This window comes from Mesorhizobium sp. M0800 (assembly GCF_040320095.1).
Taxonomy (GTDB): domain Bacteria; phylum Pseudomonadota; class Alphaproteobacteria; order Rhizobiales; family Rhizobiaceae; genus Mesorhizobium.
Map to the genome: position 1 here is coordinate 57,672 of NZ_JAMYOZ010000018.1, position 55,771 is coordinate 113,442.

Sequence of the window (55,771 nt, forward strand, 5' to 3'; positions counted from 1 at the left end):
ACCACGTGGTAGCCGTGGTCGATCCGTCTCAGGCCGAGGACGTCGACGGTATCGCGGACGTAGCCCGCCGGGCCGTCCTCGCCCGCATGGTTGGTGACATTGAGCCCGGCCGCCCGCGCTCGCTCGACGATGCGCGCAAACATCGGCGGTGGGTTCGGGCGTTCGTCGTAATCGAAGCCGATGCCGATTACCTCTGCCGGGCGCTCGGCCAGAACCATGTCCAGGAAGCGCTCCCCACCGGCCGCGCCGAGCGGCTTTGCATGCGCCGGTATCAGCTTTGCTATAAGCCCATAGCGCTCCTTTGCGCGGTGAAAGCCGTCGAGAATGCCTTCGAGCATAGTCGAATAGGCCACGCCGTGGGCAAGATGCGCATGCGGGCTGAAGAACAGCTCGACGTAGCGTGCGCCGGACTTCGCACAGCGCTCCAGTGCCTCGAAGGTGATGCGAGAGAAATCGTCCGCAGTCCTGATCGAGGCGCAAACCAGATCGTAAATCTTCAGGAAATCCAGCAGGTTGCCGTAGCTGTAGAGCTCCGATGTCGGTCTGCCGTCCGGCAGCGACACCGCGTTCAGCGCCGCCAGCTCGGCGAATGTCTCTGTGGAGACGGCACCCTCGAGGTGCAAGTGCAACTCGACCTTGGGTATAAGCTGAATGAAACTTGACAACGACATCGACGCTCACCCGCCCGGACCGGCAATCCCAAGCCGCACCTGGTTTTCTTGGGCGACGGACGGCTGCCGAGTTGTTCGATAATCGCGGCTTTTTCCAACTGTCCGATCACCTGATACGCAACAGATGTCAGGGAAACGGGGCTTGCACAAGCCAAAAAATGATGCCTAACTAGACACATTCTAAAACTGCTTAAAAAATGTGCAGGCCGGGAGAAATATAGGCATGAAGCACCTACTGGAAGCGCAGAACCTTGCGCCTCCGTCTCAAGCAACGCGCCTGCGCTTCGTCGGCCAACTGGTGTTGTCGAGCTTTAGCGAGTTCGCCGACAGGCGTGCCGCTCGGCTCAATCTCGATCTGCTGGTGCACGAAGCCGCGGACGATTTTTTTGTCGTCCAGGTTTCGGGCCAGCCCGATCTCATCGATGCCTTCGAGATGGCATGTAGCCTGGGACCAATCGACTGTCTGGTGATGGACTGCGAACGGGCCGAAATTCGGGGATATTCCAGAGAGGAAGACGCAGGATGACGATACAGGCTGGATGGCACCCAGTGGCGCTGTCGGGATCGATCGAGCCGGGCAGTTCGGCCGGAATCCGCCTTGGCGGAAACGAACTGGTGGTGTGGCGCGACAACAGTGGCGCAGCGCATGTGTGGGAGGATCGCTGCCCGCATCGCGGCATGAAGCTGAGCTTCGGTTTTGTCCGCGGCGACCATATCGCCTGCCTTTATCACGGCTGGCAGTACGACACGGCCGGCCAGTGCCGATACATTCCGGCCCACCCCGATCTCAGGGTGCCGGCGTCCATTACCGTGTCCGTCTACAGCACGGCCGAGGCGGCTGGAATGGTCTGGACGGCACTGGATCCGGCAGCAGCATTGCCCGAACTGCCTGCCTTGCCAGAGGAGGTGGTGCCGGTCCGCAGCCTGTATCTCGACAGTCCCGCCGCAATGGTGATCGATGTCGTGAGGGCCATGCCGCCCAGGCCCTTCTCCCGCGGATCCGGGCTCGCTGATCTGAAGGCGCTGAGCGGGATGGTGTTCAGCCTGACGGTCGGCGAACACACGCTGCTTCTTGGCCTGCAGGAACTGACCGACAAACGATCGGCCCTGCACGTCGTGATTGACGGACCGGCAGCCAAGTATGCCGGCAAGGGGCAGGAGCATTTCTTCGCTTGGACGAGCGAGCTGCGTCATCATCTCGAGACCGGGCGTACCGGCGCGACCTCGACGACGTGGGCCGCATGATGGCGAGGATCACGCTCTACAACTACGAGCTGGACGAAAACTGCTATAAGGTGCGGCTGGCGCTTTCCATGCTCGGCCTGGAATGGCAGACCGTTGCAGTCGATGCATTTCCGGGGGCGGAGCAGAAGACGCCGCCATTCCTGGCCATGAACCCGGCGGGCAGCCTGCCCATTCTCCGCGACGACGAGATGACGATGTTCGGCGCCGAGTCCATCATCGCCCATCTGGCGCGCAGCCACGATTCAACGGGTGCATGGCTGCCGGCGGATGGTGCGGATTTCGCCAAGGTGATGCAGTGGCTTTTCTTTGCTGCCGGCGATCTCGGCGTTGCCGGCGCCGCGCGCCGCCATGCCATGTTCGGTGCCGCCGGCGACGAGGCTGCGTTGCGTACCGGTGCCGCGCAAGCGCTCCGTGCCATGGCCGACCACATGACCGCGCGGGGTTTCGAGAACAAAGAATGGTTCGCTGCGGACCGCCCGACCATCGCCGACATCGCGCTTTTTCCGGCGTTTGCGCTGAGCCGCGATTTCGGCGTCGACCATGACGAGTATCCGGCGCTGCGCCGCTGGGTGCGTCGCTTCCGCGCGCTTCCCGGCTTCACGACCATGCCGGGCATCCCCGATTACCATTGACACCCAACATTCGACGAGAACGAGGCTAGCAACAGAATGACCTCTCTCACGCGCTTTTCCGTCCAGCCGCTCTCGTCCATGACCCGGCGACTGGCCGGTGTTGCTTCCGGGCGAGCCGATCCAGATCTGGTCATTGCCGGCGCACGCGTGTTGTCGACCTATTCGGAGCGCATTCTTCCAGGCCGCGAGATCTGGTTGTCGGGAGGGCGGATCGCCGCCGTGAAGCCGGCCGGCACTTATAAGGGCGGCAGCGCCAGGATATATGACGCCAGGGGCGGCATCGTCGCCCCCGGCCTGGTCGATCCGCACATCCACATCGAATCCTCGATGGTGACGGCCTGCGCCTATGCCGAGGCGGCGCTGCTCAATGGCACCACGACCCTCTTCTGCGACAGCCACGAGATCGGCAACGTCATGGACGTTGCTGGCGTCGAGGCGATGCTGGAGGACGCGCGCCTGGCGCCGTTGTCCATTTTCCTGACGGTACCGAGCACCGTCCCGGCGACATCGTCGTTGCTGGAAACGGCCGGCGGCGACCTGACAGCCGAGAAGATCGGCGCATTGTTCGACAAATGGCCGGAAGCCGTGGCGCTCGGCGAGAAGATGGATTTCGTGCCAGTGGCTATGGGCGATGAACGCAGCCATGCCATCCTCGCTGCGGCGCTGAGACGCGGCCGCCCGGTGTCGGGACACGTCTATGGACGCGAATTCGTGTCGGCCTATGCGGCCTCGGGCGTGACCGATACCCATGAGGCGATCGACCGCGAGATCGCCGACGACATGCTCGAAGCCGGCATCTGGCTGTTCCTGCGTGGCGGCCCGCCGACGACACCGTGGCACAGCCTGCCCGCAGCGATCAAGACGATCACGGAACTCGGAGCCTCGCACAAGCGCATCGCGGTCTGCACCGACGACCGCGATGCTGACGACCTGATGCTCTTCGGCCTTGACTGGGTGACGCGCGAGGCCATGAAGGCCGGCATGACGCCGGAGCAGGCCTGGTCGATGGGCTCGCTGCATGGCGCGACGCGCTTTGCAATGGAAGGCGAAATCGGAGGCCTCGGTGGTGGCCGCCGTGCCGACCTGGTGCTGCTCGACGACGGCTTTGATCCCGTCAGCACGTGGTATGGCGGCGAACTCGTTGTCGATGACGGCAAGATCACGCCGCTGCTCGACCAGGCCCTCTCGACCCGCTATCGCTATCCGGACACGGCCTACCACACAGTGAAGCTGCCGAAGCAGATCAAGCTGACGCCGGACCTGCCAACCGCCAAGGTGGTGGCGCATACCATCCGCACCGAACTGCCGGGGATCACGCTCGGCCACCAGAAGATCACGCTCCATCCGGCCGACGACTGGCAGAACCATTTCGACCGCCACGGCCTGTGCTTCGTCACCGTTGTCGAGCGCCATGGCAAGTCGGACGGCAATGTCGCCTACGGGCTGCTCAGCAATTTCACGCTCAAGCGCGGCGCCGTCGCGTCGTCCGTCGGCCATGACAGCCACAACATCATTATCGCCGGCGTCAGCGAGGCCGACATGCAGGTGGCGCTGCGGGCGATCGAGGAAACGCAAGGCGGCGTCTGTGTCGTCGTCGACGGCAAGGTGACCGCCATGGTCGAACTGCCGATCGCCGGGCTCCTGTCCGACAAGCGCGTCACTGAGGTCGCGGAGGAGGTGAAGGTCCTCAAGCGGGAATGGGAGGCGGCCGGCTGCTCCATCCCGTATATGGGCTTCAACCTCATCCCGCTCTCGGTGATCCCCGAAATCCGCATCACCGACAAGGGTCTCGTGCTGGTGCCGGAAATGGAGATCGTCCCGGCCTTCGAGGCCACCTGAGTGGATCCCTTCCGACTCGGCCTGGTCTCACCGCGCATCCACTATTTCCAACTGGTTGCGCGGCTGGGCTCGGTGCGCCAGACCGCGCAGGCGCTCAACGTTGCGCCGTCCTCCATCAGCCGCGTCATCAAGGGTCTGGAGGACGAACTGGGCACGCCGCTCTTCGAGCGTGTGCGCCAGCGACTGAAACTGACCAGCGCAGGCGAGCTTCTGCTCTACCACGCGCGTCAGAGCATCACCGAGTTGGCGCGCGCCTCGTCCGAGATCAATGATCTCAGTGGCCTCAACCGCGGCTCGTTGTCCGTGGCAATCGTGGAGAGCGCGGCGCGCGGGCTGGTGCCGAACGCGCTGAAGGAATTCTGGAAACGCCACCCGCAGATCTCGGTCGATGTGCATGTCGCCGGGTCGCAGCGGGCCTGCGATGCAGTTGCCGACGGCGAATGCGATCTGGCGCTTGCTTTCGACGTGCGCGTGCCGCGCAACGTGCGCAAGATCGCGAGCACGCCTCTGCCGCTCGGCGTCGTCGCTCATCCGGACAGCCGCCTTGCCGGCCGCAAGGAAGTGAAGCTGTTCGATCTTGCCGGCGAACAGGTCATCGTCTCGGACAACAGCCTTGCTTTGGGCATTTCGATCGACGATGCGATCGGGCGCTCCATGATCGACATCACGCGACGGTCGCGGACCAACTCGATCGGACTGATGACCGAGATGGTGCGCCTCAACCTCGGCGTGGTGCTTCGCACCAAGCTCGGCATCGAACCGGAAGTGGCTGACGGATCGATCGTTTTCGTGCCGTTGCGCGATTCTCGCATGAACCCGCACCGACTGATGCTGCTCGCCCGACTTGAACGCGAAATGTCGGATGCGGCCTCCGCATTCGCGGCGCTGCTGGCCCGCATGGTCGAGGCGTTGCATGATTAGTTGTTGCATTTTGCGCATCGATAAAGAGAGTAATTTGTCCCTATCTCGAACAACTGAGCTTTGCGAGACTTCCCGGCCGAAGGGGATGTCATGAAGCAGAGTGCGGTCGACGCGGTCATTCGGGGGCTTAAGCGGGCGGGAGTGAGCATCGTCTGCTACCTGCCCGATTCGCTGTTCAAGGAGCTCTACCCGGCCCTTGATGCTGATCCGGATATCCGCACGATCCGCGTCACCAACGAGGGTGAGGGCGCGGCGATCTGCGGCGGGGTCTTCCTGTCGGGCAAGCGCGCGGCGCTGGTCATGGAAAATTCCGGCTTGCGCGCCTCGGTCGAGCCGCTGGCCCGCATGGGCCTTGGAGCCGGCATCCCGGTCGTGATGCTGATGAGCTATCGCGGCGAGCTCGGAGAGAACAACTGGTGGGCTATTCCGCATGGCATCACCATGGAGCCGGTGCTGAACGCGCTACGCGTGCCGTACCGGATCGTCACCGAGGAGGCGAAGATCGAGCGCGCCATCGTTGACGCCTATTCCTGGTCTTATGCGTCCTACTACCATTCGGCCGTGGCGCTCGGCGGCGAGGTGGTGCGATGAAACGCTTCGACTGCATGAAGGCGCTTGCCGCGCGGCTGAAGGATGAGCTGGTGATCCTTTCGCTCGGCGGCAGCGTCGACGAGTGGTACAACGCCGCGCCGCATATGCGCGAGGCGAGCCTGTTCCAGCAGCAACTCGGCTGCGTCACGCCGCAGGCCTTCGGGCTCGCCGCCGGCCTGCCGCACCGCCGCGTCATTTCGCTCGATACGGATGGCGGCCTGCTCTTCAACCTGGGCATCCTGGCCACGCTCGGAAACGAGCAGCCGAAGAACCTCTTCGTCGTGGTCTGGGACAATGAGTGCTACCAGTCGATCGGCGGTCCGCCGACCCACACGGCGCTGGGCCGTGTCGACCTTGCCGCGATCGCGCGCGGCGCCGGCATCGAGAATGCCCATACGGCGCGCACGGTGGAGGAGTTCGACGCGCATTGCGCAAGGGGGCTCGCCGTAGATGCGCCCTATATGTTGGTCGCCAAGGTCTCGGGAACGGTCCAGCCGGACATCAAGCGCAAGCACAGTGACGGCCGCGAGGACAAGTATATCTTCGTCCGCCACGTCGAGGCGAGCGAAGGCATCGTCATCATGGGCCCGAGCGAGCACAACTGACGAAACCATGGGCGCCATCCGATCCGTCATCCCCCGACGCGCGCTCAAGTCCGGCTACGACTATATCGTGGTCGGCTCGGGTTCCGGCGGCTGCGCGGTGACGCGACGGCTGGTCGACGCCGGTGCGGACGTCCTCTTGATCGAGGCCGGTCCGGCGGGTCTTGGGGTCGCAAAGATCGACGACCCCGGCCAGTGGGTGCCGCTCGGCCGCGGCACCTATGACTGGGGCTATGACTACGCTCCGACATCGCGCGTGAACGGCCGTACCATCGGCATCCCGCGCGGCCGCGTGCTGGGCGGCTCAAGCGCCGTCAACGCGATGGTGTGGTATCGCGGCCATCCGAATGACTACGATGCCTGGGAAGCCGGCGGCGCGAAGGGCTGGAGCTTCGCCGACGTGCTGCCCTATTTCCGGCGCTGCGAGGACTGGCGCGACGGCGCAAGCGAGTTTCGCGGTGCGGGCGGTCCGCTCCGTATCGAACGGCCGGCGATGCTGCACCCGGTCGCGCAGGCGCTGATCGACGGCGCGGACGAGATCGGCATCCGGGTGATCGATGACCCTAATGGCGCCAGCAACGAGGGGGCTGCTGTCGCGAATTTCAACATCTGCGACGGTAAGCGCTGGAGTTCGGCGACGGGCTATCTCGTGCCGATCCTCGATCACCCGACGCTGACGGTGCTGACCGGTTCCGCGGCCATCGGCCTGACGGTCGAAGGCAGCCGATGCGTCGCGGTCAAGCACCTCGTCGGTGGCGAAATCCGCGAAACACGCGCTCGCGAGAGCGTGGTGCTCGCGGCCGGGGCCATCGACACTCCGCGCATGCTGATGCTGTCGGGCATCGGCGATCCGGTCGAGCTGAAGCGTCTTGGCATCGCAGTCGTTTGCGCTCTGCCGGGCGTCGGCCGGAACCTTCAGGACCATCCGCTGGCGCAGGCCTGCGTCTTCCGCGCGAAACGACCGATCGGACCAATGGTGGGCAATGGCGGCGGCTCGATGGTCAACTGGAAGTCGCGGCTGGATCTGCCGCAGTCCGACCTCCACGCCTTCCCGGTCCAGGGCAACAGCGCCGAACCTGCGATACGCGCGCGCTACGATGTATCCGGCGATGTCTTTTCCTTCGGTGCGGGTCTCATGCGCTCGAAGAGCGTCGGGCACCTGAAGTTGCTCAATGGCAAGCCCGGCGGGCCGCTCGAAATCCAACCGAACTTTCTGGCGGAACCGGAAGACCTCGACGCCATGGTCACTGCGGTCGAGATGGTGATGGAGATGGCGGCTGCAAAGGCGAACGCCGGTGTCTTCCGCAACTTTGCCGCACCTGACCGCCGACTGACCCGCACCGAGACAATCGCCTTCATCCGCGAGGCGTGCTCGACGTTCTTCCACACCTGCGGAACAGCCAAGATGGGCGACGACGCAATGGCCGTCGTCGACAGCCGCCTCGCCGTGCACGGGCTGGATGGGCTGCATATCGCCGACGCCTCGGTGATCCCGACGATCCCGACCTGCAACACCCACGCGCCCGCTACGATGATCGGCGAGCGTGCCGCCGATTTCCTGCTCGCTGCAGCTTGAGGACGTCATGACCGACGGACCGCACACGGAGTACCCGCGATGACCCAAGGCCTCATCCTCGCTGCCGACACGCTGCTCACCATGGATCAAGATAATCACGTGTTGCCCGACGGCGCCGTGCTGGTCGAGGATGGTCGTATCGCCGCGGTCAGCGCACTAGCTGCATTGCGCGCCCTTCATCCGGCCGTAGCCGTGAAGAAGCTCGACAATGCGGTGCTTTTGCCCGGGCTGGTCAACGCGCATGCGCATTCCGGTTTCCTGCGCGGCACGGCGGAGCACCTGCCGGTCTGGGACTGGCTGACGCTCCATATCAATCCGATGCATCGCGTGCTGCAGCCACACGAGGCCGAGGCGGCGTCGTGGCTCTGCTACGCGGAATCCGTGCTCGGCGGCACGACGACCGTCGTCGACATGTGGCGTTTCATGGAGGGCAGCGCCAGGGCGGCCGAGGCGATCGGCAACCGCCTCATCGCCGTGCCTTATGTCGGCGAGCATCCGGACTACGACTACTTTGACACGCTCGACATGAACGAGGCGATGATCGAAGGCTGGCACCGCAAGGCGGGCGGGCGCATCAATGTGTGGGTCGGGCTGGAGCATCTGTTCTATGCGGACGAGGCCGGCCAGCGCCGGGCGATCGACCTCGCAAGGAAATACGAGACCGGCTTCCACACCCATTGCAGCGAGGCTGAGATCGAGATCGCGGAATTTGAGCGGCGTTACGGCAAACGCCCGATGTTCGCGCTGGATGACCTTGGCTTCTTCGAAACGCCGCGCGCCATGATCGCCCACGCCGTCTGGCTCGACCGGGACGAGATCGAGCTTATTTCGAAGCGCCGCGTCTCGGTCGCCCACAACCCTGTTTCCAACATGAAGCTGGCGAGCGGCATCGCGCTGGTGGCCGAGATGCTGAAGGCCGGCGTGTCGGTTGGCATCGGCACGGACGGCGAGAAGGAGAACAACAATTTCGACATGTTCGAAGAGATGAAGGTGGCTTCGTTGCTAGGCAAGCTGAAGGACCGCGACGCCGCCGCAATGGATAGCTGGCAGGTGCTGCGCATGGCCACGATCCTTGGTGCAAAGGCGATCGGCCTCGATCATGAGATCGGCTCGATCGAGGTCGGCAAGCGTGCCGACATCATCGCGGTCCGCACCGATACGCCGCGCATGACGCCGGTCTTCCGCGACGGACCCTATTTCAATCTCCACCACAATCTCGTCCACGCCGTGCGCGGCAGCGACGTGTCCCTGACGATGGTCGATGGCGAGATCCTCGTCGAGCACGGCGTGCTGCGCACCGGCGACCTGCGCGAGATCATTGCCGAAATCCATCGCGTCGCACCTGGCCTGTTCGCCCGGCGCGCCGCCTTCCTCGCCGAGAATTCCGGCGGCAGCCTGCAGTGGACCCAATAAGGCGAGCCCCGGTCATGAAGACGACGGACAAGGCGGCACTGGACGACTGGTACGCGGTGGAGACGGCGGCCGATCTAGGTGGCGCGCCAAGCCGCACGCGGCTGCTCGGACAGGACATCGAACTGGTCCGTGACGCCGCGGGCGCAATTACCGTCCGGGAGGTCCTGGACGACGGCGGCCGCGGCCCCGCGCTGCCCGTCCGGCAGCGCTACGGCTGCGTCTGGACCACGCTGGGCGAGCCCGGGAAGGAAATCTTCGAGATCGCCGAGGCATCGGAGCCCGACCGGCGCTACGTGCCCTGCGGCTGGGTGATGATGCGGGCTTCGGGTTTGCGTGTCGTGGAGAACTTCCTCGACATGGCGCATTTCCCCTTCGTGCATACCGACATTCTCGGCTCGGAGCCGCACACGGAGGTGCCGGCCTATCTGAGCGAGATCCGTCGCGACGTGGACGAGGTCTGGGCGACCAACTGCACGTTCTTCCAGCCGCGCATCGCCGCCACGGAAAGCTCCGGCGCGTTCGTGCATCTGACCTTTCGCGTGCCGAGCCCATTCGTGGTGATGCTCTATCGCGTGTGCCCCGTGGCGCCGGACCGGCTCGACGCGATCGCGCTGTTCATTCAGCCCATCGAGGAAGACCTCTGCCGCGCCCAGCCGGTCATGTATCTGGTCGACTCCGCTTCGACGCAGACGGCGTTGCTCAACTTCGAACAGGTCATCTTCCTGCAAGACCGGATCATCGTGGAGAACCAGCGGCCGCTGCGCCTTCCGCTCGAGCCGCGGATGGAAATCCCGACCCGCGCCGACGGGTCCTCCATCGCCTACCGCCGCTGGCTGAAGGAAAGGGGCATCCGTTTCGGCACGGCCGCCGGAGCCACATGACCGAGCCGGGTCTCCAGGTGCTTCGCCCGATCTCCGTTGCCGAGGCGCTGTCATTGGCAGGCGAGGGCGCGTCGCAACTGGTCGCCGGGGGCACGGCGCTGCAACTCGGCTGGGCGAAGGGCCTGCCAAAGCCGCGGCGCCTTGTCAGTATCGGCCGTATCGCTGGCCTGAAGGGCATCCAGCCGGCCGGCGACGGCTTCCGCATCGGCGCACTGACGTCCCTGGGTGCCTTGGAGCGTGACCGGGCGATAGGCGAGACTTTGCCGCTGCTCGCAGCCGCCGTCCGCGCCACGGCGGGACCCGCCGTCCGCAATCTCGCAACGCTGGGCGGAAACGTCGCGGGGCGCACGGGTTGCCTTCTGCCGGCCCTGCTCGCGATCGACGCGAAGCTGGGGATCGTCTCACCGGCTGGGCGCGCCGTCGTGCCGCTCGCGCAATGGTTGGCCGACGCACCGTCAGCGGGCCCTATTGAGACGGTCATTGTTCCACCGCAGCCAACCGCCGCCCGCTGGACCCATCGCAAAGTCGGCCTGCGCGCCGCCTTCACCCCAAGCGTGGCCGGTGTCGCCGGGTTGATCGAAACGGCGGACGATCGTGTCACGATCGCGCGGCTCGCGGCCAGCGGCGGCGGGGAAGCAGCCCGTCTCGGCCACGCCGAAGCGCTGCTCATCGGCCGGCGCCTCCAAGAGATCGATTGGGCCGAGCTGCACGCCGCAATTCTCGAAGGGGCGCCGGCGATCGACGATTCGTGGGGGTCCGGCCGTTATCGGCGCAGTGTCGCGGCGAATGCGCTGGTCTTCGGGCTCGGCGGCAAGTTGTCCCAAGGAGCACATTCGCCGCGCCGGCGGACCGTGCCGTCCGGAAAGCCGCCTGCCGAGGTTCTTGTGTCCCGGTCGCAAACCGGCTCGCGCTGGTACCAGCGGCCGGACGGCGCGCCGAAAATCGCCGGCCGGCTCGAATACCTGACCGACCATCGCGAGCCCGGTATGCTGGTCGGGCGCATTCGGCGCGCCGGCATTCCCCATGCAAGGATCGTTTCCATCGATACGAGCGCGGCCGAGGCGCTGCCAGGAGTCGCAGCGGTTGTCACGCACCGCGACATTGCCGGCAGCAATGCCTTCGGTATTGTCGTGCAAGATCAGCCGGCACTGTGCTTCGACAAGGTCCGCTATGTCGGCGACGCGGTTGCTGCTGTTGCCGCCGTTGACACGCAGACGGCCGAACTCGCGCTTGCTCTCATCAGGGTCGAATACGAGCCACTGCCAGCCGTGGACGATCCTGAACAGGCGCTCGCCGCTGGAGCGGAGCCGGTCCACGCCTCCGGCAATCTGCAGTGCAGGTTCGAGTTCACGCGTGGCGATGCCGCCGCGGCTTTCGCCAAGGCGGCTCATATCGTCGAGGCTGTCTACGAAACGCCACGCCAGATGCACGGCTTTATGGAGACGGAGGGCGGGTATGCTTTCCTCGGTGCGGATGGCACGCTGAACGTCTTTGCCGGTGGGCAGCATGGCCGGCGCGACCGTATGCAACTCTCGCGCATCCTCGGTCTGCCGGAAGAGCAGATACGGGTGGTCACCAGCCCGACTGGCGGTGCTTTCGGCGGCAAGGATGAGCTGACCGTGCAGCCGGCCTTGGCGCTGCTGGCGCTGAAGACCGGACGCGCCGTGCGGCTGCATCTCGACCGAGCGGAATCCGTCATCGCGGGCACCAAGCGCAATGCCATGCGCATCCACATGCGCACCGCCAGCGACGCCGAGGGTCGGCTGCTCGCCCAGCAGGTGGACGTGATCGCGGATGCCGGCGCCTATGCGTCGCTCGGCCCGGGCGTGCTTGAGACGGCGCTCGAACACGCCTGCGGGCCTTATGTCGTCGGCAACGTCCTCAGCTCAGGCCGGCTCGCCTATACCAACAACGGCGTCGGCGGCGCGTTTCGCGGCTTCGGCGCCAACCAGATGGCTTTCGCGGTCGAGTGCCAGCTCGACCGGCTGGCCGAAGCCGCCAGCATTGACATTGTGGAGATACGGCGCCGCAATCTGCGCGAGCCTGGCACGCCGGGCTATCTCGGCCAGCAGGTCGCGCCGTCTGAACGCCTGGCCGAGATGCTGCAAGCCGCCGCCGCCGATCCGATCTGGGCTAAGCCGCGCGGTCCGTCGTTCGACGGCTATGAGACGATCGGCGTCGGGATGGCGATGAACTATCAAGGCAACGGACTAGGCACGCTGCCGCCGGACCCGGCCGGAGGCGCGTTGCGCCTGGCTCCGGACGGTATGATCGAAGCTCTCTATGGCTTGGACGAGATGGGGCAGGGCCTGCTCACCTCGGTGACGGCCGCGGTCGCCAGTGCGCTCGGCTGCGGCCGCGACGATGTCCGGCCGATCACGGGCGATACGGCCGCGACGCCCGAATCCGGTTCCTCTACCGCCTCGCGGGGCACTCACGTGGTCTGGCGGGTCGCGGCAGTCGCGGCGCCACCTTTTGCGCGCGATCTGCTGGCCGCAGCCGGCCAGTTGCTTGGCCGCGATGCCGGCACGCTGGCACTGGCACCCGGCGGCATCGTCGAGCGACATTCCAACAGCAGCGCATTGTTGATGAGTTTCGCCGAGCTTGCCGAGGCGCTGCCTCCGGAAAACCTGCCCTCTGCCGCAGCCAGCTTCGAGTTTCCGAAATCGGACTATCTGGAGCGCAATGCACGCCTGATCTTTGCCTTCGGCGCGACACTGGCGCGCGTTGCCGTCAGCCGCATCACCGGACAGGTACGCGTGCTCGATCTCCACCAGCACACCGCAGCCGGACCGATGCTCGATCCCGCCGCCTATCTCGGCCAGATCGAAGGCGGCAGCGTCCAGGGGCTGGGCTTCACCCTCACCGAGGACGCGGCCATGCGGGATGGCCGGTATCTTGCCGGCAACCTCGATTTCTACATGCTGCCAAGCATTGCCGACGCGCCGGAAAGCCACACGACCTTCGCGTTGGAGGATCTCGACAAGTGCGACCCGTTTGGGCCTCGCGGGGCAGGCGAGCTTGGCATCGGCGCCGTGACCCCAGCCATCGTCAACGCGATTGCGGACGCCATAGGCGTTTGGCCCGAGCGCATCCCGGTCGATCCTGAATGGGTGCTCGACGCCTTGCAGGGGATTGCGGCGTGAGCGCCGACATCGAGATCGCCTTTGACCTCAACGGCTGCCGCCAGGCGCTGGCCGTGCCCGCCGAGTTGCGCCTGATCGACCTGCTGAGCGATCATCTCGGCATGACCGCCGCCAAGAAGGCTTGCGGCATCGGTCGCTGCGGCGCCTGTTCCGTGCTGATGGACGATCGCGCCGTCAATGCTTGCTTGCTCATGTCGTGGCAACTCGACGGCGCCACCATCATCACCCCGGAAGGTTTCGACGACCTTCCCGAAGCCGCCGTCCTGCGCGAGATTCTTGCGGCCGAAAACGCCTTCCAGTGCGGCTACTGCGCACCCGGCTTCACTGTCGCGCTGACCGCGCTGCTGCGCGAGAACCCGGCTCCCGACGAGTCCCAGATCCGCGCCGCGCTCGAAGGCAACATCTGTCGCTGCACGGGCTATCATTCCATCATCCGCGGTGCTCTCGCGGCGGTCGAGGCACTCGGTCGCGGGATGCGGACATGACGATCACCATTCGAAACGGCGAACCCAGGCACGAAGGCGTCAAGGCGTTCCTGGCCAAACCTAGAATGCAGCACCTGATCGGCGGCGGCTGGTGCGACGCCAGCGATGGCGCAACCTTGCCCGCGACCGATCCTGCGAATGGCGACACGCTCGCGCTGCTGGCGCAAGGCACAGCCGATGACGCCGGCCGCGCCGTTGCTGCGGCGCGTGCTGCTTTCGAGGGCGAGAGCTGGCGCGACATGACACCGTCGGCACGCGGCAAGCTGCTATGGCGCATCGCCGACCTGATTGAACGCCATGCCGATGAGCTTGCAGAACTCGAGACGCTTGACCAAGGAAAGTCGCTGAAGACCTCACGCTTCGCCGAGATTCCCGCCTCGGCCGAGCAGTTCCGCTATTTTGCCGGTTTTGCCACGAAAATCCTCGGCACGACAATTCCCACCTCCATCGGCCATCAGCCGGCAGGCAGGAAGATTTTCGCCTATACGGTGCGCGAGCCGATCGGTGTTGTGGCGGCCATAACGCCATGGAATTCGCCGCTGCTCATGGCCTCGATGAAGCTCGCCCCGGCGCTTGCGGCCGGCTGTGCGATCGTGCTCAAGCCGGCTGAGGAAACGTCGCTCACCGCGCTGCGGCTTGGTGAACTGATGATCGAAGCCGGCTTGCCGGACGGCGTCGTCAACATCGTGACCGGTCTCGGTGAAACTGTGGGCGCGGCGCTAACCGCACACCCCGATGTCGATAAAGTCGCCTTCACCGGTTCGACGGAAGTCGGAAAGATGATCGTCTCCGCAGCGCGCGGCAATCTGAAGAAACTGACGCTCGAACTGGGCGGCAAGTCGCCGGCCATCATCATGCCGGATGCCGACATGGGGCTCGCAATCCCCGGAGTGGCGCGGGGGATCTTCGCCAATGCCGGCCAGGTCTGTGTCGCCGGCTCGCGTGTCTATGCGCATCGCTCGATCTACGACCGTCTGGTGGAGGGCCTGGCAGGGGAGGCGCGAAAGCTGCGTCTCGGACACGGGCTTTACCCGGATGCCGACCTTGGTCCGCTGGTCAACGGGACCCAGGCCGCGCGCGTCGCCTTCTATGTCGGCGATGGTGTTTCCAGCGGCGCCGAGATAATCGCCGGCGGCCGGCGCTTCGACAACTTCTTCGAGCCGACCGTGGTTACCGGCGTACGGCCTGACATGCGCATGATGCGCGAGGAAATCTTCGGCCCCGTCGTTGCCGTGACACCGTTCGACGATGTTGCGGAGGCGATCAGCCATGCGAACGATTCGCCCTACGGCCTCGCCGCAAGCGTCTGGACCCGCGACCTTTCCGCTGCGCATCGCCTTGCCGCACGTATCCGGTCGGGCACCGTCTGGATCAATTGCCATTCCTACTTCTCGCCGGAATTGCCGAAGGGCGGCCACAAGCAATCCGGTTGGGGCTATGAGAACGGCGCACCAGGCCTGGAGAACTATCTCGAGACGAAAACAGTCTGCGCGGTGATTTAGCCGCGCCTTTTCCGCGATGTTCGCGGATCGGCGGCTGACAGCCCTTCCATCGGCGGACAAGGATTGATCGACAATTGCTCGGATCCTCCTGAGGACCAGTTCCTTGACGGCCTTGGTCCACATCGACGTTGCGCTTGACTCGTCCATATTATCCATAAATCATACATATCGCCTTCGAAAAAAGACGGCAGGTCTGGGAGGACCAATGAAAATCACGGCCATCAAGGCGCGCGTCTGCAATGCGGAAATGCGCAACTGGGTCTTCGTTCGCGTCGAAACCGACGAGCCAGGCCTGTTTGGCTGGGGTGAGGCAACGCTGGAATGGAAGACCAGAGCCGTCGTTGGGGCGCTTCAGGACCTTGAGGCCCTGCTCATCGGGCAAGATCCGCGCAACGTGGAGCAGTGCTACCAGATACTTACGCGCCACGGATTTTGGCGTCTCGGCGTCGAGGGAATGTCCGCCGTCAGCGGCATCGAGATCGCGCTCTGGGACATCCTGGGCAAGTCATTGGGCGTCCCCGTCTGGCGCCTTTTGGGCGGTCAGGTCCGCGACTATCTGCGCACCTATACGCATCTCGGCCTCGGGGACATGAAAGCGGTCTATGAGACCGGATCCGCGGATGCCATCGTGGAACGCGGACGCATCGTGACGCAAGCAGGCTACGATGCGGTCAAGGTCGTCTGCATTCCCTACACCCACTACGTATCGCCTGCGAAAGCCGTTGATTCTGTCGCCAACATGGTTGGCTCACTTCGCAAGGCCATAGGTCCGGACATCGACATCATGGTCGATTTCCATGGACGCCCTGCATCCGTTAACGCTGCGATGGATTACCTCAGAGCAATCGAGCCGGCCCGCATCATGTTCGCGGAAGAACCCGTGCCGCCCGAAGATGTTGCCGGACTGGCGCATATCACGGCGCGATCGGCCGTGCCGATCGCTTCCGGCGAGCGGCTGATCGGACGTCGCGAATTCACGCACTCGATCGCAGCCCGTGCCTTCAACATTGCCCAGCCTGATATCTGCCACACTGGCGGTCTGCTGGAGACAAAGAAGATCGCGGCCATGGCGGAAACGGCAGGCATCGGCCTTGCGCCGCACAACCCGCTCGGTCCGATCGCTGGCGTCGCTGCTCTTCACTTCGGCATATCGACGCCAAACGTCGTCATTCAGGAGGAGATGTCCGGTGCCGTCGCCTGGTACGACGAGGTCGTTACCTGGCCAATTCGGCGTAAACCAGGCCGCTGGGACCTGCCCGAACTGCCGGGCCTTGGCGTCACCGTCAATGAGGACGTCATCGCGCGTCACCCCTTTAAGCAGGAAGTGCTGCATGCCCGCAATGCCGTCATGCCGGACGGCACCGTGGTTGACTGGTGAATGCAATGGCAAGCCGGCTGCAAGGAAAGATCGCAATCATCACGGGCGCCGGCCAAGGCATCGGTGCCGCCACCGCCCGGGCTTTTGCGATGCATGGGGCAAAGACCGTCATTGCCGAACTGAATGCGGCAAGCGGCAAAGCGATCGCCGACGAATTGCGTGCCCAGGGCGCGGACGCCCTGTTCATCGAGACGGACGTCACCGACGCATCCGCAGTCGCGGACATGATCGCGCGGACGATCACGGCCTATGGCGGCGTCGACATTCTGGTCAACAATGCCGGTGCCAACGTCTTCTACGAACCACTGATGATGCCGGATGAGGAATGGGAGCGCTGCCTCAAGCTCGACCTCCAGGCCGCGTGGTTCTGCGCCAAGGCGGTTTTGCCGACGATGCTGGCGAAGGGCTCGGGGTCCATCGTCAACATAGCGAGCTGTCACGCCTTCCAGATCATTCCCCATACGTTTCCGTATCCGGTCGCCAAGCATGCACTTTTGGGCCTGACCCGTTCGTTGGCCATCGAATATGCCGCACGCGGTATCCGGGTGAACGCGATCGCCCCCGGCTATATCGAGGCGCCAATCGCGGAAGCCTACTGGAACACATTCCCGAACCCCGCCGAGGAGAAGCGGCGAGCCTACGACCTCCATCCGCCCAAGCGAATTGGCCGGCCGGACGAGGTTGCAATGACGGCGGTTTTCCTCGCTTCGGACGAAGCGCCGTTCATAAATGCCGAGACGATCACCATCGATGGTGGGCGCTCGGTTCTCTACCACGACTAGCAACCACCATTGAGCTCAGGGAGGATCTTCATGAAAACCACAACAAAGGCTTTGGCGACATTTGCGGTACTGGCTGCCGGACTGATGAGTGGCGCAGCAAGCGCAGACGACATCAAGATCGGCTACATCAACAAGATGGGAGACCATCCATGGTTTGTCGCCGAAGTCGGCGGCGCCAAGAAAGCGGCTGAGGCGGCAGGGGCCGCGTTCGTGTCGCAGGACGTTCAGTTCGACGCCAATTTGACGATCACGACCTTCGATACGATGGTCGGCGATGGCGTGAAAGGCATCGCCATCGTTGTCCCCGACAAGGCGCTGGGACCGGTCATCGCGGAGAAAGCAAAGGCCGCAAAAATTCCCTTGGTGGCGGTGGACGACGATATCTACTACCAGGATGGCACCCAGGTCCCCTATGTCGGCATGAATGCTTACAATATCGGTGCGCGGGTGGGCGAAGAGCTTGCCAAGCTCTACAAGGCTGAAGGCTGGGCGGGCAAAGAGGTGCGCATCGCCTCGATCGAGGACCGCAAGGCCGATACCTGCATGCAGCGCAACAAGGGCGCGGAAGAAGCGTTCCTGAAGGCGGTGCCCGATTTCAAGCCGGGCAGCATCGTTCGCGTCCCCTACGACAATACGATGGTCAACGCCATCGATGTGATGACCACCACATTGACGGCCAATCCCAGCGTCACGAACTGGATATTCTATTCATGCAACGATGACGGCGTGCTGGGTGGTGCGCGAGCACTGGAGAATGCCGGCTATTCCGCAGACCAGGGCATGGGGATCGGCATCGACGGGAGCCGCGCCTGCGATGCCTTCGGATCCGGAAAGCCCTCGGCGTTCCGTGGTACGATGTGGCTCAATTCGGAAAATCATGGCGCGCTGGCGGTGAAGATTCTCTTGGCCTCCATCAAGGACGGAACGAAGCTTCCCGTTCAATCCTTCACTGACCCGGAATACATCACCGCCGACAATTTTGCGTCGGACTACAAAGCCAAGCTCTGCCACTGAACCAGATATGCGTCATGCGCCGCAGTGCGCATGACGCTCTTTGGGCCGGCAGTTCGTCGGCGGGCACACGGGACCGATCCTCGGGAGGAGCTTTTGATGCAATCGGATTTCTTCTCGCTCGACAGGATATCGAAGTGCTTCGGCGTCGTGCAGGCGCTCGACAATGTCTCGATTGCCTTTCGGCCAGGAGAGGTGCTTGCCCTGGTTGGCGAGAATGGCGCCGGCAAGTCGACAATGATGCGAATTCTCGAGGGCGTGTTCGCACCGGACACCGGCACCGTGCTGCATGGCTCCACGCCGATCGTTTTCAGCGAACCGCGCGACAGCCACAGAGCCGGAATACGCGTCATCCATCAGGAGCCGGAGATCGTTCCGAACCTGACCGTGGCCGAGAACATTTTCGTCGGCGAACTGCCGCGGCTGGCAGGCGTCCTGCTCGACTGGCACAGGCTCGAGGACCAGACTGATAAGGTGCTTGCGACCTTCGGCATGCAGCAGGATATGCTGCCGCGTCAACTCTGCAGCACACTCGGTCCGGCACAGCGCCAGATGATCGAAATCATGCGCGCCATACGTGCCGGCGGCCGGCTGATCGCATTCGATGAGCCGACCTCGTCACTGACCGACGACGAAGCGCGCCGTCTGTTTTCAGTAATTCGCCGGCTGCGCGGCGAGGGCACTTCGATCGTCTACATCTCTCACAGGCTGAACGAGGTCATCGACCTTGCGGATCGCATTGTCGTTTTGCGGGACGGCCGGCTGGTCGATGATTCCCCCGCTGCCGGTGCCAGCGAGCAGACCATAGCCAAGCTCATGGTGGGCCGCGACATAGCCGATCTGTTTACGCGCGAGACGTGGCAATCGGGGCAACCGTTGCTGGAGGTGACGGGCCTGACCACCGACCACGTCACCGATGTGAGCCTCAAGGTCCGCCGTGGCGAGGTGCTCGGCATTGCCGGCCTTATGGGTGCGGGTCGATCCGAACTGGCAAAGGCGATTGTCGGCTATGATAGGCGCGTCGACGGAACCATAACGATGAATGGTGTGCCCGTTGGCCCTAACAGCCCGCATGCAGCGATCGTGTCGGGCATCGGCTTTGCCCCGGAAGACCGCAAGCACGAGGCGCTGCTGTTGTTCCGAAGCATTCTTGATAACGCCTCGCTTTGCGTGCCCGACAGAACGTCGACCTTCGGCTTCTTCAACCGGCGCAAGGCACTGGAGATCGTCTCACCGCTTGCAGCAAAGATGTCGATCAAGGCGCCCAACCTCGACGAACAGGTTTCGAAATTATCGGGTGGCAACCAACAGAAGGTCGTTCTCGCGCGCTGGCTTGCGCGGCAGCCGATGCTTCTCATCCTCGACGAGCCGACCCGCGGCATCGACATCGGCGCCAAGGCGGAAATCTATCGCCTGATCGACGAACTCGCCGCCAGCGGCATCAGCATAATCCTGATTTCCTCGGAAATGCCGGAACTGATCGGGCTGGCCGACAGGGTGCTTGTTATGGCTGGAGGCCGGATCACGGCCGAACTTTCCCGCCCTGACATCGACGAGGCCACGATCCTCAGACATGCCATGCCTCAATCTGCAGCATCGCTTGGAGGACAAATTCAGTGAACAGCCTTGAGCTCAGGACAGCAACAACGCAAACCGGCAAAAGGCGCGCTTCCTTGCGCATCGCAGAGCGCATCGGCATTCACAACATAAGCCTTCTTGTTGCTCTCGCCATTCTCGTGCTCATTTTCGGCACCCTGAGAGGCGACGTGTTCTTCTCCAGCCGAAACCTGCTGAACATCGGTCTAGGCATTACCATCCTGGGCGTTCTGGCGATGAGCCAGACCGTGGTTATTGTCGCCGGAGGGCTCGATATTGCCGTCGGCGCAATTGTCGGTCTGACCACAGTATCGACGGCAATGGCCATCCAGGCCACCGGATCACCCGCCGCGGGCATTCTTGCCGGCCTGGTCCTGGGCGGTCTTGCCGGCCTCGTGAACGGCATCATCATCACCTATGGGCGGGTCAACGCTGTCATCGCGACTCTCGGTACGATGGCGATCTTCCGCGGCATCGCGTTCATCATGTCCGATGGGCAATCGATCGCGATTTTCAGCGACACTTTCCGCTTCATCGGGATCGGACGAATCCTCGGCCTGCCTCTGCTGATCTGGATTCTCTTGCTGACCGCGATCGTGTTCCATCTCTTCCTTGCCCGCTCGATCGTTGGCCGCAACATCTATGCCCTGGGCGGCAATCCCGTTGTCGCACGCTTCTCCGGCATCAACATCAACCGCTACCGCGTCGGCATCTACATCATGAGTGGAGTGGCGGCCGGATTGGCCGGGATTCTGTTGGCTGCCCGTACCGGCTCCGGGCAGCCCGTATCCGGATCCCAAGGCCTGGAACTCGAGGCCATCACAGCGGCCGTTCTTGGTGGCTGCGCCTTGCAGGGCGGCAAGGGCACGATCGTCGGCGCACTGCTGGGCGTCGCCATCATTGGCGTCCTCAACAACGGAATGATACTGACGTCCGTGCCAACCTTCTATCAGTTGCTTGCCAAGGGCTCGCTGCTGATACTTGCTGTGGTAATTGCCGAGTACCACTTGAACAGGACATGATGATGGACGCGGCGATCGCTTCGACTGGCCAAGGCAAGCAGGACATTCCTGCCGCAGATGGCACCACGTCATCGCTCAAGGATCGCATCGCACGCGATCTCGGACAGCGCATCCTCGCCGGCTCCTACGCCCAGCACTCCGTCCTGCCGACGGAAGCCGAGCTTTGCGTTATCTACGGGGCGAGCCGCACCGCGCTTCGCGATGCTCTTCTGACGCTTTCGGCGAAAGGATTGATCGAGGCGCGCAAGCGGGCCGGGACGCGTGTGCGCGTGTCGAGCGAATGGAACAGGCTGGATGCACAGGTTCTGGAATGGATGCGCGATATCGAGCCCGATCTCGATTTCGTCCGCGGATTGATCGAGGCGCGGCTGGTCATTGAACCCGCTGCCGCCCAACTTGCGGCCAAGATGGCGACGTCAGGCGATCTCGCAGTCATCGAAGCGGCCTATGAAGCCATGCGCATTGCTCCGCAGGACGATCTCGCTGCGTGTCTCGATGCCGACGTCAGGTTTCATACCGCGATCCTGCGTGCCAGCCGCAACCCGGTGTTCGCCAATCTCGGCAATATGCTTGCGGCCGCCCTCAGCTTCTCCTTCCGCTTGACCACATCGGCCACCGCCAATTACCAGCAGACGCTGAGCGCGCATGGCGACGTGCTGGAGGCAATCAGGATGCGCAGGGCCGACGATGCACACGATCAGATGAAGGCGCTCATCGGGATCGCGTCGAACGACCTTCTTGCAGTGGCTCGCAAAGGCCGCCATCAACAGCCGATCGCCGCTGCCAAGGCCGATACCGTCTGAAGCGGATGGTCGGGACGATCAAGATCAGAAGCGGAGACCTGTCTGCTGAAATCGTCCCGTCGCTTGGGGCAGGCCTTGCGAGGTTCGATTATGGGCGCGTGCCGCTCTTCAGGCCTTGGCCAAACGGCGGGAGCAGCAAACCGTTCGACCTTGCCTGCAACCTGCTTTTGCCATGGTCAAATCGCATCTCGGGCGGCGGGTTCACATTCGACTCCAAATTCCACGAACTGCCTGCCAATGTTGCAGGCGAGCCCTTTCCCATTCACGGCAATGGATTTTCGAGCGAGTGGGACGTCGACAGCGTGACGCAGGACAAAGCGAAGCTGTCGCTCATCAGCAACGGACCCGGCCCATATCGATATCGCGCCGAGGTGAGCTACGCGCTGGCCGGGCAGGGGCTCGAGCTGAAGCTTCGCATCGTCAATCAGGCGCCGGTCAGGCTCCCGTTCGGGCTTGGCATCCATCCATGGTTCCCGAGAACGGCACGAACCACGCTTCATGCGCCGGCCTCGCAGGTTTGTCTCGAACTGCCCAGCCATCTCCCTGAACGGTTTGTCGATATCAAAACTCGTCCCGATTGGGATTTCGGCGCCCCGGCCGTATTGCCGAACGGATGGATAAACAATCTGTTTGCCGGTTGGGACGCCGTCGCTACCATATCGTGGCCGGAGCACAGTTGCAGCCTGCGGATTGAAGCTTCATCGTCCTTGAACTTCTACCTGGTCTATTCGCCATCGGACGAGAGCGACTTCTTCTGTTTTGAACCGGTCAGTCATCCTGTCGATGCTCACAATCGTGGTTCGATCGACAAATGGAATGGACTGTCGGTGCTTGGGCCCGGCGAGAGCCTGGCAGCCCGTTGCAGCTTTGCCGTCAGTTAGGCGGACCTCTGCGGCGCCCTCGAATTGGCGAATGTCGGCCAGCATGTCCGGTGAGAACGAAGCCGGCTTTTCGTCCAAACGGAGCTTGGGAAGAGGGAACTCCGGCGACCGGGAACCCGTGAGCCAGTTCGACGTTTGCCGGATGTCGCTGCGCAGCTCGTCTGCTTGACGGCCCACCAAATGTGCCTGGCAGGATTGGATCAATGACGGATGTTGAACCAAAAGAATTCGTGCTCGCAGGCATCGTCATGAAGCGACTGGTCTCCGGCGAACAGACGGGAGGCTTGTTGAGTCTCTTCGAAAACAGAAGCGACGGGCACACGAAAACGCCAATCCATGTTCATGCGAATGACGACGAGACGGTCTACGTCATCGAAGGGCATTTGACCGCAATTGTGGACGGTGTGGTCCGAACGCTCTCGCCCGGCGAGAGCACGTTTTTGAAGCGGGGCATCCCGCACCAGCTTATGAATCCCGGCAATCAGCTCGTTCGCTATATCCTGATAGACACGCCAAGTGTGTTCGAGCAGTTTCTCGCCGAAGGTGGCCATGAACGCAGCAAGGGAGAGGTGGTCGGGCCGCCGACGCCTGCCGATATCGAGCGGCTCAAAGCAGCCGCGCCGAAGTTTGGGATTACGCTTCTGCAGGACTGGCCGGCAAGAGAGTAGATGGCTTCGTGATGGCGGCTTGGATCGCCGCTAAAGCCGGCCCTTGCCCGAGGAACCGGTATTGGCTAGCCGCCGGCAATCCAATCCGAGAGGCTGCGGGCAAAACTTCGCGGCACGATGAGTTCGCACGCGGTCTCGCCGGTGCGCAGGAAGAGCACGGGCACGTGATGGAAGGATGTTTGCACGGCGCGGCCCGGAGCGGCGGTCGGCGCGTGCCAGTCGACGGCAATGCAGCCGGACAGAAGCCTTGCGATACCAGGGCCGGCCATTTTCAAACGAACACGACCTTCCCAGAGGGGCACGGAACAGCCGAGATCGGGGTCGACGACCAGGGCTGTCGCTTCTGTGCCTTCGTCGAGAGCCAGCCAAAGGCGGCGAGGTGCAACGCGGATGGTTAAAAAGCCCTTGTGGCGAACCGTCTCTCCGACCGAAGCGGGAAGTTTCGTGTTGAGCGACGCCGAGACGCTCTTTTCGAATTGTCTCAGTGTCGCGTCCCAGCCCTCGATCTGGATAAGCGGACAATCCGCCACGGACAGGCTGAAATCCCGAGAAGAGGTCAAGCTAGCCATGCAGCCGTTCTCCCTGCGGATCGATGAATACCGGCGAGACAACGCGGGCGCGAACCGTTTCGGCCTTCATCGGATAGACCGCCACGACCTCGCTTCCTTCTGCCGCGACATCACCGGCAAGCAGGGCCAACCCGACATAATGGCCGCGTTCGGGGCTGAAAGTGACGGAGGTGACACGACCGCGCCCATGGCCATGGGGTTTCTCATCCGGCAGGAACAGGATGGCGCCGCCGCGAAGGCGTTTTCCCTCTTCGATGCATTCCAGCCCGACCAGACGCTGCCGGTTGGGCGCCCGGAGGGCAGGGCGCCGTCGCAGGACGTCGCCGACGAAGCCGCTGCGCTTGCCGGCCATGCGGCCGAGGCCGAGATCGTCGAGCGTCGTGCGCCCATCGATCTCCGGTCCGGCGACATGGCCCTTTTCGACCCGCAGCGCGCCAAGCGCCTCGACACCGTAAGGCTTCAGGTCGAAGGGTCTGCCGGCTTCGAGCAAGCGGCTCCAGAGCTGTTCACCGGCAGTGGCGCCGACATAGACTTCGTAAGCGCGCTCGCCGGAATAACTGAGACGCAGGATGCGGAGCGCACGGCCCTCCCATTCGCTTTCGAGTAGTCCCATATGCGAAAGCGCCTCCTCGGAAACGTCGAGAGCGGGAAACGCTGCATTCAGGATCGCGCGGCTGTTAGGCCCAGCAACCGACATCGCCGCCCATTCATCGCTGACCGAGGTAACGGCCACGCGCAAATCCGGCCAGGCCGTGTCGAGCAGGAATTCGAGACGCGACAGCACATCGGCGGCCTTGGTGGTCGAAGTGGTCATGAAGAACCGGTTTTCCGCTAGCCGCGTCGTGGTGCCGTCGTCGAAGACGATGCCGTCGTCGCGCAGCATGACGCCGTAGCGGGCGCGGCCTATCGCCAGTTTGGCAAAGCCGTTGGCATAGACGCGGTCGAGGAAGATTGCCGCATCCGGGCCCTGGACATCGATCTTGCCGAGCGTGGAGATGTCCATTAGGCCCGCCGCCTGACGTACGGTCCGCATTTCGGCGACGTAGGCCTCGTTCACGTTACGCCCCGACTGCCGGTAGAAATAGGGCCGCATCCAGAGCCCGACCTCGAGCATCTCGGCGCCGTTCGCCATGTGCCAGTCGTGCATCGGCGTGCGGCGGATCGGCTTGAAATGATGGCCGATGGCGCGCCCGGCAAGCGCGCCGATCGCCACGGGCGTATAGGGCGGCCGAAAGGTCGTGGCGCCGGTCTCGGGGATTGTTGCCTTGCGCAGGGCGGCCATCGCGGCAAGTGCGGCAAAATTGCTGGTCTTGCCCTGGTCGGTGCCCATGCCGAGCGTGGTGTAGCGCTTCAGGTGCTCGACCGATTCATAGCCCTCACGATGGGCGAGCTCGATATCCCCGGTCGTCACGTCCATCTGGAAATCGACGAAGGCCTTTCCACGTCCAACGGAAGGGATCTCGCGAAGTGAACTCGTGGCGGTCTCGTCGAGATCGAGTTTCGACGGAGCGGGCACCGGCGCCGACTTGCCGCAGGAGGCTGCGGCCTCGCTACCGGCGCGATGACCGTCGTCGATGGCATCGGCCGTCGCATAGGTTCCCATCATCGCGCCGGCGCCGAACCGGCCGGCCGGAAACGAACCCGGCACGAAGCCGTCGATGTCGTCGCGGTAGGTGGGCTTGCTCCCCAGGTGCGAGGTGAGATGTACAGTTGGCGACCAGCCGCCGGAGATGCAGACCAGGTCACAGGCGGCCGAGGACTGGCCCTCCGGCCCGTTGAGCGTTACTTGCCTGACGGCATGGCCGCCGTGCAGGTCGACGATGCGCGTTGCGGCCCGCACCACCACACCGAGCCGTGCGGCTTCCGCGGCAAGTGCTGCGGGCGGGACGGCGCGCAGATCGGCAACCGTCACCTCCGCGCCGGCTGCGGCATAGTCGAAGGCGGTGCGCCAGGCACCGTCATTGGTGGTGGCGACAATGATTTTCTTGCCCGGCAGGACGGCGAAACGGTTGAGATAGGTCCGGGCGGCCGAGGCAAGCATCACGCCGGGCCGGTCATTATTCGAGAACACGATCGGCCGCTCGATGGCGCCGGTGGCGAAAACAATCGAGCGGGCGCGCAGCATGGTGACCGTTTGCCGGGCCTCGCCGGCCGGCTTCGGATCGATTGGATCGCGCTGTTTGACCAGTCCAAGGACATTGCCGTCATAGCTGCCGAAAGCGGTCGTCCGCTTCATCAGCGCGACGGTTTCGAAGCCCTCCAACTCGGCCTCGGCCTGCCTCAACCATCCAGCCGCTGCGCTGTCGGACGGTTCCGCCAGAAGCTGGCCGCCAAGCAGGAAATCCTGCTCGATCAGCGCAACCCGCGCGCCGGCCGCGGCGGCTGCCCGCGCCGCCGACAATCCCGCCGGGCCGCCGCCGACGATGGCGACATCGGCAAAGGCATGATGAACCTCGTAGCGGTCGGGATCAGGGCCGGTGCCGGCTCTGCCCAGACCGGCGGCCTTGCGGATAAAGTGCTCGTAGAACATCCAGGCGCGGCGCGTCGGGCCCATGAAGGTCTTGTAGTAGAAGCCGGCGGACAGAAACGGCGCCAACAGCCCATTGACGCTTTGTACGTCGAAGGCAAGCGATGGCCAGCGGTTCTGGCTCTCCACGACCATGCCGTCGGCGAGTTCCAGTGTCGTCGCCGGCAGGTTCGGCTCGCGCCTGCCGGCGCTCCCGAGCGTAACCAGCGCATTCGGCTCTTCGGGCCCAGCGGAAAAAATGCCGCGCGGGCGATGATATTTGAAGCTGCGCCCGACCAGGGTAACGCCGTTGGCGAGCAGCGCAGAGGCAAGCGTGTCGCCGCGATACCCAATCAGCTTGCGGCCGTCGAAGGTAAACTCGACCGGCTGCTCGCGGTCGATCCGGCCACCCTCCGACAGCCGTTTGCGGTTCGAACTCATGCCGGGGATTTCCTTAGAGTTGATTTCCTGTCCCGCAATTTTCTGGCGAAGTCGACGGAGGCGACGGCATGGTTGCGTGTGTCGCGGTCGACCACCAGCCATTGGCGGCAGCCGGTCACGTGCTGCCAGAATTCGCGGTGCGGGCCGGCCGGGTTTGTCCTGATATAGACGTAGCGGTACCAGGCCTCCGGATCGGGATCGTCATGGGCCGGACGCGTGACCGAGGCATCGCCGCCATAGCGGAACTCGTCATGGTCGCGCGGGCCGCAGCAGGGGCATTCGATGCGCAGCATTTTGTCCCGCCTCCTATTGCAGCCAGGCCGAAGGGCCGACGCCGGCTTCATCGAGCGTGTGGCCGGTGCGGAAACGATCGAGCCCGTAGGCAGCGACCAAGGGATGCGGCTTGCCGTTGGCGATCGTGTGGGCAAAGCACCAGCCGGAAGCCGGCGTTGCCTTGAAACCGCCATAGCACCAGCCGCCGTTGAGATAGAGGCCGTCGATCGGCGTCGGGCAGATGATCGGGCTGGCATCGGGAGTCATGTCCATGACGCCGCCCCAGTGGCGCAGCAGGCGGACGCGCGAAATGCACGGCATCAGCGCAATCGCCGCCTCGGCCACCTCGCGCACGACCCCGAGATTGCCGCGCTGGGCGTATGAATTGTAGCCGTCGAGATTGCCGCCGAAGACCAACCCGCCCTTGTCGGACTGGCTGACGTAGAAATGGTCGGCGCCATAGGCGACGACGTGATCGACCAGCGGCTTCAGCGGCTCGGTGACGAAAGCTTGCAGCACATGGCTTTCGATCGGCAGTTCAAGCCCGGCCTTGGCGCCGAGCACGGATGTATGACCGGCAACAGCGAGGCCGACCTTGCCGGCGCCGATCCGGCCTTTCGTCGTTTCGACGCCGACGATACTGTCGCCGTCGCGGACAAAGCCTGTCACTTCGCAGTTCTGGATGATGTCGACGCCATGGCCGTCGGCGGCGCGCGCATACCCCCAGGCGACGGCGTCGTGGCGCGCCGTGCCCGCCCGGCCCTGGAAGATGGCGCCATGGATCGGGAAGCGGGCGGTGTCGGAAAAGTCGAGATAAGGCACCAGCCGGCGCACCTCTTCGCGGTCGAGGATATCGGCATCGATGCCGTTCAGCCGCATGACATTGGCGCGGTGGCTGAAGCCGTCGAGCTGATCGGCCGAATGCGCGGTGACGAGCTGGCCGCGCTGCGAGAACATGACGTTGAAATTCAGCGCCCGCGACATGCCCTCCCAAAGCTTCATCGAGAATTCGTAGAACTGGGTGTTGCCGTCGAGCAGGTAGTTGGAGCGGATGACGGTAGTGTTGCGGCCGACATTGCCGCCGCCGACATAGCCCTTTTCGAGCACCGCGACGTTGCGGATGCCGTGGTTCTCGGCAAGGTAGAAGGCGGTGGCGAGGCCGTGTCCACCGCCGCCGATGACGATCACGTCATAGGACGGTTTTGGCTCCGCCGCCCGCCAGGCGCGCTGCCAATTCTTCTGGCCGGACAGCGCGTTGCGGAAAATCGAGAGTGCCGAGTATCGCGCCATGCGTGCGGGCCTATCGAACGATCGGGCCGGCCGGCGTGCGGGTGAGCACTTCAGCGCCCGCATCGGTCAAAAGCACCGTGTTGGAGACGAAGTCATCGCCGCGACCGGTTCCCATCAGCCATGACAGGATGTGGAAGCTCATCCCGGTCTCGATCTCCAGGTCGGAATCGTGCCTCAAGCCGGTCACCGAATTGCCGCCGGTCCATGACGGCGGCTGGCCGGCGCCGACAAGGTAACCGCAGTGATGGCGGCGATAGTGGGAAAGGCCGGCCTCGTCGGCGACGGCCTGCCAGGCGGCGTAGACATCGCGCGCCTTGGCGCCCGGCCGCAGCGCCTCGACGACCGCGTTGAAGGCCTTGGCGGTCACCTCCGCCATTGCGGCGTCTTCGTCGCTGATGCGGCCGATGCGAACGAGCCGGCCGAGCGGGGCGTGGTAGCGCGAGATGCACCCGGACAGTTCGACAAAGACCGGCTCGCCCTTGCGGTAGATCCCGTCGCCCCAGGTCGTGTGCTCTTCACCCAAGCGCGCGGCCGGGCGTATGAACGGTCCAAAGCCCGGCGCATGACCGCCGGCGCGGATCATTGCCGCAACACATTGGGCGGCGACCTCCTGTTCGGAAGCGCCATCGGAGATCACGGCGATCGCGGCACCGGCGGCGGCGTCCGTCACCTTTGCGGCGCGCCGCATCAGCACCTGTTCCTCGGCGCTCTTCACCCGTCGCATCTTGTCGATCAGACCGGACACGTCGCTCCACTTGGCATCGGCTTGCGTCTGGAGCGCCACGGCAAGCCCATGGCTAAGGCCGGCCGTCCAGTATTCGAGGCCGATCCGCTTGCCCGACAGGCCGAGCTCCGCAAGCACCCGCGCGGCAAGATCGGCCGCCGTTTCGCTGTCGGAGTGGCCACGGAATTCCGCTGCCTTCACCTGCTTCCCGATCGTTACCTTTTCCATCGCGCGGGTGACCAGGACGGGTCTTTCCTGGAGCGGAACGATCAGCAGGTGAGGGGCAAAATACCCCCAGTGATCGAGCCCGGTGAGATAGAAGACGTTCTCCGGCGAGGCGAAGACCGCCGCGTCGAGCTCGCGCTCGGCCAGTGCAGTACGGATCTTGGCAAGGCGGCCGGCGATTTCGGCTTCGGAAAACGGATTGCGGTCCATCGGCGTCCTCGTGCTTGTTGCCGGCTTGCTGGCGGGCATGGTCTTTTCGGCAGCCGGTTTCCCGGCCGCCATGTCAGTCGATGACGATGAGTTCGCGCGCCACGTCGCAGAGGCGTTCGCCGCCGCGTTCCGTGACGACGAACGATTCCGAGATGGCGATGCCGAAATCGTCGAGCCAGACGCCGGCCATGAAATGGAAGCACATCCCAGGCTGCATCTCGGTAGTATCGCCGGGACGAAGGCTTGCGGTGCGTTCACCCCAATCGGGCGGGTATGCGAGCCCGACCGGATAGCCGACGCGGCTTTCCTTCTTCAGCCCGTTCTTCCTCAACACTGCCTGCCAGGCGGCTTCCACCTCCTCGGCGGTGTAGCCGGGGCGCGCCTTCTCGAGGCCAGCGTCGACGCCCTCGACGATCGCCTTGGCCACGTCGAGGATGGCTTGCGGCGGCTTTCCGAAATGTACCGTCCGGGTCAGCGCCGCATGATAGCGGCGGCGCACGCCGGCGATCTCCAGAATGGCGAGGCCGCTGTCCGGCAGCGGCGCGTCGGACCACGTCAGATGCGGCGTGCTGGTGCCCTCGCCAACAGGCATCAGCGGACAGATCGCGGCATAGTCGCCGCCCGCTCCGGGCACGCCCATGATCTGTGCGTGATAGATTTCGGCAATGACATGGTTCTGCGGCACGCCAGGCCGCATTTTCTCGATGGCGCGGTTCATGGCATGCGTGCAGATCGCACCCGCCTCGCGGATCAGCACCAGCTCGGCCTCGGATTTGACCAGCCGCGCCCAGTTGACGAGATCGTGGTTGTTGGCGAAGTGCGCGTCGGGCAGCCCTTGGATCAGATGGGCGTGGCAGCGCGCCGTATAATAATGCGCGTCCATCTCGACGCCGATGCGGGCTTTTCCCCAACCACGCGACCGGATCAGTTGGGCGAGTTCGTCATAAGGGTGTTCGACGGGCTGTTGCACCAACCGTTCCGAGAACGGCACGATGTTTTTCTCGGGCAGGCCGGTGGTCAGGCGTGCGCTCTTGGCATCCTGTGCCCTGCCGAACCAGATCGGCCGGTCTTCCTCCAGATGGACGAGCACGCACTGCGGAACGTAGAACGACCATCCATCATAGCCGGTCAGCCAGCACATGTTGGCGGGATCCTGACAAACGATGAGATCGAAGCCGGCTTTTTGCATGCGTGTCTTCACGCCGGCGAGGCGCTGCCCATACTCCGCCTGCGTGAATGTCCCGAAGCCGTTCGCGGTCGCCACCGAAATCCTGCCTTCCAGGTACGCCGTTTGCCTTTTGTAAATGGCAACTAGGCCAAATTGTGCACAACTCGACGTCAATTTGCTGGCTAACTGCGAATTATCGCCGAATTTTCATGGCTTCTATATCTCTGCTTGCGAAATGTCTAGGGCAGTTGTATACGTCTGATCTAGCAGGCGTCGACCTCGAAGAAGGCCGCGCCCTGGGAACCATCCACAGTTGTCCAATGGGAGAAAAGCATGCTCAAATCATCGATATCGCGCCGTATGGTCGTGAAGGCGGCTGCCTGCATCGCACTCGCCGCGACGTCATTGACGTCGTTGTCCGCTCACGCGGAAACCACCCTCGAACGGGCCAAGAAGGACGGCTACATCCGCGTCGGTTTCGCCAACGAGGCGCCGTTCGGTTACGCCACGCCAGATGGCAAGCTGACCGGCGAGGCCCCTGAAGTCGCCAAGGCGGTGCTCGCCAAGATGGGCATACCGCAGGTCGACGGTGTTTTGACCGAATTCGGCTCGCTCATTCCGGGTCTCAAGGCCGGCCGCTTCGACATCATCGCCGCCGGCATGTTCATCACTCCGAAGCGCTGCGCCGAGATCAACTACTCCGAGCCGTCCTACGGCATCGGCGAGGCTATGCTGGTGGCAAAAGGCAATCCGAAAGGCATCAAGGATTTTTCCAGCATCAAGGACAATCCGGATCTCAAGCTTGCCGTGATGGCCGGCGCTGTCGAAGGCGGCTTCGCCAAGGACGCGGGCGTTGCCGGCGGGCAGATCGTCTCCTTGCCCGACCAGTCAAGCCTGGTCGCCGCTGTCCAGTCGGGCCGCGCCGATGCAGCCGCGCTGACCGCTCTTTCGATCGCCGACATGGCCAAGAAAGCCGACGGCGTCGAATCGACCAAGCCCTTCGGCGAGGTCGCCGGCAAATCGGTAAAAGGTCATGGCGGCTTCGGCTTCCGCAAGGAAGACACCGACCTGCAGGAGGCTTTCAACGCCGAGCTGAAGAAGTTCCTCGGTTCGCCGGAGCATATCGCGCTGGTCGAGCCACTCGGCTTCGGCAAGGATTATCTCCCCAACAAGACCACCGCAGAGCTCTGCGCTGGCAAATAGGTTCCCAACTGCTGGCGGCGCGAAAGCGCCGCCCTTTTTCCTTGGGGGAATCGCATGGGTATCCGTACGCTCGTTGCCATGCTGGTCATCGCGCTTGTCGTGATCGGTGCCTTGGCAACACAGGAATCATATCAAGTGTTTATGCCGGGGCTGCTGCAAGGCGCGGTCCTGACGGTCGAGATCGCCGTCCTCGGCAGCCTGCTCGCAATTATCATGGGCGTGCTTGCAGCACTTGCAAGGATGTATGGCCCGACGCCGCTCAGATGGCTGGCCACGGTTTACGTCGAGATCTTCCGCGGAACGTCGGCACTGGTGCAATTGTTCTGGCTGTTTTTCGTGCTCCCGCAATTCGGCGTCACGATCAACGCATTCGTTGTGGCGGTGCTCGCGCTCGGCCTGAATGTCGGCGCCTACGGATCGGAGTGCGTGCGCGGCGCGATCCTGTCCGTCGCCCGCGGGCAGTGGGAAGCGTGTACGGCATTGAACATGAGCCGCCCGCAGACGTTGCGTCGGATCATCCTGCCGCAGGCCTTTGTCGCGATGATCCCACCCTGGGGCAATCTGTTCATCGAGCTTCTGAAATCGACGGCGCTGGTCTCGCTGATCACGCTTTCGGATCTCGCCTTCAAGGCGCAGCAAATGAACCAGAACACGTTCAAGACCATTCCGATCTTCACCCTCGTTCTTTTGATGTACCTGGCAATGTCGCTGGTTGTGACCATCGGCATGCGGCTTCTTGAAAGGCGGGCGTCGCTCGGACTGGCGCGGGGGAAGGCGGCATGATCTGGGATTGGGGATTTGCCCTGGAAATCCTGCCGGTGCTTGCCCGCGCCGCCGTCATTTCCATCGAAGCGACGCTGATCGGCTTTGCGCTTGCCGCCTCGCTCGGCCTGGTGCTGGCCGTTGTCCGCATCGCCGTGCCGTGGACCAGCTGGACGATTTCGGTGCTGGTCGAGCTGATCCGCTCGACCCCGCTGCTCATCCAGATATTCTTTCTCTATTTCGTCTTTCCGAAATTCGGTGTCGTGCTCGACGCTTTCACCGCCGGGGTGCTGGCCATCGGCATCCACTACGCCGCCTATTGCTCCGAGGTCTATCGCGCCGGTTTCGACAACATCCATCGCGGCCAGTGGGAAGCTTCGATCGCGCTCAATCTCTCGTCCTGGACGACGTTCCGCGACATCATCATTCCGCAGGCGATCCCGCCGATCGTTCCGGCGCTCGGCAATTATCTGGTGGCCTTGTTCAAGGAAACGCCGTTGCTTTCCGCAATCGCCGTGATGGAACTGATGCAGACCGCCAAGATCATCGGCTCCGAAACGTTCCGCTACACCGAGCCGATCACGCTGGTCGGCCTGTTTTTCCTTGCCATGAGCCTGGTTTCGGCGGCGCTCATCCGCTCCCTCGAAGGGCTGCTCAACCGGAGGACCACACGATGACGGAACAACCGATGGTCCGCTTCGACAATGTATCGAAACGCTACGGCACGTTAACCGTTCTCGATGGGCTCAATCTCGAAATAGCGCGCGGCGAAAAAGTCTCGGTCATCGGTCCGTCGGGTTCGGGCAAGACGACCGTGCTGCGCATGCTGATGACGCTGGAAACGATCAATGACGGCGTCATCTGGGTCGAAGGCGAGCCGCTGACCCATATGGAGAGGAACGGCAAGCTTGTTCTCGCCGATCTCGCCCACATCCGCAAGATCCGCGCCAAGATCGGCATGGTGTTCCAGTCGTTCAACCTGTTTCCGCATATGACGGCGATGCAGAACTGCATCGAGGCGCCGATAACGGTGCTCGGAATGAAGCGGGCGGACGCCGAGGCAAGGGCGGCCGAGCTGCTGGAGCTGGTCGGTCTGGCCCAGAAGAAGGACCACTATCCGTCACAGCTTTCCGGCGGCCAGCAGCAGCGCGTCGCCATCGCCAGGGCGCTGGCCATGCGGCCCAAGATCATGCTGTTCGACGAGGTGACGTCGGCGCTCGACCCGGAGCTTGTCGGCGAAGTGCTGCAGGTGATAAGGCAGATCGGACGCGAGCATGATCTAACCATGCTTATGGTCACCCACCAGATGGGCTTCGCCAAGGAGTTTTCCGACCGCGTTTGCTTCTTCTATCAAGGCAAGATCTGCGAGCAGGGACCGCCAAGCGAACTGTTTGGTGCCCCCAAGAACGAGCGGACACGGCAATTCCTGCATGCTGTCCTGGAGGCTGGGTGACGATCGAGACAGAGGCCAAGCCGCCCATGACGGTGACCGCCGCGCCGCCGCGCCCGCTCTCCGCGCGGGAGCGGTTCGAGCGCATCTACCGGATATTGCGTGACCGCATCTGTCTGCTCGATTATGCGCCGGGAAGCCACCTGTCCGAGGAAGAACTTGCCCAGGAATTCGAGATCAGCCGCACGCCGGTCCGGCGTGTCCTGGCGCGCCTCGAATCCGAGGGTCTGGTTCAATCCGTCCACGGCGTCGGCACGATCGTTACCGACGTCGACATCGAGGAATTGCAGCAGGTCTATCATCTTCGCCTCGAGCTGGCGCTCCTCGTCGGCAAGCTTTCGCCGATCCCGCGCACGGCGGACGACCTCGACCGGATACGGGCGCTCATCGCGCGCTGCGATTCCGACATACTCAATCCCGACCAGCGCGCTTTCCTGCGCCTCAACATGGATTTTTTCTACGAACTCACAGCCATGACCGGCAACCAGCCGCTGCGCGAGATCAGTGAGCGCCTGTATTTTCAGGTCGCGCGCGTCGTCCTGAAGCTGATGCCGCAATTGGGCCTTGTCGAGGAATTCACCGCGTTCCGCCGCGAAATGGAAGAGGTCCTTGCCGCCGCCGAGATCGGCGACTGGGAGTCCATCGGGCACATAAGGCGGGCGCATATCTCAATGAGCTTCCGCCGCATGATGCGTCACGCAGGCGAGGCGAATCTGGATAGAGCTACATAATCAGCCCCCGTAAGATTGTGCTGGTGGACTGCCGTCGAACTGGCTTCGTTTGCCAGGGAAAGCAGGCCGCCCGCCCCGATCCCGACAAAATTTGCCAGCACCGGGAATGACCAGAACGGCCCGATCCTGCAGGCCCGTACCTGCCCTCAGAGAGCGTCCTCATTCGGTATGTTGGCGGGGTTCCAGACGACCTCCCACAGGTGTCCGGTCGGATCGCGGAAGTATCCGGCATACCCGCCAAAGAATGTGTCCCGAGCAGGCTTGATGATCTCGGCTCCGGCGCGAGCGGCCTCATCCATCACTTGATCGACTTCCTCGCGGCGCACAACGTTGTGGCCGATCGTGAACGAGGTCGAGGTAATCGGCGCCTTGGGCAGGCCGGTGTCGTAGGCGAGGTCATCCTGAGCCCAGATCGCGAGCTTCAACCCGCCGGACAGCGTGAAGAACGCGATGGCGCCATGCTCGAACTCGCGGCCGATGATCCCTTCCGTCGGCAAGCCGAGACCCTCGCGATAGAACGCGAGAGAACTCTCGAGGTCGGCGACAGCGATGGTCAAAACCGAAATGCGCGATTTCATGGCCGTCTCCTCTGGTTGTGGGAAACACCAGGATAAAGTCGGGCGAAAGTGAAGACTTGAACAAAACGGCCAAAAGGGTGCCGCCAAGTCGAAGAACGCGCCAAGGTTTCACTCGCTGTGCAGCAGATGATGAATCTGTCGCGGGGTGCTTCCCGTCAGGCGGCGGCTCTCGCGGACAAGATGCGCCTGGTCGGAATAGCCCGCCTCGGCCGCCAGCATGGCGGTGGAGCTGCTGGAGCGGCTCGAAAGCCGCAGAAAGCGCTGATAGCGGAGGATACGGTCAAGCGTCTTGGGGCCATAGCCGAAGCTCGTGTCGAAGCGCCGGCGCAACGTCCTTTCGCTCATCTCGAGTGCGCGCATCAACCAAGGGACGAGCGGCGCGTCGGGTGGCGGCCCGCGCTCGATCAAGCGATATGCCGCCTGCATGGGAACGTCTGGCGCGCGGGAGGCCGCCTCCTCGGCGACGACCTGTTGGAGCGAACAGGCCAGATCTTCGAGATTGTCGCTGGCGCGCACGCGGCTGGCGAGGCGCCGGGCTCGCGCTCCCCATAAATCGTCGAGCGACAGCCTCTGGCCGACAAGCTCGATTTGCGGCACGCCGAGCCATGCCGCCGCCGTGGCAGGATGAAATCGGAAACCGATCACGACCTCGTCTGCCGCCAGAACCTCGGTCTGCGGCTCCTTGTCGGGGCCGGCAACTCGGAAGCTGCCTCCGATCCATTGCAGATCGATCGTTGCGTCGGGCATGATGACGATTGGCGGTGCGCCCGCCGGGTCCATTCGATGCACCCACACCGAAGCAAAGCTCCCGTGAAGCCGCGCCGACGCTGGACGTTGCTGAAATGAACCCGTTGCCTGTGCTGGGACGGGATCGCTCATCTCGCTCCTCTTCGGACTAGCGGCGGTGACCCTACGGCCCAGCGGCTGCGCCCGGCCGTCGCTCGAGGCAACAATCTGCACGACCGACAACGTCTTCCAATCGAGAACGGTTGCAAGAATCGGTCGTTTTCTTCCGGCCGGAATGAAGAGGGCAGGTGAGGGGTGATGCCACGCGCATCGCCATCGGTAGCGCCGTGTGCGGGGCATACGTCGATGGCCGTTTTGTTCAATCCGGCAAGCGAGATGCGTGCTTATCTTTCGGCGTCGTACATCACACGAGAGGTTTGCGTCATGAGCAACAACAATGACCAACGGATCGACTACGTCGAATTCAACGTGAAAGACATTCAGCGGTCACGCGACTTCTACGGAAAGGCATTCGGCTGGAGCTTCACCGACTACGGCCCGCAATATTGCGAGTTCAACGACGGGCGCTTGTCAGGTGGCTTCGCCGCTGGCCCAGCGAGGTCGGGAGGAGGCCCGCTCGTCATTCTCTATGCCGATGATTTGCCTCTATGCCGATGATTTGCCGGGAACGGTCAAACGTGTCGAGCAGGCGGGAGGCAAGATCGTCAGACCGATCTATGGCTTCCCCGGTGGCCGGCGCTTCCATTTCGCGGATCCGGATGGTTACGAGCTTGCGGTTTACACCGAGGACGGCAGCAAGGAATGATCGCGTTCTTCCACCACCTCGGATTGGTTTTGCTCGGCGGCGTCTTTATCTGGGCGGGCGCCGAGCATTTCCTCAGATTCCGGGCGATTGCAGCGTCCCTGGCCGAGCGGGGCTTTCCTGCTCCCAGGCCTCTTCTCGCGGCCGGATCGGTGCTGGAGATCGCAGGCGGATTTTGCCTCGCAACGGGCCTTGGTGGACCCTTTCCCGGCGCGGCCTTGGCCGTATTCACCATTGCGGCGTCTTTCATGGCGCTCAACTTCTGGCGCTACGGCGGTGATGAACGCGAAGCGCTTCGTACCGGCTTCACCATCAATGTTGCCGTCTTGGGCGGGTTGATTGTCGCCGCGACCACTAGCCTGTGATCATCGTTTCGAGGCGGCGGGCCACTGGACCACGTCAGAGCCATTCCATGACGCTGCGCTGCTTGAGCAGTTCATCGATGGCTTCCGCAAGGCCGGTCTTCCGGCGTGACCTCCCAAACGGCCAGCATTGAACGCGGCGCTCTGTACAAAGCCTACTTCAAGATCGCGGCGACGATGAATCCCATCCCCTGCGGTCCTCCTCTAAGGTAACGGCGCCTTGGCTGTCACGGGTCGCCTTAGGCGCTCACGAATGCCTTGGGCAATGTGGATGAAGGCAGCGCACCTCGTAAACATGCAAGTTCACATTTTTAGCGGCGTGAGCAGGCGGTCCCTGAAAATCCGTGTTCTGATGTCGTTGCCTCCTCGGCACCGTTCGTGCGACCTATTCCTCAAAGCGACCCGTGGCGTCACGATCGCGCTCGTACCGTCTCGTGAGCGGAAACGGCGGCAACCAGGACTCGCGTCGGATGATCCAGCTTTCGTAGGTTGGCATCAGTTGGTCAGGCGCATCCAGCGACCCCAGGTTTACTTCGATTTCGTCTGCGGTGCGTCCGAAAATGGAGGAGCCGCAGCGGGGACAGAAAAACCGCCCGGCGTAGTCGCGTGTTTCGCCGTCGATCGTCACCGCATCCTCAGGAAAAATCGCGGAAGCGTGAAAAAGGGCGCCATGATGCTTGCGGCAGTCAAGACAGTGACAAAGGCCGACCCGGTATGGGCGCCCCGACGCGATAATTCGGACGTTGCCGCACAGGCAACCGCCGGTGAATCGGTCCATGCTGCGTCTCCTCCAAAATCAAGCGGCCGGAATGGTTACAACGACCGGCACTGTTGTTGCAATCGCCGCGCCGCGGGCGGGGACACGTCGTTCTTCCGTGGCGATGACATTGCAGCCGCCTCTCTATGCCTTGCGCGAGCTGCCGCCGAAAATAGGCTTTGGTTTGTCATATGGAACGAAACGGCGCGTTCCATTGAGCCGCCAACTCGGCGGCCGAGGCGATCTTGACACCGCAGTCGGCGAGTATGCGTGCGACGGTCGCTACCAGTTCGGCGTTGGACGAGGCTATGCTGCCGTCCGGAAGGAAAAGATTGTTTTCGAAGCCGACCCGGACATGGCCGCCAAGCAACGCGGCGGCGGTCACGCACGCCGCTTCGTTGCGGCCGAAGGCGCAGACGCTCCAATGGTCGAAGCGCGGCATGTTCGCCGCAAGGAATGGCAAGAGATCGGCAGGAACGGACGTCTGTCCCGGCGTGTAGCGGCCCAGCACGTAGAGAACCGGTATGCTTGCCCAGGGGATCAGTCCGCGCTGCTGCATGTCCGAAAGCCTGACGGCCTCCTCGGGCGAATAGAGGATGATCTGCGGCGCAACCCCCTCGGTGTGCAGCCAGGCCATGAAGCGCACGAAGGCGAGTTCCGATCCGGCATCAGGAACGATTTCGCGAAGCGCCAGCGAGACAGCTTGCGGCTTCACATCTTGTACGACGGCCATCTGTTGGGCCGGCGAATAGATACCGAGCGCTTCGGAGGTGATCTGAATTATCAAGCGGTCGCAGGCAGCACCGCGGATGGCGGCGATTGCCTGGCGGTAGGCGTCGGCATCGAGCAGATGATTGCCGCTTCTGTCGCGGACATGGACGTGGATCATAGCCGCACCGGCATCGGCGCATTCCGCGGCCGTCCTCGCAAGTTCGGCTGGTGTCAGTGGAATCGCCGGATGGTCGGCCTTGCTGCGACGTCCCCCGTTCGGCGCGACGGCTATGGCGATGCGGTCGAGACCATGGGCCGGCTTCATGGGGACGTTCTGTGAGTGACAAGATTCATATGAATCAATCTTTGACCACACTGAAACAGACGTTGCAATCGCTGGTCTGGCGAGCTAGCAATATCCATGGACCAGGGAGAGCTTGCTGGACAGATCGTCAGTGCCTTCGACGGCATGTCGGCGCAGCTTCGGTCCGCTGCGCGCTATGTCCTTGATAAGCCGTATGATGTCGCGCTGTTGTCCATGCGCGAGCAGGCCCGGCACGCAGGAGTGCAGCCGGCGACGATGACGCGGCTGGCCCAGCATCTCGGCCTTGATGGCTACGAGACCGTACGCGATATTTACGCCGCCGCGATCCGGGACGGCGAAATCGGTTTCGCCGGCAAGGCGGGCCTCCAGGTGGCCAGCCAAAAGCTCAAGGGCGACCACGCGCTGGCGGCCGATATTCTGGATTCGATTTCCAGCCAGCTTTCCCATCTCGCCGAAGACAGGTCGATCGACCGTCTGGTCGAGACGGCCAGGGCGCTGAGTGCGGCAAGGCACGTCTATTGCCTCGGCCTGCGCTCGAGCCACGCAGTCGCCTGGCATCTGCATTACATCCTGTCGCTGATCGGCGAGAAGTCGGTGCTGCTGCACGGCATCGGCGGAACCGACGGCGACGCTCTGGCCCATGCGACCAAGGACGACGTGCTGATCGCCGCCAGCGTCCTGCCCTACACGCGCTTCACCATCGAGCTTGTCGAGTACGCTGCCGGCCGCGGCGTACCGGTCATTGCGATCACCGACAGCGGGGTAGCGCCATTGGCGCTGCTTGCCGATCACCTAGTCGTCGTGCCGACGGGCAGCCCGTCCTTTTTCCACACCATGGCGCCAGCTTTCATCGTTGCGGAGGTCCTGGGTGCTCTTGTCGCAGGGCAGGCAGGCGAGGGCGCTGTTGAGTCGCTGCGACGTTTCGATGAGCAGGGCGCCGCCCTCAAGACCCATCTGAACCAACGTCCGCCGAAGAAAATGCCCATGAGGGACCGTCGATGACACACATTCTTCATCGAACCATCCACTCGACACTGCCGGTCGCCGTTCGCGGCCAAGGCATCGAACTGTTCGATGCCGAGGGCAAGTCCTATATCGACGCGTCGGGCGGCGCCGCGGTGTCCTGTCTCGGCCACGGCCATCCCGACGTGATTGCCGCGCTGCACACCCAGCTTGACCGCATCGCCTACGCCCACACCAGCTTCTTCACCACCGAGGTGGCGGAGCGCCTGGCGGATCGGCTGGTCGAGGACGCGCCGAAAGGCTTGGACCACGTCTATCTGGTCAGCGGCGGCTCGGAGGCGGTCGAGGCCGCGCTCAAGATGGCCAGGCAATATTTTGTCGAGAAAGGCGAGCCGCAACGGCGCCATCTCATCGCACGCCGGCAGAGCTATCACGGCAATACGCTCGGCGCTCTCGCCACCGGCGGCAACGAATGGCGGCGCGCCCAGTTCAGGCCGTTGCTGATCGAGACCCACCATATCGACCCCTGTTACGCCTATCGCTATCAAAAGCATGGCGAAAGCGACGAAGCCTATGCCGCGCGCGCCGCCCAGCAGCTCGAAGACAAGATCCTCGAACTCGGCGCGGACGAGGTCATCGCCTTTGTCGCCGAGCCGGTGGTGGGTGCCACGCTCGGCGCGGTGCCGCCGGTCGCGGACTACTTCAAGCACATTCGCGCGATTTGCGACCGCTACGGCGTGCTGCTCATTCTCGACGAGGTGATGTGCGGCATGGGCCGTACCGGCACGCTGCATGCGTGCGAGCAGGACGGCATCGCTCCCGACCTGCTGACCATCGCCAAGGGACTCGGCGGTGGCTACCAGCCGATTGGCGCGGTGCTGCTCGGCCGGCATATCTTCGATGCCTTTGCCCAAGGCTCGGGCTTCTTCCAGCATGGGCATACCTATATGGGCCATCCAATGGCAGCGGCGGCCGGCCTTGCCGTGCAGGAGGTCATCCGGCGTGACGGTCTGCTCGACAACGTCAGCGCAATGGGCGCGCAGCTGGACGAACGCCTGCACCAACGCTTCGATAACCACCATCACGTCGGCGACATTCGCGGGCGGGGTCTATTTAGGGGAATCGAGCTGGTGGTTGATCGCGCCAGCAAGGAACCATTCGACCAGAGGCTTGAACTCAACGCCCGCATCAAGCGCGAAGCAATGGCCCGCGGCCTGATGATTTATCCGATGGCCGGGACGATTGATGGTGTGCGGGGCGTTCATGTGCTTGTGGCGCCGCCATTCATCATTTCCAAACAGGATATCGATCGGATCGTCGAACGGCTCGGCGAGGCGATCGACGCTGCGATCGCTTCAGCGGCCTGACCCGCACGACGCGGACCGCCTCAACCAGTTCCAACGCGTCATCGGCGACGGGCCGGGACACCCACCAGAGAGGTAGCAACCATGTACAGTTCAATAAAAACCCTGATCGGCGCGGCGGCCTGCATGCTGCTGGCGCTGCCATCCGTCGGAGCCGAGCAGCGCTTCGTCACGGTCGGCACCGGCGGGGTCACCGGCGTCTACTACGCCGTCGGCGGCGCCATTTGCCGACTGATGAACAAGGACCGGCAGAAAACCGGCATCCGATGCTCGACGGAGTCGACCGGCGGTTCGGTCTTCAACGTCAACTCCATCCAGACCGGCGACCTCGATTTCGGCCTGACCCAATCGGACGTCCAGTACCAGGCCTATGAGGGGACCGGAAATTTCGACGGCAAGCCGTTCAAGGATCTGCGGGCCGTGTTTTCCGTCCATCCCGAGCCGTTTACCGTGCTAGCGCGGCCGGACGCCGGCGTCACCAAATTCGAGGATTTCAAAGGCAAACGCTTCAACGTCGGCAATCCCGGGTCAGGCACCCGCTCGTCCATGGAGGAGTTGCTCAAGCAGATGGACTGGACGCTCGGCGATTTCTCGCTTGCCGCGGAGCTGAAGGCGGACGAGCAGGGCAGCGCGCTGTGCGACAACAAGATCGACGGTTTCTTCTACGGCGTCGGTCATCCTTCCGCCGCGATCCAGGATCCGACCACGGCCTGTGGCGCCAAACTCATCCCGCTGAGCGGTCCGGCAGTGGACGCGCTGTTGGCAGCTCATCCGTACTATTCAGTCGCCACCATCAAGGGCGGCATGTACGCCAACAATCCGGACGACGTGACGACATTCGGCGTCCGCGCGACAGTGGTGACGAATGCCAGCACGCCCGATGAGGTGGTCTACGAACTGGTGAAATCGGTCTTCGAAAATTTCGACGACTTCAAGAAACTGCATCCGGCTTTCGCCAATCTCGATCCCAAGGAGATGATTAAGACCGGTCTGTCGGCGCCAATGCATCCGGGCGCGGAGCGCTATTACAAGGAGAAGGGCTGGCTCTGAGGCCTTCAATGCGAGGCGCCACGGGCGCCTCGCATCGCAAAATAATTGTGGGGAACGATGACAGATCAAAGCCAGCGGGCGGCAGGGCCTGACCAACCCGCTATCGACATTGACAAGCTTAGCGAGATCGTCGCCGAGGCCGACACCGGTGGGCGCAAGCCGACCGGCCGCACCGCGAAGCTGATCCTCGGCGTATCGCTGGCATGGTCGCTGTTCCAGCTCTGGTATGCCTCGCCCCTTCCGTTCATGCTCAATTTCGGTGTCGTCAGCGACGGCATCGCCCGCTCCATCCATCTGGCCTTCGCCCTGTTTCTGGCGATGCTGACGTTTCCGGCCTTCAAGACCTCGTCGCGCAGCCGGGTGCCGCTGCCCGACTGGGTGCTAGGCATCGCCGGGGCGGCGTCCGCCCTCTATCTGTTGGTCTTTTACAGCGATATCGCCCATCGGCCGGGCCTTCCTACTGCGGCTGACCTGGTCGTCTCGATCGCCGGCGTCCTCATCCTGCTCGAGGCCGCCCGTCGCGCCGTCGGGCCTGCCATCACCGTCATCGCGGCGATCATGCTGATCTATATCTTTGCCGGGCCTCACCTACCTGGCCTGCTCGGCCACAAGGGCGCGACGTTATCGCGCGCAGCCTCGCAGATGTGGCTGACGTCGGAGGGGGTCTTCGGTGTTGCCCTCGGTGTGTCCACCAACGTCGTCTTCATGTTCGTTCTGTTCGGAACATTGCTGGAGCGCGCCGGCGCCGGCGGCTTTTTCATCCAGCTTGCCTTCTCGCTGCTCGGCAAATACCGCGGCGGTCCGGCCAAGGCCGGTGTCGTGGCTTCCGGCCTGACCGGCATGATTTCCGGGTCGTCGATCGCCAATGTCGTGACCACCGGAACCTTCACCATCCCGTTGATGCGACGGGTCGGATATTCGGCGGTGAAGGCGGGCGCCATCGAATGCGCGGCCGGCGTCAATGGTCAATTGATGCCTCCGGTGATGGGCGCCGCCGCGTTCCTGATCGCGGAATATGTCGGCATCTCCTATGCCGAGGTGGTCAAGCACGCCTTCTATCCAGCGCTGCTGACCTACGGCTCGTTGTTCTACATCGTCGATATCGAGGCGATGAAGACGGGGATGAAGGGCCTGCCGTCACGCAGCACGCACTCCGCATTTCAGGGTGCGCGGCGCGGGCTGATGGGCATATGCGGCTTCATCGTCCTCGCAGGGCTTGTCTATTACGGCATTGGCTGGACGAAGATCGTTTTCGGCGCGGCCGCGACCTGGATGATCACTGCCGCGCTGATCGCCGTTTACATCGGCCTTGTCGCCTACCGGGCGCGTTATCCCGACCTGCCGCTGGAGGATCTGGAGGGCGAGATCGTCAGGATTCCGCACTTCGGCGAGACGGCGCGCACCGGCCTGCATTTTCTGCTGCCTGTGATCCTGCTGATCTGGTGCCTGATGGTGGAGGAGTTGTCGCCCGGCCTGTCGGCATTCTGGGGCGCTGTCGCCCTTATGGCGCTGATCGTCACGCAGCGGCCGCTCACCGCCTTTTTCCGCAAGGACCGCGCGCTGGCGCAGCATTGGCTTCACGGTTTCGACGATCTGGTCGGTGGCCTGTCCGCCGCCGCACGCAACATGACGACGGTCGGCATTGCCACTGCGACGGCCGGCATCATCGTCGGCACGGTTCTGCTCACGGGCATCGGGCTGGTAATGACCGAGCTGGTCGAATTCATCTCGGGCGGCAGCTTCATCGTCATGCTTTTGTTCACCGCGGTGATCTGCATCATTCTCGGCATGGGCATGCCGACCACTGCAAGCTATGTCGTCGTCGCCACCTTGATGGCGCCGGTCATCGTCGATTTGGCGGCGCAGAACGATCTTGCCGTACCGCTGGTCGCCGTCCACATGTTCGTTTTCTATTTCGGGCTGATGGCGGACGTGACGCCGCCAGTGGGGCTGGCGGCTTATGCTGCTGCGGCAATTTCCGGCGCCGATCCGGTGAAGACCGGAATTCAGGGTTTCAAATACGAGATCCGTACCGGTCTCTTGCCGTTCATCTTCATCTTCAACACCGGGCTGCTGATGATCGATCTCGAAGGTCCGTTCGACTTCGTCGCGATGGTCGTGACATCGACGCTGGCCATGGTCTCGTTTGTAGCCGCGACGCAGAATTGGATGCTCGTGCGCAACCGCTGGTACGAGACGATTGCGTTGCTTGTGGCCTGTTTCATCTTGTTCAGGCCGGGATTATTGCTCGATCAGGTGAGCGAACCGTATCGGGCAGTACCTGCCTCCCAACTCGGCCGTATCGTCGACGAGACAGCCGAGGGGGGCGCAGTTCGCTTGCGCCTGACGACACTGAACCTCAACGGCGATGAGATATCGAAGCTGGTACGTCTACAACTCGGGCCTGCAAATTCATCGGCAGAACGCCTGAAGGCCGCGGGCCTGGACGTCAGTGCGCTTGGCGATAGCGTGACGATCGGCGTGGTGCGGCTGGGCAGCCAGGCGGCCAAATTCGGCCTGCAGCCCGGCGACGAAATCAACCAGGTGCTAGTCCCGGCGGAACGGACGTCGCGCTATTGGTTCGCCATTCCGGCTCTGCTGTTGCTCGGTCTCGTCGTCTGGGGCCAGAAGCGGCGAAGGCGGACGGTTGGTCTGTAAACGTCTTGTGAGCGGAAGCGTCTTGGCCAGCATGTCGGTAACCAGAGAACCAAACGACGCCCCGGAGCCGACTAACGAGGAAATGCGCATGCCGACGCGCGACCACCCCTTCGAACCCGTCGACTACGGGCTTTACGCGCTGACGGTCATTGCCTGGAGCGCATCGTGGTTCGCGATCGAACTTCAGGTCGGCAGCGGTGTGTCGAACGAGGTCAATCTGGTTTGGCGCTTCGCCATCGCCACGCTGCTGATGTTTGCCTGGGCAGGTTTTTCCGGCCGGCGGCTCCGCTTTTCGATCACCGATCATCTGCGCTTTGCAGTGCTCGGCATCCTCATCTTCTCGTCGAACTTCCTGTTTTTCTATTACGGCGCCGGCTACCTCGTCAGCGGCTTGCTCTCGGTCGTCTTCTCGCTCGCCTCGGTCATCAACATGCTGCTCGGTGCCTTGGTCATCGGTGAGCGCCCGGCGCCGCGCATTCTCGCCGGCGGCCTCATCGGCTTCGCCGGCATAGCGCTGATGTTCTTTCCCGAAATCGCTGCCAACGGGCTTTCCGGCGGTACGTTGGTGGGCCTTCTTCTGTGCCTCTGCGGCACGCTGAGCTTCTGCGCCGGCAATCTCGTCTCCGTCGCAAACCAGCGCCGCGGCTTGCCGCTCGTTTCAACGAGCGCCTGGGGCATGCTTTATGGCACTCTTTGGTCGGCGTTCCTGGCCTTCCTGCTCGGTGAGCCGTTCGTGTTCGCGACGACTGCCTCTTATATCGGCTCGCTGGTCTTCCTCGCCGTCATATCGACCGTCGTGGCTTTCGCTGCCTACCTGACGCTGCTCGGACGCATTGGCGGCGCCCGCGCCGGCTATGCGACCGTCATATTTCCCGTCTTTGCGCTTTTGATCTCCACGGCGCTGGAAGGCTATGCCTGGACTGCGTACGCGATCATCGGGCTCGTCCTCGTCGCCGCCGGAAACGTCCTGGTCATTCGCGGAGGACGGCGCTGACGCATGCAATGCTTCGCAATGCGCCGCCTTCTGCTGCGCGGGCCCCCGCCACATAGGTGCACCGGATAGATGGGGCAGGGCGCCTTCTTCTTCTGTCTTTTTTTATCCAGCTTGACTCTCTTGGTCGTCAGTTTAGGCTGCGGTCAATGGGTCAGACCAATGTACCAGGGCGGCCGGGGAGGGGAATTAGACGCGCATGCCGATCCAGGCCGTTGAACCTCGCCGGCTATACCGACAGGTCGCCGATCAGCTCAGGCAGCTGATCGATGCCGGCGAGTTTTCCGTCGGCGACCGCCTGCCGACCGAGCGGGATCTGGCCGACCAGCTCGGAATTTCCCGCCCGACAGTCCGTGAAGCGCTGATAGCGCTGGAGGTCGAAGGCCGCATACGCATCCGCGTCGGCTCGGGTATCTACGTCACCGATCCGCCGAGCGCCGCCGCCTCCGAACCCGAAGTCGAGGAAGGCCCGTTCGAGCTGTTGCGCGCGCGCGAATTCGTCGAAGGCGCGATCGCCGCCGAAGCGGCCCTCCATGTCCGGCCTGCAGATATCGAACGGCTCGACGACGTGCTGCGCCGGATGGAGGCCATGCGTCACCCCAACAAGATGACCATTGCGCTCGACCGGGAATTCCATACTGCAGTCGCGGGCGTTCTCGAGAACGCGGTGCTGGTGCGCTTCATCGGCGAGCTTTTCGACCAGCGCATGAACCCGTACTTCGAACGCCTGTCGATCTATTTCGAGACCAGCGATTCCTGGCAGGTCGCGGCAAAGGAACATCGTGCCGTGCGCGATGCAATTGCCGCGCGCGACCCCGAGCGGGCCAAGGCCGCCATGCAGCAGCATCTGCGCCAGTCGCAAATCAGATTCTCACGCAATTTCGATGAGAGAGCCGCAGCCAAGGAGGTTGCGGGATAGCAGTTGGCCGGGGGGAGATCCGGCCGTCAAGTTCAACCAGGGAGGAATTAGATGCTGAGAAAATACGCAGTTCTGCTCGGTGCGATCGCCGCAATTGCCATACCCATGGCGTCGGCCTCGGCGGAAACGGTCCTGAAATGGGCACATGTCTACGAGACGACGGAGCCCTTCCACACCGAATCCGTGTGGGCGGCCGACGAAATCAAGAAGCGCACCCAGGGCCGCTACGCCATCGACGTCTATCCGGCCTCGCAGCTTGGCAAGGAAGCGGACATCAACCAAGGCCTGATGCTCGGCACCGTCGACATCATCATTTCAGGATCGAGCTTCGCGGCGCGCGAATATCCACCGATCGGCGTCACCTATTTCCCATACACTTTCCGCGATGCCGACCATCTGCTGAAATACACCAAGAGCGACGTCTACAAGGCCCTGACCAAGGGCTATGAGGACAAGACCGGCAATCACATCGCCGCCACCACCTATTACGGCACGCGGCAGACCACCTCGAATCGGCCGATCGCCAAGTGCTCCGACATGCAGGGCCTGAAGATGCGCGTTCCCGACGTGCCGGCCTATCTGGCCATGCCGCGTGCCTGCGGCGCCAACACGGCGCCGATTGCCTTCGCCGAGGTCTATCTGGCCCTGCAGAACGGCACGGTGGAGGCCCAGGAGAACCCGCTGACCACCATCGAGGCGAAGAAATTCTACGAGGTGCAGAAGAACATCGTGCTCACTGGCCATATCGTCGATCATCTAAACACCATCATATCGGCGTCGCGCTGGGCCTCGCTTTCCGATGAGGACAAGAAGATCTTCACCGAGGTGATGCAGGAGGCTGCCGCCCGCGCCACGGCAAAGATCGTCGCCCGCGAAAAGGAACTGGTGCAGGTATTCAAGGACCGCGGCATCAGCGTAACCGATGTCGACCGTGCCGACTTCGAGAAGAATGTGCTGGAGAAGGTCACCTTCGAGGAGTTCGGCTACAACAAGGCCGATTGGGAAGCGATCCGCGCCATCAAGTAGGGCACCGGTAAATCGGATGCTCAATAAAGAGGATAGGGCGGCAATCGGATTCGCCGCTTTAACCTGCCCTCCCGTCCGGCTCCAAATTGCGCCGGACGGCCCTTTCAATCCTTGACGACCCACCAGCTTCGGGAGCCCGCGCCAATGGCCGAGGAACACCATACCGAGATCACCGTCGAAGAGATTGCGCACGCCTTCGAGGAGGTGCCGGTACACGTCGACCTGTCGGACCACGGCATCGAGGACTGGATCACGCTTGCCGTATTCTGGGGCATGGTCGTGTGTGTCTTCCTACAGTTCTTCACCCGTTATGCGCTGAACAACAGCCTTGCCTGGACCGAGGAGATCGCCATCAACGCGCTCGTCGTCGTCGTTTTTCTGGGCGCCGCCATGTGCGTGCGCCTTTCGCGTCATATCCATGTCGACGTGCTTTACCACTATCTGCCGGAGCGCGTCGGCCGCTGGCTGGCGCTCGCCGTCGATGTTATCCGCATCGCATTCTTCGCCTACGGATCGTGGCTGATGTGGCGCTACGTCACGATCGTGGCGCATGAGCGCATGGTCACCGTCAACCTGCCGCGCCGCTGGTTCTTCTACGCCGTACTGGCCGGGTTCGTGCTGATGCTTCTGCGCTCGATCCAGGTCTTCATCGGCAATTACCGGCGCGGCTATTCGGTACTCGAGCGTCCCGGTGCGTTCGAGACGGCGGGGGTCTGAGCGATGCTGCTTCTGGTCGGGGGCTTTCTTGTCCTGATGCTCATCGGCGTGCCGGTCGCTGTTTCGATGGCGGCCGCCTCGATCCTTTACCTCGTCATCTACGGCGTCGCGCCCGATATCATCGCAGCCCAGCGCATGATCGCCGGGGTGGAGAGCTTTCCGCTGCTCGCCGTGCCCTTCTTCATCCTGGCCGGCAACCTCATGAACATCGCCGGCGTCACCGGGCGCATCTATTCCTTCGCCCTTGCCCTGGTCGGCTGGATGAAAGGCGGCCTGGCGCAGGTCAACATCATCGGATCGGTGATCTTTTCCGGCATGTCGGGCACCGCGCTCGCCGACGCCGCTGGCATCGGCACAATCGAGATCAAGGCGATGAAGGATCACGGCTATCCTATCGACGCCGCGGTCGGGGTTACCGCCGCTTCAGCCACGCTCGGACCGATCTTCCCGCCTTCGCTGCCCTTCGTCATCTACGGCATGATGGCCAATGTCTCTATTGGCGCGCTGTTCATGGCCGGCATCCTGCCCGGCGTGGTCATGACCGTGCTGATGATGATCACGGTCGCCATCTTCGCCTACAGGCGCGGCTGGGGCTCCGACACATCCTTCGAGCTTCGGCGGCTGGCCGAAGCGGCGGGCGAGGTGCTGGTGGTGGCTGCCTTTCCGATTGGCTGCTATGTGCTGGTGCAGCTTGGCCTGTCGATCAATATCGCGGTCGGCATAGCGCTGCTGGTGCTGATCGTGGCGGACTGGTATTTCGATTTCTCCGCGGTCATGGCGCTGATGACGCCGGTCATCCTGATCGGCGGCATGACGATGGGCTGGTTCACGCCGACCGAGGCGGCGATGGCGGCCGTGATCTGGTCGCTTTTCCTCGGGCTGGTGCGCTACCGCACGATGACGCTGCGTTTGCTTGCCAAGGCCAGCTTCGATACGATCGAAACGACCGCGTCGGTGCTGTTCATCGTCACCGCCGCATCGATCTTCGCCTGGCTGCTCACCGTCAGCCAGGCAGCACAGCTGTTTTCGAACTTCATCTTCGCGCTCACCGAAAACAAATGGGTCTTCCTGATCCTGGTCAACATCCTGATGCTGGTGGTCGGCTGCTTCCTCGATACGATCGCGGCGATCACGATTCTGGTGCCGATCCTGCTGCCGGTCGCCGCCGTCTACGGCATCAACCCGGTGCATTTCGGGCTGATCATGACGCTCAACCTGATGATCGGGCTTTTGCACCCGCCGCTCGGCATGGTGCTCTTTGTGCTGTCGCGCGTCGCCAAGCTCTCGGTTGAGCGCACCACCATGGCGATCCTGCCGTGGCTGGTGCCGCTTATCGTGGCGCTGCTTCTGATCACCTTCATACCCGCCATTACGCTTTGGCTGCCGACCGAGATGGGACTGATCCGGTGAGCGGCCAGGTGATTGCGGCGACGCTGTTCGGCCCGCAGGACCTGCGCGTCGTGGAGCGTCCGCTGGGACCGCTGGCACCAGGCATGGTGCGGGTGCGCTTCGGGGCGGGAGGCATCTGCGGCTCCGACCTGCATTATTTCCGCCATGCCCGTACCGGTGACTTCGTCGTCACCTCGCCGCTTGTCCTCGGCCACGAGATCTCGGGCGAAATCGTCGAGATCAACGGCGCCGCGCCCGGCCTGGGCGTCGGCGACCATGTCGCGGTCAATCCGTCGCGCTGGTGCGGGCATTGCGCGCGATGCCTGGAGGGGCGGGCCAATCTCTGCGAAAACATCTACTTCATGGGCTCGGCATCGAAGACACCGCATATGCAGGGCGGCTTCGTCAGTCTGTTCGACGCCACGCCCGCGCAATGTTTCAAGGTTCCATCCGATGTGGCCTACCAGGCGGCCGCACTTGCCGAGCCGCTAGCGGTGAGCCTGCACGCCGTCGCGCGGGCGGGCGACGACATCAGGGGCCGCAACGTCATCCTGTTCGGTGCCGGCCCCATCGGTCTCTTGACCATGCTCGCGGCCAGGCTTGCCGGCTGCGGTGAACTGACCGTCGCCGACATCGCCGCCGCGCCGCTCGCCTTCGCCCGCAGGTTGGGCGCCGACAGGACGATCGACCTTTCCGGCGGCGACGCCGAGCTCCAGGGGCTTGCTGCCGGCGGTTCGCTTGATGTGGCGTTCGAGATTTCTGGCAGCGCGGCCGGCCTTGCCGCAGCAATCGCAAGCGTCCGGCGTGGCGGCACGGTGGTCCAGGTCGGCAATCTTCCCGGTGGCCAGATCCCGCTGCCTGCCAATGCAGTGATGGCCAAGGAGATCGACCTCAAAGGCACATTCCGCTTCGGCACGGAGTTCGGCCGGGCGGTCGATCTCATCGTGTCGGGGGAAGTGGACGTCCTCAAGCTCGTGACGGCGGAGCGCACGCTTTCCTCCGCCCCAGACGCGTTCCGTCTTGCCGCCGACCGTTCACAGAGTGTCAAGGTCGTGCTGACCGCGGACTGAATCGTGGTTTTGCCAGATCGTTAGTAGCCATAACTCATTGCGAACGGACGAAACTCAGAACGTGCTCGACGTATGTGCTCCCACCCAGGTCTCCGGTTAAACTCGGGAGCAATACCCGGCAGCTTGCTGTCAAAATCGTTGGCAGCAAATCCGCTCGCGATTAAAGCCCCTTCGTCGCGAGATTTCGCTCAGTTCGGCCATTCCTCGTCCTGCCAATCGCGCGCTGCGTGGATCACCCGCAAAATTGAAATGCTTTCCCGGCCGCCCTTGGCGGTCACGGCATAAGCGATGATGTAGGGCAGGCGACTCAAAGGCTTTTCATAGCTGCCGGATACACGGCCGGGTCGCCCGGTTGCCATTTCCCCAAGCGCGGCCCCTGCGTCCAGAATCCGGTCTGCTACCAGGCGCGCAGCGCGCGGATTATCCTGCGAGATATAGGCGATCTGTTCTTTGATGTCGTCCAGCGCACCGCGAGACCACTGAACGGCTCGCGTCACACCTTGCGGCCCGTGCCGGCATCAATCGCGGCATAAATTTCTGCCATAGCCTTATCATGAGACACGATGCGCCCAGCTTCGACATCAGCAAGGCCGCGCTTGATACCTTCAATGATTTCAAGCTCGCGATCGACATACGCTGCGACGGCTTCACCTGCGAGGAACGACTTGCTACGCCGGGTGTCGGTTGCGATCCGGTCGAGCTTTTCCTTTACATCGGGACTGACGCGAATTGTCATAGTGGTGCTAGCGGCCATAGCGGTGTCCTGTGTTGATCTGTGTACACCTTAGCACAGAGCGCCGCGCTGGTCCATTATCCCTTGATCGCCGAGCCGACGATCGAATCCACAAAGAAGCGCTGCAGGAAGACGAAGAGCACTAGTGGCGGGAGCACGGCAAGCGTCGCGCCGGCCATCACCAGTCCCGTGTTGAGAGCGCCTCTGTTGTAGCTGAGCAGGCGGCTGAGGCTAATGACGATCGGATAATCCTCTGCATTGCCCTGCAAAACTGTCAGCGGCCACAGATAGCTGTTCCAATGATAGACGAAGGCAAACAGCGCCAGTGCCGCGATCGCGGGCGCCAGACTGAATCGAGGATGCGCAAAGTCCCTATTTTGCGAGGCAATCGGCGCTTCACTGTGCGGGTACAAATAGAATGTGCGACCGTGCTGGCTTCCCAGCATCAGGATAGAGCATACGCCTGTAACCTTCATAGCCCGATGCCGCGCTTCTTTCCCAGGTTCCAATCCACGCCCCCCGTATCCGAGCACACGACCCCGATGACTTGATTACCCAATCGCTTTTCGAGCGACGGCGACCAGGGCACGAGCTTGAATTCGAGCGCATTGTCGATCATCGCGAGCCGGCCTGAAGCCAGCGAGAAACGCCGCCGGTAAATCCCAGCCACATGATCGCCGTTGGCAGCCTTCGTGAATGAGAGGCCCGTCTCGGCGGCGAGGCGGGCACCGAGCGATTCCACCTCATGATCGTGTAGAGTATCGATCAGATTGCGCACAAGAATGACGCGCTGTCCCTCGCGCCTGGCCAGATCGCGGCTGACAAGGTGGTCGACCCGATCTTGCAGTGCCTGTCTTACGTCCCTGCCAAAGCCGCCGTCACCGAATTCGGCAAGCTCGCGTGCAACGAGTTGGCGATCGAGCCAAGTCGCGCCGGAAGCATGGACCTGCTGTTCGATTGAGAGGTCGGAGCGGACCGCGAGCGTGACCCGGCCATCGCCATTTGCACTCGCATCGCGGCACAACTCCACGACCGAGCCCGGGTCGGAGTCTCCGGCCGCATCAGGGTCATGGAAGCGAATGTGGTGCGTGCGTCCATCAATGCCATCGACGATGGCATAGGCCGCGCCGCGCCGTTCGTCATCAAGGCCGCGTTCGAGCAGTCGGCCGATCACGGGCGCATCAATCTTTTCGGCGGCCAGCACATAGTCGGCCGTCCCTTTTTCTAGCCCATGCACAGTGAGGCTGCGGTGCATGCGCTTGATGATGTCGCCGCGTTCACCGAGGGCGCGCAAAGTGGCCTCGGCCTCTTCGACCACCATCCACTGGCCGGGACGGATCTCGTTCGCGAGGCCCAGGCTTTCCAGTTGCCGCAGCCGGCCGACTTTGAGCCCCAGGAACTCGTCGGGCCGGCGATCAGGGTGTGGCGCGAGATCAATGATACCATGACGGTCGGCGTCACGAACAAGCTGGCGATCGAGCTGCGTCCAGCGCTAAGTGTCGACCTGGTGCTCGATGGCCTGGCGGATGTCGAGGTCCGTGCGGAGCCCAAGCGTCTGGGTGAGAATGTCGCTCGCCCGATCGCGCATGCCCTGGCGGATGTAGTCGCGCGAGATGACAAGGCTCTCGCCATCGTCGGCAACGCCGCGAACGAGGATGTGAACGTGCGGATGTTCGGTGTTCCAGTGATCGACGGCTATCCAGTCGAGCCTCGTGCCGAGGTCGCGCTCCATGTCGACCATCAGGTCACAAGCGAAGTTCTTGAGGTCGCCGAGCTCCATTGCATCCTCCGGCGAAACGATGAAACGGAAGTGATGCCGATCATCCTTGCAGCGGTCGCAGAAGGCGTCATGATCTGCATCTTTGGTGTCGGGACCGAACATCCTCGCCTTCTCACCATCACGTGTAACACCTTCGCGGCGAAGATATTTGAGATGGGTGGCGAGTGGCGCAGACCCTCTGAACTGCCGTACCACACGGGTCTTGACGACGGCGCCGCGTGAGCTGTCAGAGATGAGGCGACTGGCGCGGATGCTCGCTGACCTGCCGCGGCCAAACGTTGAAGCTCGCGGGGAGGTGATCCGACCCTCGCGTGTAAGGTGCCCGCCGGCGCGCTGTGTGGCCGCAAGAGCCTGGAAGATGAAGGGTCGTGCGCGCTGGCCGGCGCGGGAGCGGATGCGACCGGGGCGGACGCGAAAGCTATCGTCACGCTTCATGCTAGACGGCCACGAGGTGCGGTTTCCATTGAAAGACTGAAAAATTGGGAATAGCGCACATCGCTGATTGTGCCAGCACATTGCGAAATGAGACGAAAATCGTAAGGAAAACAATCGGCCGAACCGAGCCGCACCTCGCGGCCCTTTATCCTGCCAATCTCTCTGTTCTCATCCACAGCCAACCCTTCCGCCGCAATTTCCTCGACGGAACAGGCCGGAATGCAATTGAGGAGGAACGTGGCGATCATCGCGATATGGCTAAAGAGGGCTGAGCGAATAGGCCGGAAACAGCGTGGTTCGATTGGAAATCGGTTTCACCCGGCCGTGGCTCGATCGCGGTCAGGTCCGCAACAGGATTGCCCATTGGCGACCGCATTGCGGACGAATGAATCGCCGCAAAGATCGTCTCGCCATAACCATTGCCATCCGATGCAGTGGCGTTCCGAATGTCATGGGGATGCGCAAAGATCGTTGCACGGAGCGAGCTGGCTCTGCCCCTTCCTTGCCGCGCGCGCCGCGGACTGAGAACTGCACCATCGAGCAGCGGCGCGAGTTTCCTGACGTAGTCGACCGTCTCGCGTGGCAGCGGACGGCCGGTTAAGAGATGTTCCGTGTACCGACCAGGACCGGCATTGTAAGCGGCAAGAAAGCCGCTGCGCCCGAAGCTGTCGAGCATTTCGCGAAGATATGCTGCACCTGCAAGAATGTTGTCACGCGGTTGATAGGGATCGTCACCGAGACGGTATTTGATGCGCAGTTCTTCCCACGTCGCCGGCATGATCTGCATCAAGCCCATTGCGCCCTTGCTTGAAAGCGCACGAACATCGCCGACGCTCTCAACATGCATTACGCCGCGCAGCAACCGCTCTGGAATGGCGAAGCGTTTTGACGCTTCCCGGATATGCCGCGACCACGGGCCAGCCGACAAGATCGTCGACTCGGAGTGCGCCGGCCGTTCACCAGCAGAGGAAGCCGCTGCACCAGTTTCGGGCGCCACGAAGCCGAGCATGACACATGCGGCAAACGTCGTCATGCCTCTGTGGGCTGCATCCCGCAGATCGCAGAACCGATGCGCTGCCAGCCTGCGCCGGTGTTCGCTTCCGTTAAGGGCAGGGGCTCGCCGATCGAACCGGCTTTGCCAAAACTGTGATGAAATCGGCGTCCGCAGCCACAAGCAAGTGTCCGGCCCCCTCTGGG

55 protein-coding genes and 1 pseudogene (2 of these 56 only partly in view) are annotated in these 55,771 nt (G+C 63.1%); 39 read left to right on the forward strand and 17 right to left on the reverse strand.

Annotation, left to right across the window (positions count from 1 at the left end):
• Nucleotides 1–671: the 5' portion of an adenosine deaminase gene (gene add, locus NKI18_RS20650; protein ID WP_352619278.1), read on the reverse strand. The gene continues 370 nt to the left of window position 1, outside the view; 671 of the gene's 1,041 nt are visible here — the first part of the coding sequence; the start codon lies at nt 669–671; its stop codon lies beyond the left edge, outside the window.
• A gap of 223 nt (nt 672–894) precedes the next feature.
• Between add and NKI18_RS20655 the strand changes: the two genes are divergently transcribed.
• The 21 genes from NKI18_RS20655 (at nt 895) to NKI18_RS20755 (ending at nt 23,645) form a co-directional block, all read left to right on the forward strand.
• A complete protein-coding gene (locus tag NKI18_RS20655) occupies nt 895–1,197 on the forward strand; it encodes a hypothetical protein (protein ID WP_352619279.1) in 303 nt (100 codons plus the stop codon).
• A 23-nt stretch (nt 1,198–1,220) separates the two neighbouring features.
• Nucleotides 1,221–1,916, forward strand: coding sequence for a Rieske 2Fe-2S domain-containing protein (locus tag NKI18_RS20660; protein WP_352619280.1), 696 nt, complete (start codon nt 1,221–1,223; stop codon nt 1,914–1,916).
• Entirely contained in the window at nt 1,913–2,548 is a 636-nt protein-coding gene (locus NKI18_RS20665) for a glutathione S-transferase family protein (RefSeq protein WP_352619281.1), read from the forward strand. The genes NKI18_RS20660 and NKI18_RS20665 overlap by 4 nt, the downstream gene beginning before the upstream one ends.
• A gap of 36 nt (nt 2,549–2,584) precedes the next feature.
• Nucleotides 2,585–4,387, forward strand: a complete 1,803-nt coding sequence (locus NKI18_RS20670; RefSeq protein ID WP_352619282.1) for an adenine deaminase — start codon at nt 2,585–2,587, stop codon at nt 4,385–4,387.
• On the forward strand, nt 4,388–5,308 hold the full coding sequence (locus tag NKI18_RS20675; RefSeq protein WP_352619283.1) for a LysR family transcriptional regulator: 921 nt from the start codon (nt 4,388–4,390) through the stop codon (nt 5,306–5,308).
• A 90-nt stretch (nt 5,309–5,398) separates the two neighbouring features.
• Nucleotides 5,399–5,899, forward strand: coding sequence for a thiamine pyrophosphate-binding protein (locus NKI18_RS20680; protein WP_023674235.1), 501 nt, complete (start codon nt 5,399–5,401; stop codon nt 5,897–5,899).
• Entirely contained in the window at nt 5,896–6,504 is a 609-nt protein-coding gene (locus NKI18_RS20685; protein ID WP_352619284.1) for a thiamine pyrophosphate-dependent enzyme, read from the forward strand. The genes NKI18_RS20680 and NKI18_RS20685 overlap by 4 nt, the downstream gene beginning before the upstream one ends.
• Nucleotides 6,505–6,511: 7 nt before the next feature.
• Entirely contained in the window at nt 6,512–8,077 is a 1,566-nt protein-coding gene (locus NKI18_RS20690) for a GMC family oxidoreductase (RefSeq protein ID WP_352619285.1), read from the forward strand.
• A gap of 39 nt (nt 8,078–8,116) precedes the next feature.
• Entirely contained in the window at nt 8,117–9,490 is a 1,374-nt protein-coding gene (locus tag NKI18_RS20695) for an amidohydrolase family protein (RefSeq protein ID WP_352619286.1), read from the forward strand.
• A gap of 14 nt (nt 9,491–9,504) precedes the next feature.
• On the forward strand, nt 9,505–10,371 hold the full coding sequence (locus tag NKI18_RS20700; RefSeq protein ID WP_353020340.1) for an aromatic ring-hydroxylating dioxygenase subunit alpha: 867 nt from the start codon (nt 9,505–9,507) through the stop codon (nt 10,369–10,371).
• Nucleotides 10,368–13,517: a molybdopterin cofactor-binding domain-containing protein gene (locus NKI18_RS20705; protein WP_352619288.1), complete on the forward strand. Its 3,150-nt coding sequence runs from the start codon at nt 10,368–10,370 to the stop codon at nt 13,515–13,517. The genes NKI18_RS20700 and NKI18_RS20705 overlap by 4 nt, the downstream gene beginning before the upstream one ends.
• Complete coding sequence (locus tag NKI18_RS20710; RefSeq protein WP_352455816.1) at nt 13,514–14,002, forward strand: (2Fe-2S)-binding protein; 489 nt, start codon at nt 13,514–13,516, stop codon at nt 14,000–14,002. Before NKI18_RS20705 ends, NKI18_RS20710 begins: the two co-directional genes overlap by 4 nt.
• Nucleotides 13,999–15,504: an aldehyde dehydrogenase family protein gene (locus NKI18_RS20715; protein WP_353020342.1), complete on the forward strand. Its 1,506-nt coding sequence runs from the start codon at nt 13,999–14,001 to the stop codon at nt 15,502–15,504. Before NKI18_RS20710 ends, NKI18_RS20715 begins: the two co-directional genes overlap by 4 nt.
• 205 nt (nt 15,505–15,709) lie before the next feature.
• On the forward strand, nt 15,710–16,882 hold the full coding sequence (dgoD, locus tag NKI18_RS20720; protein WP_352619290.1) for a galactonate dehydratase: 1,173 nt from the start codon (nt 15,710–15,712) through the stop codon (nt 16,880–16,882).
• Nucleotides 16,883–16,887: 5 nt separating this feature from the next.
• Entirely contained in the window at nt 16,888–17,664 is a 777-nt protein-coding gene (locus tag NKI18_RS20725; protein ID WP_352619291.1) for an SDR family oxidoreductase, read from the forward strand.
• Nucleotides 17,665–17,694: 30 nt separating this feature from the next.
• Nucleotides 17,695–18,678, forward strand: a complete 984-nt coding sequence (locus NKI18_RS20730) for a substrate-binding domain-containing protein (protein WP_023674245.1) — start codon at nt 17,695–17,697, stop codon at nt 18,676–18,678.
• Between the two features lie 96 nt (nt 18,679–18,774).
• The gene (locus NKI18_RS20735) at nt 18,775–20,295 is read left to right on the forward strand and encodes a sugar ABC transporter ATP-binding protein (RefSeq protein WP_352619292.1); all 1,521 of its coding nucleotides are present in this window, start codon (nt 18,775–18,777) and stop codon (nt 20,293–20,295) included.
• Between the two features lie 53 nt (nt 20,296–20,348).
• A complete protein-coding gene (locus NKI18_RS20740) occupies nt 20,349–21,293 on the forward strand; it encodes an ABC transporter permease (protein ID WP_352592539.1) in 945 nt (314 codons plus the stop codon).
• A 2-nt stretch (nt 21,294–21,295) separates the two neighbouring features.
• Nucleotides 21,296–22,096: a FadR/GntR family transcriptional regulator gene (locus tag NKI18_RS20745; RefSeq protein WP_245274602.1), complete on the forward strand. Its 801-nt coding sequence runs from the start codon at nt 21,296–21,298 to the stop codon at nt 22,094–22,096.
• A gap of 5 nt (nt 22,097–22,101) precedes the next feature.
• Nucleotides 22,102–22,977 (forward strand): aldose 1-epimerase, encoded by an 876-nt coding sequence (locus NKI18_RS20750; protein WP_352619293.1) that lies wholly within the window; start codon nt 22,102–22,104, stop codon nt 22,975–22,977.
• Between the two features lie 203 nt (nt 22,978–23,180).
• Nucleotides 23,181–23,645, forward strand: coding sequence for a cupin domain-containing protein (locus tag NKI18_RS20755; RefSeq protein ID WP_352619294.1), 465 nt, complete (start codon nt 23,181–23,183; stop codon nt 23,643–23,645).
• 65 nt (nt 23,646–23,710) lie between these two features.
• Here the strand turns inward: NKI18_RS20755 and NKI18_RS20760 are convergent, their stop codons facing one another.
• The 6 genes from NKI18_RS20760 to NKI18_RS20785 form a co-directional block, all read right to left on the reverse strand.
• Entirely contained in the window at nt 23,711–24,214 is a 504-nt protein-coding gene (locus NKI18_RS20760) for a sarcosine oxidase subunit gamma family protein (RefSeq protein ID WP_352619295.1), read from the reverse strand.
• On the reverse strand, nt 24,207–27,161 hold the full coding sequence (locus tag NKI18_RS20765) for a sarcosine oxidase subunit alpha family protein (RefSeq protein ID WP_352619296.1): 2,955 nt from the start codon (nt 27,159–27,161) through the stop codon (nt 24,207–24,209). Before NKI18_RS20765 ends, NKI18_RS20760 begins: the two co-directional genes overlap by 8 nt.
• Nucleotides 27,158–27,454, reverse strand: coding sequence for a sarcosine oxidase subunit delta (locus NKI18_RS20770; protein WP_353020346.1), 297 nt, complete (start codon nt 27,452–27,454; stop codon nt 27,158–27,160). Before NKI18_RS20770 ends, NKI18_RS20765 begins: the two co-directional genes overlap by 4 nt.
• A gap of 13 nt (nt 27,455–27,467) precedes the next feature.
• Nucleotides 27,468–28,724, reverse strand: a complete 1,257-nt coding sequence (locus tag NKI18_RS20775) for a sarcosine oxidase subunit beta family protein (RefSeq protein WP_352619298.1) — start codon at nt 28,722–28,724, stop codon at nt 27,468–27,470.
• Nucleotides 28,725–28,734: 10 nt separating this feature from the next.
• The gene (locus NKI18_RS20780; protein WP_352619299.1) at nt 28,735–29,883 is read right to left on the reverse strand and encodes a M24 family metallopeptidase; all 1,149 of its coding nucleotides are present in this window, start codon (nt 29,881–29,883) and stop codon (nt 28,735–28,737) included.
• Nucleotides 29,884–29,956: 73 nt separating this feature from the next.
• On the reverse strand, nt 29,957–31,147 hold the full coding sequence (locus NKI18_RS20785; RefSeq protein ID WP_352619300.1) for a M24 family metallopeptidase: 1,191 nt from the start codon (nt 31,145–31,147) through the stop codon (nt 29,957–29,959).
• Between the two features lie 237 nt (nt 31,148–31,384).
• Between NKI18_RS20785 and ehuB the strand changes: the two genes are divergently transcribed.
• Genes ehuB through NKI18_RS20810 form a run of 5 tightly spaced genes read left to right on the forward strand, consistent with a single transcriptional unit; the run spans nt 31,385 to nt 35,197 of the window.
• Nucleotides 31,385–32,254 (forward strand): ectoine/hydroxyectoine ABC transporter substrate-binding protein EhuB, encoded by an 870-nt coding sequence (gene ehuB, locus NKI18_RS20790; protein WP_352619301.1) that lies wholly within the window; start codon nt 31,385–31,387, stop codon nt 32,252–32,254.
• Nucleotides 32,255–32,308: 54 nt separating this feature from the next.
• Nucleotides 32,309–33,037, forward strand: coding sequence for an ectoine/hydroxyectoine ABC transporter permease subunit EhuC (ehuC, locus tag NKI18_RS20795; protein WP_352619302.1), 729 nt, complete (start codon nt 32,309–32,311; stop codon nt 33,035–33,037).
• Nucleotides 33,034–33,693 (forward strand): ectoine/hydroxyectoine ABC transporter permease subunit EhuD, encoded by a 660-nt coding sequence (ehuD, locus tag NKI18_RS20800; RefSeq protein ID WP_023674259.1) that lies wholly within the window; start codon nt 33,034–33,036, stop codon nt 33,691–33,693. The genes ehuC and ehuD overlap by 4 nt, the downstream gene beginning before the upstream one ends.
• Nucleotides 33,690–34,469, forward strand: a complete 780-nt coding sequence (gene ehuA, locus NKI18_RS20805) for an ectoine/hydroxyectoine ABC transporter ATP-binding protein EhuA (RefSeq protein WP_352619303.1) — start codon at nt 33,690–33,692, stop codon at nt 34,467–34,469. The genes ehuD and ehuA overlap by 4 nt, the downstream gene beginning before the upstream one ends.
• A complete protein-coding gene (locus tag NKI18_RS20810; protein WP_352619304.1) occupies nt 34,466–35,197 on the forward strand; it encodes a GntR family transcriptional regulator in 732 nt (243 codons plus the stop codon). Before ehuA ends, NKI18_RS20810 begins: the two co-directional genes overlap by 4 nt.
• A gap of 146 nt (nt 35,198–35,343) precedes the next feature.
• On the opposite strand, the gene NKI18_RS20815 is transcribed toward NKI18_RS20810, so the two are convergent.
• Together NKI18_RS20815 and NKI18_RS20820 are read right to left on the reverse strand one after the other, a co-directional pair.
• Complete coding sequence (locus NKI18_RS20815) at nt 35,344–35,775, reverse strand: VOC family protein (protein ID WP_352619305.1); 432 nt, start codon at nt 35,773–35,775, stop codon at nt 35,344–35,346.
• Between the two features lie 108 nt (nt 35,776–35,883).
• The gene (locus NKI18_RS20820; RefSeq protein ID WP_352619306.1) at nt 35,884–36,555 is read right to left on the reverse strand and encodes a helix-turn-helix domain-containing protein; all 672 of its coding nucleotides are present in this window, start codon (nt 36,553–36,555) and stop codon (nt 35,884–35,886) included.
• Nucleotides 36,556–36,867: 312 nt separating this feature from the next.
• Between NKI18_RS20820 and NKI18_RS20825 the strand changes: the two genes are divergently transcribed.
• The 3 genes from NKI18_RS20825 to NKI18_RS20835 are packed head-to-tail and all read left to right on the forward strand — an operon-like array spanning nt 36,868 to nt 37,689.
• On the forward strand, nt 36,868–37,179 hold the full coding sequence (locus NKI18_RS20825) for a VOC family protein (RefSeq protein WP_352619307.1): 312 nt from the start codon (nt 36,868–36,870) through the stop codon (nt 37,177–37,179).
• A complete protein-coding gene (locus tag NKI18_RS20830) occupies nt 37,097–37,327 on the forward strand; it encodes a VOC family protein (protein ID WP_352619308.1) in 231 nt (76 codons plus the stop codon). Before NKI18_RS20825 ends, NKI18_RS20830 begins: the two co-directional genes overlap by 83 nt.
• Nucleotides 37,324–37,689, forward strand: a complete 366-nt coding sequence (locus NKI18_RS20835) for a DoxX family protein (protein WP_352619309.1) — start codon at nt 37,324–37,326, stop codon at nt 37,687–37,689. The genes NKI18_RS20830 and NKI18_RS20835 overlap by 4 nt, the downstream gene beginning before the upstream one ends.
• Nucleotides 37,690–38,071: 382 nt before the next feature.
• On the opposite strand, the gene NKI18_RS20840 is transcribed toward NKI18_RS20835, so the two are convergent.
• Together NKI18_RS20840 and NKI18_RS20845 are read right to left on the reverse strand one after the other, a co-directional pair.
• Nucleotides 38,072–38,464, reverse strand: a complete 393-nt coding sequence (locus tag NKI18_RS20840; RefSeq protein ID WP_352571209.1) for a GFA family protein — start codon at nt 38,462–38,464, stop codon at nt 38,072–38,074.
• A 166-nt stretch (nt 38,465–38,630) separates the two neighbouring features.
• Entirely contained in the window at nt 38,631–39,479 is an 849-nt protein-coding gene (locus NKI18_RS20845; protein WP_352619310.1) for a beta-keto acid cleavage family enzyme, read from the reverse strand.
• A gap of 96 nt (nt 39,480–39,575) precedes the next feature.
• Here NKI18_RS20845 and NKI18_RS20850 point away from each other — a divergent pair, with 96 nt between their 5' ends.
• From NKI18_RS20850 to NKI18_RS20895, 10 genes are all read left to right on the forward strand, one after another.
• Entirely contained in the window at nt 39,576–40,481 is a 906-nt protein-coding gene (locus tag NKI18_RS20850; protein ID WP_352619311.1) for a MurR/RpiR family transcriptional regulator, read from the forward strand.
• Nucleotides 40,478–41,809, forward strand: coding sequence for an aspartate aminotransferase family protein (locus tag NKI18_RS20855; RefSeq protein WP_352619312.1), 1,332 nt, complete (start codon nt 40,478–40,480; stop codon nt 41,807–41,809). Before NKI18_RS20850 ends, NKI18_RS20855 begins: the two co-directional genes overlap by 4 nt.
• A gap of 81 nt (nt 41,810–41,890) precedes the next feature.
• Nucleotides 41,891–42,856 carry a TAXI family TRAP transporter solute-binding subunit gene (locus NKI18_RS20860; RefSeq protein WP_352619313.1) on the forward strand — a complete coding sequence of 322 codons (966 nt, stop codon included), beginning with the start codon at nt 41,891–41,893 and terminating at the stop codon, nt 42,854–42,856.
• Between the two features lie 57 nt (nt 42,857–42,913).
• Entirely contained in the window at nt 42,914–45,514 is a 2,601-nt protein-coding gene (locus tag NKI18_RS20865; protein WP_352619314.1) for a TRAP transporter permease, read from the forward strand.
• 88 nt (nt 45,515–45,602) lie between these two features.
• Nucleotides 45,603–46,508, forward strand: a complete 906-nt coding sequence (locus NKI18_RS20870) for a DMT family transporter (protein ID WP_352619315.1) — start codon at nt 45,603–45,605, stop codon at nt 46,506–46,508.
• Between the two features lie 196 nt (nt 46,509–46,704).
• Complete coding sequence (locus NKI18_RS20875; protein WP_352619316.1) at nt 46,705–47,424, forward strand: FadR/GntR family transcriptional regulator; 720 nt, start codon at nt 46,705–46,707, stop codon at nt 47,422–47,424.
• 51 nt (nt 47,425–47,475) lie between these two features.
• Nucleotides 47,476–48,450 (forward strand): sialic acid TRAP transporter substrate-binding protein SiaP, encoded by a 975-nt coding sequence (locus tag NKI18_RS20880; protein ID WP_023717039.1) that lies wholly within the window; start codon nt 47,476–47,478, stop codon nt 48,448–48,450.
• Between the two features lie 144 nt (nt 48,451–48,594).
• Entirely contained in the window at nt 48,595–49,167 is a 573-nt protein-coding gene (locus tag NKI18_RS20885) for a TRAP transporter small permease (RefSeq protein ID WP_352455843.1), read from the forward strand.
• A 3-nt stretch (nt 49,168–49,170) separates the two neighbouring features.
• Nucleotides 49,171–50,577 carry a TRAP transporter large permease gene (locus tag NKI18_RS20890; RefSeq protein WP_352455844.1) on the forward strand — a complete coding sequence of 469 codons (1,407 nt, stop codon included), beginning with the start codon at nt 49,171–49,173 and terminating at the stop codon, nt 50,575–50,577.
• Nucleotides 50,574–51,626, forward strand: a complete 1,053-nt coding sequence (locus NKI18_RS20895) for an L-idonate 5-dehydrogenase (protein WP_352619317.1) — start codon at nt 50,574–50,576, stop codon at nt 51,624–51,626. The genes NKI18_RS20890 and NKI18_RS20895 overlap by 4 nt, the downstream gene beginning before the upstream one ends.
• 188 nt (nt 51,627–51,814) lie before the next feature.
• Here NKI18_RS20895 and NKI18_RS20900 read toward each other — a convergent pair whose 3' ends face one another.
• The 6 genes and pseudogenes from NKI18_RS20900 to NKI18_RS20925 all read right to left on the reverse strand — a co-directional run.
• Nucleotides 51,815–52,123 (reverse strand): type II toxin-antitoxin system RelE/ParE family toxin, encoded by a 309-nt coding sequence (locus NKI18_RS20900; RefSeq protein WP_352619318.1) that lies wholly within the window; start codon nt 52,121–52,123, stop codon nt 51,815–51,817.
• Nucleotides 52,120–52,380 carry a CopG family ribbon-helix-helix protein gene (locus NKI18_RS20905; RefSeq protein ID WP_352452153.1) on the reverse strand — a complete coding sequence of 87 codons (261 nt, stop codon included), beginning with the start codon at nt 52,378–52,380 and terminating at the stop codon, nt 52,120–52,122. Before NKI18_RS20905 ends, NKI18_RS20900 begins: the two co-directional genes overlap by 4 nt.
• Before the next feature lie 56 nt (nt 52,381–52,436).
• On the reverse strand, nt 52,437–52,835 hold the full coding sequence (locus tag NKI18_RS20910) for an ABC transporter permease family protein (protein ID WP_352619319.1): 399 nt from the start codon (nt 52,833–52,835) through the stop codon (nt 52,437–52,439).
• Nucleotides 52,832–54,574: pseudogene (locus tag NKI18_RS20915) on the reverse strand (relaxase/mobilization nuclease domain-containing protein). Before NKI18_RS20915 ends, NKI18_RS20910 begins: the two are co-directional and overlap by 4 nt.
• Nucleotides 54,571–54,822 (reverse strand): hypothetical protein, encoded by a 252-nt coding sequence (locus NKI18_RS20920; RefSeq protein ID WP_352619321.1) that lies wholly within the window; start codon nt 54,820–54,822, stop codon nt 54,571–54,573. The pseudogene NKI18_RS20915 and the gene NKI18_RS20920 overlap by 4 nt, the downstream one beginning before the upstream one ends.
• Nucleotides 54,819–55,771, reverse strand: partial view of a lytic transglycosylase domain-containing protein gene (locus NKI18_RS20925; protein ID WP_352619322.1) — the 3' portion only. It continues 94 nt past the right edge of the window; the window shows 953 of its 1,047 coding nt (coding positions 95–1,047); its start codon lies off the right edge, out of view; the stop codon is at nt 54,819–54,821. Before NKI18_RS20925 ends, NKI18_RS20920 begins: the two co-directional genes overlap by 4 nt.

What these genes read in the sequence shown, in the direction of transcription:
- NKI18_RS20655 (WP_352619279.1), top strand. Translation starts at nt 895, where the DNA reads ATGAAGCACCTACTGGAAGCGCAGAACCTTGCGCCTCCGTCTCAAGCA.
- NKI18_RS20665 (WP_352619281.1), top strand. Translation starts at nt 1,913, where the DNA reads ATGATGGCGAGGATCACGCTCTACAACTACGAGCTGGACGAAAACTGC.
- NKI18_RS20670 (WP_352619282.1), top strand. Translation starts at nt 2,585, where the DNA reads ATGACCTCTCTCACGCGCTTTTCCGTCCAGCCGCTCTCGTCCATGACC.
- NKI18_RS20680 (WP_023674235.1), top strand. Translation starts at nt 5,399, where the DNA reads ATGAAGCAGAGTGCGGTCGACGCGGTCATTCGGGGGCTTAAGCGGGCG.
- NKI18_RS20685 (WP_352619284.1), top strand. Translation starts at nt 5,896, where the DNA reads ATGAAACGCTTCGACTGCATGAAGGCGCTTGCCGCGCGGCTGAAGGAT.
- NKI18_RS20690 (WP_352619285.1), top strand. Translation starts at nt 6,512, where the DNA reads ATGGGCGCCATCCGATCCGTCATCCCCCGACGCGCGCTCAAGTCCGGC.
- NKI18_RS20695 (WP_352619286.1), top strand. Translation starts at nt 8,117, where the DNA reads ATGACCCAAGGCCTCATCCTCGCTGCCGACACGCTGCTCACCATGGAT.
- NKI18_RS20700 (WP_353020340.1), top strand. Translation starts at nt 9,505, where the DNA reads ATGAAGACGACGGACAAGGCGGCACTGGACGACTGGTACGCGGTGGAG.
- NKI18_RS20705 (WP_352619288.1), top strand. Translation starts at nt 10,368, where the DNA reads ATGACCGAGCCGGGTCTCCAGGTGCTTCGCCCGATCTCCGTTGCCGAG.
- NKI18_RS20715 (WP_353020342.1), top strand. Translation starts at nt 13,999, where the DNA reads ATGACGATCACCATTCGAAACGGCGAACCCAGGCACGAAGGCGTCAAG.
- dgoD (WP_352619290.1), top strand. Translation starts at nt 15,710, where the DNA reads ATGAAAATCACGGCCATCAAGGCGCGCGTCTGCAATGCGGAAATGCGC.
- NKI18_RS20725 (WP_352619291.1), top strand. Translation starts at nt 16,888, where the DNA reads ATGGCAAGCCGGCTGCAAGGAAAGATCGCAATCATCACGGGCGCCGGC.
- NKI18_RS20730 (WP_023674245.1), top strand. Translation starts at nt 17,695, where the DNA reads ATGAAAACCACAACAAAGGCTTTGGCGACATTTGCGGTACTGGCTGCC.
- NKI18_RS20735 (WP_352619292.1), top strand. Translation starts at nt 18,775, where the DNA reads ATGCAATCGGATTTCTTCTCGCTCGACAGGATATCGAAGTGCTTCGGC.
- NKI18_RS20745 (WP_245274602.1), top strand. Translation starts at nt 21,296, where the DNA reads ATGGACGCGGCGATCGCTTCGACTGGCCAAGGCAAGCAGGACATTCCT.
- NKI18_RS20750 (WP_352619293.1), top strand. Translation starts at nt 22,102, where the DNA reads ATGGTCGGGACGATCAAGATCAGAAGCGGAGACCTGTCTGCTGAAATC.
- NKI18_RS20755 (WP_352619294.1), top strand. Translation starts at nt 23,181, where the DNA reads ATGACGGATGTTGAACCAAAAGAATTCGTGCTCGCAGGCATCGTCATG.
- NKI18_RS20760 (WP_352619295.1), bottom strand. Translation starts at nt 24,214, where the DNA reads ATGGCTAGCTTGACCTCTTCTCGGGATTTCAGCCTGTCCGTGGCGGAT.
- NKI18_RS20765 (WP_352619296.1), bottom strand. Translation starts at nt 27,161, where the DNA reads ATGAGTTCGAACCGCAAACGGCTGTCGGAGGGTGGCCGGATCGACCGC.
- NKI18_RS20770 (WP_353020346.1), bottom strand. Translation starts at nt 27,454, where the DNA reads ATGCTGCGCATCGAATGCCCCTGCTGCGGCCCGCGCGACCATGACGAG.
- NKI18_RS20775 (WP_352619298.1), bottom strand. Translation starts at nt 28,724, where the DNA reads ATGGCGCGATACTCGGCACTCTCGATTTTCCGCAACGCGCTGTCCGGC.
- NKI18_RS20780 (WP_352619299.1), bottom strand. Translation starts at nt 29,883, where the DNA reads ATGGACCGCAATCCGTTTTCCGAAGCCGAAATCGCCGGCCGCCTTGCC.
- ehuB (WP_352619301.1), top strand. Translation starts at nt 31,385, where the DNA reads ATGCTCAAATCATCGATATCGCGCCGTATGGTCGTGAAGGCGGCTGCC.
- ehuC (WP_352619302.1), top strand. Translation starts at nt 32,309, where the DNA reads ATGGGTATCCGTACGCTCGTTGCCATGCTGGTCATCGCGCTTGTCGTG.
- ehuD (WP_023674259.1), top strand. Translation starts at nt 33,034, where the DNA reads ATGATCTGGGATTGGGGATTTGCCCTGGAAATCCTGCCGGTGCTTGCC.
- ehuA (WP_352619303.1), top strand. Translation starts at nt 33,690, where the DNA reads ATGACGGAACAACCGATGGTCCGCTTCGACAATGTATCGAAACGCTAC.
- NKI18_RS20815 (WP_352619305.1), bottom strand. Translation starts at nt 35,775, where the DNA reads ATGAAATCGCGCATTTCGGTTTTGACCATCGCTGTCGCCGACCTCGAG.
- NKI18_RS20820 (WP_352619306.1), bottom strand. Translation starts at nt 36,555, where the DNA reads ATGGACCCGGCGGGCGCACCGCCAATCGTCATCATGCCCGACGCAACG.
- NKI18_RS20825 (WP_352619307.1), top strand. Translation starts at nt 36,868, where the DNA reads ATGGCCGTTTTGTTCAATCCGGCAAGCGAGATGCGTGCTTATCTTTCG.
- NKI18_RS20835 (WP_352619309.1), top strand. Translation starts at nt 37,324, where the DNA reads ATGATCGCGTTCTTCCACCACCTCGGATTGGTTTTGCTCGGCGGCGTC.
- NKI18_RS20840 (WP_352571209.1), bottom strand. Translation starts at nt 38,464, where the DNA reads ATGGACCGATTCACCGGCGGTTGCCTGTGCGGCAACGTCCGAATTATC.
- NKI18_RS20845 (WP_352619310.1), bottom strand. Translation starts at nt 39,479, where the DNA reads ATGAAGCCGGCCCATGGTCTCGACCGCATCGCCATAGCCGTCGCGCCG.
- NKI18_RS20850 (WP_352619311.1), top strand. Translation starts at nt 39,576, where the DNA reads ATGGACCAGGGAGAGCTTGCTGGACAGATCGTCAGTGCCTTCGACGGC.
- NKI18_RS20855 (WP_352619312.1), top strand. Translation starts at nt 40,478, where the DNA reads ATGACACACATTCTTCATCGAACCATCCACTCGACACTGCCGGTCGCC.
- NKI18_RS20860 (WP_352619313.1), top strand. Translation starts at nt 41,891, where the DNA reads ATGTACAGTTCAATAAAAACCCTGATCGGCGCGGCGGCCTGCATGCTG.
- NKI18_RS20865 (WP_352619314.1), top strand. Translation starts at nt 42,914, where the DNA reads ATGACAGATCAAAGCCAGCGGGCGGCAGGGCCTGACCAACCCGCTATC.
- NKI18_RS20870 (WP_352619315.1), top strand. Translation starts at nt 45,603, where the DNA reads ATGCCGACGCGCGACCACCCCTTCGAACCCGTCGACTACGGGCTTTAC.
- NKI18_RS20875 (WP_352619316.1), top strand. Translation starts at nt 46,705, where the DNA reads ATGCCGATCCAGGCCGTTGAACCTCGCCGGCTATACCGACAGGTCGCC.
- NKI18_RS20880 (WP_023717039.1), top strand. Translation starts at nt 47,476, where the DNA reads ATGCTGAGAAAATACGCAGTTCTGCTCGGTGCGATCGCCGCAATTGCC.
- NKI18_RS20885 (WP_352455843.1), top strand. Translation starts at nt 48,595, where the DNA reads ATGGCCGAGGAACACCATACCGAGATCACCGTCGAAGAGATTGCGCAC.
- NKI18_RS20890 (WP_352455844.1), top strand. Translation starts at nt 49,171, where the DNA reads ATGCTGCTTCTGGTCGGGGGCTTTCTTGTCCTGATGCTCATCGGCGTG.
- NKI18_RS20905 (WP_352452153.1), bottom strand. Translation starts at nt 52,380, where the DNA reads ATGGCCGCTAGCACCACTATGACAATTCGCGTCAGTCCCGATGTAAAG.
- NKI18_RS20910 (WP_352619319.1), bottom strand. Translation starts at nt 52,835, where the DNA reads ATGAAGGTTACAGGCGTATGCTCTATCCTGATGCTGGGAAGCCAGCAC.
- NKI18_RS20920 (WP_352619321.1), bottom strand. Translation starts at nt 54,822, where the DNA reads ATGATCGCCACGTTCCTCCTCAATTGCATTCCGGCCTGTTCCGTCGAG.